The sequence below is a fragment of the Kitasatospora sp. NPDC048545 genome (assembly GCF_040651155.1).
In the GTDB taxonomy this organism is placed as follows: domain Bacteria; phylum Actinomycetota; class Actinomycetes; order Streptomycetales; family Streptomycetaceae; genus Kitasatospora.
In genome coordinates this window covers 57,672-114,521 of record NZ_JBEZIQ010000003.1, presented here as the reverse complement: position 1 = coordinate 114,521, position 56,850 = coordinate 57,672, and the positions used below count along the sequence as shown (strand labels likewise).

The 56,850-nt window shown below is 74.1% G+C and carries 48 protein-coding genes and 1 pseudogene (1 of these 49 cut by a window edge); 19 read left to right on the top strand and 30 right to left on the bottom strand.

Annotated features, from left to right (window positions below; genetic code table 11):
* Positions 1-11: 11 nt before the first annotated feature.
* Positions 12-1,022 (top strand): hypothetical protein, encoded by a 1,011-nt coding sequence (locus AB0D10_RS04215; protein WP_360251723.1) that lies wholly within the window; start codon positions 12-14, stop codon positions 1,020-1,022.
* A gap of 304 nt (positions 1,023-1,326) precedes the next feature.
* On the opposite strand, the gene AB0D10_RS04210 is transcribed toward AB0D10_RS04215, so the two are convergent.
* From AB0D10_RS04210 to AB0D10_RS04185, 6 genes are all read right to left on the bottom strand, one after another.
* Positions 1,327-1,899 carry a hypothetical protein gene (locus AB0D10_RS04210; protein ID WP_360250968.1) on the bottom strand — a complete coding sequence of 191 codons (573 nt, stop codon included), beginning with the start codon at positions 1,897-1,899 and terminating at the stop codon, positions 1,327-1,329.
* Between the two features lie 80 nt (positions 1,900-1,979).
* A complete protein-coding gene (locus AB0D10_RS04205) occupies positions 1,980-2,363 on the bottom strand; it encodes a hypothetical protein (protein ID WP_360250965.1) in 384 nt (127 codons plus the stop codon).
* A gap of 369 nt (positions 2,364-2,732) precedes the next feature.
* On the bottom strand, positions 2,733-4,127 hold the full coding sequence (locus AB0D10_RS04200; RefSeq protein ID WP_360250963.1) for a hypothetical protein: 1,395 nt from the start codon (positions 4,125-4,127) through the stop codon (positions 2,733-2,735).
* A 170-nt stretch (positions 4,128-4,297) separates the two neighbouring features.
* On the bottom strand, positions 4,298-5,890 hold the full coding sequence (locus AB0D10_RS04195) for a hypothetical protein (RefSeq protein ID WP_360250960.1): 1,593 nt from the start codon (positions 5,888-5,890) through the stop codon (positions 4,298-4,300).
* A gap of 78 nt (positions 5,891-5,968) precedes the next feature.
* Entirely contained in the window at positions 5,969-6,736 is a 768-nt protein-coding gene (locus AB0D10_RS04190; RefSeq protein ID WP_360250957.1) for a leucyl/phenylalanyl-tRNA--protein transferase, read from the bottom strand.
* A 5-nt stretch (positions 6,737-6,741) separates the two neighbouring features.
* A complete protein-coding gene (locus AB0D10_RS04185; RefSeq protein ID WP_360250954.1) occupies positions 6,742-10,200 on the bottom strand; it encodes an amino acid adenylation domain-containing protein in 3,459 nt (1,152 codons plus the stop codon).
* Between the two features lie 281 nt (positions 10,201-10,481).
* Here AB0D10_RS04185 and AB0D10_RS04180 point away from each other — a divergent pair, with 281 nt between their 5' ends.
* Positions 10,482-13,820, top strand: coding sequence for an EAL domain-containing protein (locus tag AB0D10_RS04180; protein ID WP_360250951.1), 3,339 nt, complete (start codon positions 10,482-10,484; stop codon positions 13,818-13,820).
* Between the two features lie 107 nt (positions 13,821-13,927).
* Here the strand turns inward: AB0D10_RS04180 and AB0D10_RS04175 are convergent, their stop codons facing one another.
* Positions 13,928-14,164 (bottom strand): helix-turn-helix transcriptional regulator, encoded by a 237-nt coding sequence (locus tag AB0D10_RS04175; protein WP_360250948.1) that lies wholly within the window; start codon positions 14,162-14,164, stop codon positions 13,928-13,930.
* 192 nt (positions 14,165-14,356) lie between these two features.
* The gene (locus AB0D10_RS04170) at positions 14,357-14,668 is read right to left on the bottom strand and encodes a helix-turn-helix domain-containing protein (protein WP_360250945.1); all 312 of its coding nucleotides are present in this window, start codon (positions 14,666-14,668) and stop codon (positions 14,357-14,359) included.
* A 165-nt stretch (positions 14,669-14,833) separates the two neighbouring features.
* Here AB0D10_RS04170 and AB0D10_RS04165 point away from each other — a divergent pair, with 165 nt between their 5' ends.
* A complete protein-coding gene (locus AB0D10_RS04165; RefSeq protein WP_360250942.1) occupies positions 14,834-15,031 on the top strand; it encodes a hypothetical protein in 198 nt (65 codons plus the stop codon).
* Between the two features lie 901 nt (positions 15,032-15,932).
* Positions 15,933-16,091, top strand: coding sequence for a hypothetical protein (locus AB0D10_RS04160; protein ID WP_360250939.1), 159 nt, complete (start codon positions 15,933-15,935; stop codon positions 16,089-16,091).
* Between the two features lie 367 nt (positions 16,092-16,458).
* On the opposite strand, the gene AB0D10_RS04155 is transcribed toward AB0D10_RS04160, so the two are convergent.
* Positions 16,459-17,475 carry a ScbA/BarX family gamma-butyrolactone biosynthesis protein gene (locus AB0D10_RS04155; RefSeq protein WP_360250936.1) on the bottom strand — a complete coding sequence of 339 codons (1,017 nt, stop codon included), beginning with the start codon at positions 17,473-17,475 and terminating at the stop codon, positions 16,459-16,461.
* Between the two features lie 679 nt (positions 17,476-18,154).
* Between AB0D10_RS04155 and AB0D10_RS04150 the strand changes: the two genes are divergently transcribed.
* Together AB0D10_RS04150 and AB0D10_RS04145 are read left to right on the top strand one after the other, a co-directional pair.
* The gene (locus AB0D10_RS04150; RefSeq protein WP_360250933.1) at positions 18,155-18,376 is read left to right on the top strand and encodes a hypothetical protein; all 222 of its coding nucleotides are present in this window, start codon (positions 18,155-18,157) and stop codon (positions 18,374-18,376) included.
* Positions 18,377-18,570: 194 nt separating this feature from the next.
* A complete protein-coding gene (locus AB0D10_RS04145; RefSeq protein ID WP_360250930.1) occupies positions 18,571-19,095 on the top strand; it encodes a peptidylprolyl isomerase in 525 nt (174 codons plus the stop codon).
* A gap of 78 nt (positions 19,096-19,173) precedes the next feature.
* On the opposite strand, the gene AB0D10_RS04140 is transcribed toward AB0D10_RS04145, so the two are convergent.
* Positions 19,174-19,926: a hypothetical protein gene (locus tag AB0D10_RS04140; RefSeq protein WP_360250927.1), complete on the bottom strand. Its 753-nt coding sequence runs from the start codon at positions 19,924-19,926 to the stop codon at positions 19,174-19,176.
* A 462-nt stretch (positions 19,927-20,388) separates the two neighbouring features.
* Positions 20,389-20,988 (bottom strand): hypothetical protein, encoded by a 600-nt coding sequence (locus tag AB0D10_RS04135; RefSeq protein WP_360250924.1) that lies wholly within the window; start codon positions 20,986-20,988, stop codon positions 20,389-20,391.
* 429 nt (positions 20,989-21,417) lie between these two features.
* Here AB0D10_RS04135 and AB0D10_RS04130 point away from each other — a divergent pair, with 429 nt between their 5' ends.
* On the top strand, positions 21,418-22,413 hold the full coding sequence (locus AB0D10_RS04130) for a phosphatidylinositol-specific phospholipase C (protein ID WP_360250921.1): 996 nt from the start codon (positions 21,418-21,420) through the stop codon (positions 22,411-22,413).
* 199 nt (positions 22,414-22,612) lie between these two features.
* Here the strand turns inward: AB0D10_RS04130 and AB0D10_RS04125 are convergent, their stop codons facing one another.
* The 3 genes from AB0D10_RS04125 to AB0D10_RS04115 all read right to left on the bottom strand — a co-directional run bounded on the left by AB0D10_RS04125 (position 22,613) and on the right by AB0D10_RS04115 (position 26,376).
* Positions 22,613-23,347 carry a hypothetical protein gene (locus AB0D10_RS04125; RefSeq protein ID WP_360250918.1) on the bottom strand — a complete coding sequence of 245 codons (735 nt, stop codon included), beginning with the start codon at positions 23,345-23,347 and terminating at the stop codon, positions 22,613-22,615.
* A 159-nt stretch (positions 23,348-23,506) separates the two neighbouring features.
* Positions 23,507-24,046: a PadR family transcriptional regulator gene (locus AB0D10_RS04120; protein ID WP_360250915.1), complete on the bottom strand. Its 540-nt coding sequence runs from the start codon at positions 24,044-24,046 to the stop codon at positions 23,507-23,509.
* 287 nt (positions 24,047-24,333) lie between these two features.
* Positions 24,334-26,376: an NADPH-dependent 2,4-dienoyl-CoA reductase gene (locus tag AB0D10_RS04115; RefSeq protein ID WP_360250912.1), complete on the bottom strand. Its 2,043-nt coding sequence runs from the start codon at positions 26,374-26,376 to the stop codon at positions 24,334-24,336.
* 262 nt (positions 26,377-26,638) lie between these two features.
* Between AB0D10_RS04115 and AB0D10_RS04110 the strand changes: the two genes are divergently transcribed.
* Positions 26,639-27,874: a monooxygenase gene (locus AB0D10_RS04110; protein ID WP_360250909.1), complete on the top strand. Its 1,236-nt coding sequence runs from the start codon at positions 26,639-26,641 to the stop codon at positions 27,872-27,874.
* Between the two features lie 46 nt (positions 27,875-27,920).
* On the opposite strand, the gene AB0D10_RS04105 is transcribed toward AB0D10_RS04110, so the two are convergent.
* The gene (locus tag AB0D10_RS04105) at positions 27,921-28,496 is read right to left on the bottom strand and encodes a TerD family protein (protein WP_360250906.1); all 576 of its coding nucleotides are present in this window, start codon (positions 28,494-28,496) and stop codon (positions 27,921-27,923) included.
* Positions 28,497-28,804: 308 nt separating this feature from the next.
* On the opposite strand from AB0D10_RS04105, the gene AB0D10_RS04100 reads away from it, so the two are divergent.
* Together AB0D10_RS04100 and AB0D10_RS04095 are read left to right on the top strand one after the other, a co-directional pair.
* Positions 28,805-29,098 (top strand): hypothetical protein, encoded by a 294-nt coding sequence (locus AB0D10_RS04100; protein WP_360250903.1) that lies wholly within the window; start codon positions 28,805-28,807, stop codon positions 29,096-29,098.
* Positions 29,099-29,265: 167 nt separating this feature from the next.
* On the top strand, positions 29,266-29,805 hold the full coding sequence (locus AB0D10_RS04095; RefSeq protein ID WP_360250900.1) for a hypothetical protein: 540 nt from the start codon (positions 29,266-29,268) through the stop codon (positions 29,803-29,805).
* Here AB0D10_RS04095 and AB0D10_RS04090 read toward each other — a convergent pair.
* Both AB0D10_RS04090 and AB0D10_RS04085 read right to left on the bottom strand, forming a co-directional pair.
* On the bottom strand, positions 29,793-31,352 hold the full coding sequence (locus AB0D10_RS04090; protein ID WP_360250897.1) for a glycerol-3-phosphate dehydrogenase/oxidase: 1,560 nt from the start codon (positions 31,350-31,352) through the stop codon (positions 29,793-29,795). The genes AB0D10_RS04095 and AB0D10_RS04090 overlap by 13 nt on opposite strands.
* On the bottom strand, positions 31,349-31,966 hold the full coding sequence (locus AB0D10_RS04085; protein WP_360250894.1) for a TetR/AcrR family transcriptional regulator: 618 nt from the start codon (positions 31,964-31,966) through the stop codon (positions 31,349-31,351). The genes AB0D10_RS04090 and AB0D10_RS04085 overlap by 4 nt, the downstream gene beginning before the upstream one ends.
* Positions 31,967-32,040: 74 nt before the next feature.
* On the opposite strand from AB0D10_RS04085, the gene AB0D10_RS04080 reads away from it, so the two are divergent.
* Together AB0D10_RS04080 and AB0D10_RS04075 are read left to right on the top strand one after the other, a co-directional pair.
* Complete coding sequence (locus AB0D10_RS04080) at positions 32,041-33,609, top strand: FAD-binding oxidoreductase (RefSeq protein ID WP_360250891.1); 1,569 nt, start codon at positions 32,041-32,043, stop codon at positions 33,607-33,609.
* Complete coding sequence (locus AB0D10_RS04075; RefSeq protein ID WP_360250888.1) at positions 33,606-34,532, top strand: diacylglycerol kinase; 927 nt, start codon at positions 33,606-33,608, stop codon at positions 34,530-34,532. Before AB0D10_RS04080 ends, AB0D10_RS04075 begins: the two co-directional genes overlap by 4 nt.
* 174 nt (positions 34,533-34,706) lie before the next feature.
* Here AB0D10_RS04075 and AB0D10_RS04070 read toward each other — a convergent pair whose 3' ends face one another.
* The 3 genes from AB0D10_RS04070 to AB0D10_RS04060 all read right to left on the bottom strand — a co-directional run bounded on the left by AB0D10_RS04070 (position 34,707) and on the right by AB0D10_RS04060 (position 36,906).
* Entirely contained in the window at positions 34,707-35,165 is a 459-nt protein-coding gene (locus AB0D10_RS04070; protein ID WP_360250885.1) for a hypothetical protein, read from the bottom strand.
* A gap of 79 nt (positions 35,166-35,244) precedes the next feature.
* On the bottom strand, positions 35,245-36,165 hold the full coding sequence (locus tag AB0D10_RS04065) for a hypothetical protein (protein ID WP_360250882.1): 921 nt from the start codon (positions 36,163-36,165) through the stop codon (positions 35,245-35,247).
* Between the two features lie 189 nt (positions 36,166-36,354).
* Positions 36,355-36,906, bottom strand: a complete 552-nt coding sequence (locus AB0D10_RS04060; RefSeq protein ID WP_360251720.1) for a GNAT family N-acetyltransferase — start codon at positions 36,904-36,906, stop codon at positions 36,355-36,357.
* A gap of 273 nt (positions 36,907-37,179) precedes the next feature.
* Here AB0D10_RS04060 and AB0D10_RS04055 point away from each other — a divergent pair, with 273 nt between their 5' ends.
* Positions 37,180-37,617, top strand: coding sequence for a hypothetical protein (locus AB0D10_RS04055; RefSeq protein WP_360250879.1), 438 nt, complete (start codon positions 37,180-37,182; stop codon positions 37,615-37,617).
* Here the strand turns inward: AB0D10_RS04055 and AB0D10_RS04050 are convergent.
* On the bottom strand, positions 37,596-38,351 hold the full coding sequence (locus tag AB0D10_RS04050) for a helix-turn-helix domain-containing protein (protein ID WP_360250876.1): 756 nt from the start codon (positions 38,349-38,351) through the stop codon (positions 37,596-37,598). The genes AB0D10_RS04055 and AB0D10_RS04050 overlap by 22 nt on opposite strands.
* A gap of 67 nt (positions 38,352-38,418) precedes the next feature.
* On the opposite strand from AB0D10_RS04050, the gene AB0D10_RS04045 reads away from it, so the two are divergent.
* Positions 38,419-39,375 carry an LLM class flavin-dependent oxidoreductase gene (locus AB0D10_RS04045; RefSeq protein WP_360250873.1) on the top strand — a complete coding sequence of 319 codons (957 nt, stop codon included), beginning with the start codon at positions 38,419-38,421 and terminating at the stop codon, positions 39,373-39,375.
* Positions 39,376-39,502: 127 nt separating this feature from the next.
* On the opposite strand, the gene AB0D10_RS04040 is transcribed toward AB0D10_RS04045, so the two are convergent.
* From AB0D10_RS04040 to AB0D10_RS04005, 8 genes are all read right to left on the bottom strand, one after another.
* Positions 39,503-40,861 (bottom strand): DUF2252 domain-containing protein, encoded by a 1,359-nt coding sequence (locus tag AB0D10_RS04040; RefSeq protein ID WP_360250870.1) that lies wholly within the window; start codon positions 40,859-40,861, stop codon positions 39,503-39,505.
* Positions 40,862-41,017: 156 nt separating this feature from the next.
* Positions 41,018-42,604, bottom strand: coding sequence for a multicopper oxidase domain-containing protein (locus AB0D10_RS04035; RefSeq protein WP_360250867.1), 1,587 nt, complete (start codon positions 42,602-42,604; stop codon positions 41,018-41,020).
* Positions 42,601-43,074: a hypothetical protein gene (locus tag AB0D10_RS04030; RefSeq protein ID WP_360250864.1), complete on the bottom strand. Its 474-nt coding sequence runs from the start codon at positions 43,072-43,074 to the stop codon at positions 42,601-42,603. Before AB0D10_RS04030 ends, AB0D10_RS04035 begins: the two co-directional genes overlap by 4 nt.
* A 468-nt stretch (positions 43,075-43,542) precedes the next feature.
* On the bottom strand, positions 43,543-46,068 hold the full coding sequence (locus AB0D10_RS04025; protein WP_360250861.1) for an FtsX-like permease family protein: 2,526 nt from the start codon (positions 46,066-46,068) through the stop codon (positions 43,543-43,545).
* Positions 46,065-46,922 carry an ABC transporter ATP-binding protein gene (locus AB0D10_RS04020; protein ID WP_360250858.1) on the bottom strand — a complete coding sequence of 286 codons (858 nt, stop codon included), beginning with the start codon at positions 46,920-46,922 and terminating at the stop codon, positions 46,065-46,067. Before AB0D10_RS04020 ends, AB0D10_RS04025 begins: the two co-directional genes overlap by 4 nt.
* Positions 46,923-47,032: 110 nt before the next feature.
* Positions 47,033-47,821 carry an aminotransferase class IV family protein gene (locus tag AB0D10_RS04015; protein ID WP_360250855.1) on the bottom strand — a complete coding sequence of 263 codons (789 nt, stop codon included), beginning with the start codon at positions 47,819-47,821 and terminating at the stop codon, positions 47,033-47,035.
* Positions 47,814-48,836 (bottom strand): GNAT family N-acetyltransferase, encoded by a 1,023-nt coding sequence (locus AB0D10_RS04010; RefSeq protein ID WP_360250852.1) that lies wholly within the window; start codon positions 48,834-48,836, stop codon positions 47,814-47,816. The genes AB0D10_RS04015 and AB0D10_RS04010 overlap by 8 nt, the downstream gene beginning before the upstream one ends.
* Before the next feature lie 54 nt (positions 48,837-48,890).
* A complete protein-coding gene (locus AB0D10_RS04005; RefSeq protein WP_360250849.1) occupies positions 48,891-50,009 on the bottom strand; it encodes a DMT family transporter in 1,119 nt (372 codons plus the stop codon).
* A gap of 138 nt (positions 50,010-50,147) precedes the next feature.
* On the opposite strand from AB0D10_RS04005, the gene AB0D10_RS04000 reads away from it, so the two are divergent.
* From AB0D10_RS04000 to AB0D10_RS03985, 4 genes and pseudogenes are all read left to right on the top strand, one after another.
* On the top strand, positions 50,148-51,050 hold the full coding sequence (locus AB0D10_RS04000) for a LysR substrate-binding domain-containing protein (RefSeq protein WP_360250846.1): 903 nt from the start codon (positions 50,148-50,150) through the stop codon (positions 51,048-51,050).
* Between the two features lie 129 nt (positions 51,051-51,179).
* Positions 51,180-52,757: an MFS transporter gene (locus AB0D10_RS03995; protein WP_360250843.1), complete on the top strand. Its 1,578-nt coding sequence runs from the start codon at positions 51,180-51,182 to the stop codon at positions 52,755-52,757.
* The gene (locus AB0D10_RS03990; protein WP_360250840.1) at positions 52,747-53,721 is read left to right on the top strand and encodes an AsnC family transcriptional regulator; all 975 of its coding nucleotides are present in this window, start codon (positions 52,747-52,749) and stop codon (positions 53,719-53,721) included. The genes AB0D10_RS03995 and AB0D10_RS03990 overlap by 11 nt, the downstream gene beginning before the upstream one ends.
* A gap of 243 nt (positions 53,722-53,964) precedes the next feature.
* A pseudogene (locus AB0D10_RS03985) lies at positions 53,965-54,378 on the top strand (transposase); the annotation flags it as partial.
* A gap of 175 nt (positions 54,379-54,553) precedes the next feature.
* Here AB0D10_RS03985 and AB0D10_RS03980 read toward each other — a convergent pair.
* Positions 54,554-54,859: a hypothetical protein gene (locus AB0D10_RS03980; RefSeq protein WP_360251767.1), complete on the bottom strand. Its 306-nt coding sequence runs from the start codon at positions 54,857-54,859 to the stop codon at positions 54,554-54,556.
* An 802-nt stretch (positions 54,860-55,661) separates the two neighbouring features.
* Between AB0D10_RS03980 and AB0D10_RS03975 the strand changes: the two genes are divergently transcribed.
* On the top strand, positions 55,662-56,850 hold the 5' portion of the coding sequence (locus tag AB0D10_RS03975; protein WP_360250838.1) for a chitinase. Its footprint extends 239 nt past the window's final position; 1,189 of the gene's 1,428 nt are visible here — the first part of the coding sequence; its start codon is at positions 55,662-55,664; the stop codon falls past the right edge of the window.

Here is a 56,850-nt window from a genome sequence, read left to right as displayed (position 1 = left end):
GAGCACGAGGAATGACCTACGACACCGGATTCGTCCTGCACGGCCGGACGTCCCGCGAACACTTCGACCCCGCGGTGGTCCGGCGCGAACTCGCCGTCATCCGCGACGACCTGCACTGCAACGCGGTCCAGATCATCGGCGGCGACCCGGACCGGCTGGAGCTGGCCGCCGGCGCCGCCGCCGAGCTCGGTCTGGAGGTCTGGTTCTCGCCCTATCCGCTGGAGCTGGACCCGGAGCAGATCCTCACGCTCTTCCGCGACTGTGCCGAGCGAGCCGAACGGCTCCGGCAGCGCGGGGCCGCCGTCGTGTTCGTCGCGGGGGTCGAGCTGAGCGTGATGAACCGCGGATTCCTGCCCGGAGGGAGCCCCGAGGAGCGCGTCGAGCAGCTGATGGGCCGACCCGAGCGGCGGGTCGACGCGATGCGCGAACTCGGCGTGCGCATCAACGTGTTCCTCTGCGAGGCCGCGGCCGCGATCCGCGAACGCTTCCAGGGCCGCCTCACCTACGCGTCCATCCAGTTCGAGCAGGTCGACTGGACCCCCTTCGACATCATGGCGTTCGAGCTGATCCGCTCCGCCGAGGTCGCCGACCGGTTCCGGGACGCGGTGCGCACCCTCGCCCGGGGCCCGAAGCCGCTCGCCGTCACCGGCTTCGGCACCGCCGCCTACCGCGGCGCGGGAGACCGCGGCGGCCGAGTGCTGGAGGTGGTCGAGTACGACCCGGAGACCGGGGCCCCGGTACGGCTGAACGGCGTGTACGAGCGCGACGAGGCCGGTCAGGCCGCATACCTCGACGAACTGCTGGAGATCTTCGAGACCGAGGGCGTGGACAGCGCGTTCGTGTTCCTGTTCGCCCTGCCCGGCTACCCGCACCGCCCCGACGGCGACCCCCGGGACGACCTCGACCGGGCCGGCCTGGGCATCGTCAGACTCCTCGAAGGACGCCGGGGACACACCTACCCCGACATGGAGTGGGAACCCAAGGCCGCCTTCGCGGCGGTGGCGCAGCGGTACCGGAGGTGATCGCCGTCACACAGGTGTGGGCCGGGCGCAGGACCCCATGACCTTCTCTCATGAGGAACCCGGTGGTCGGCCGGGACCGCACCGTCCGGGCTTCCGCCGGGATCCCGGACGGCAGAAGTACCGGTACCGCGGAGCGGTACACCGGGGCACCTCCCGCGCCCGGCATGAGCCGAACTCATCGGTGCCCGGCGCCGACCGGCCCGCCATGAGCAGGTCTCAGCCGGGACGGCTCCACCGCTGTCCTGCTGCGGCCGGTGGAACGCGACCCGGCGGCCCCGCCCACCAGGGGCCGCCGACCGGCGGGTCAGCGGCCCGGGTCCTCGAACTGCCAGATCTTGTCCCCTGCCGAGAACACCTCCCGGCCGTCGGAGTCGAGGGCCGTGAGGTCGGTGGCGGTCCCCGGCTTCACCGCGTAGGCGAAGAACCCACGCCCGCCGGACGTGGCCGTGACCGCGACCCGCCGGGGTGCTCCCGTGCGGCTGTGGGCGAGCAGGCCCGCCACGCTCGGGTCAGCCGCGCCGTAGACGAGCAGGACGCGGTCGTCCAGGCCGTCGACGGCGACGTTGACCGGCACGGCCTTCGAGACCGGCGGGTCGCAGCCGTGCCCGGTGGCCCGGCGGTCGACCGAGGCCTGGGTGCAGAGCAGGCCGTTCTCGTCCAGCAGGTCCACCTGCCAGGGGACGCCGTCCACCTCCCCCCGGGCGATCACCGCGACCTTCGCCGCCTCCGGGCCGGGCACAGCGGTGGCGGCCTCGGGAGCAGCCTCGGGAGCGGCAGCCGCGGGGGCGGGACGCGTGCCGGCGCCCGGGCCCGCGGGGCCGCAGGCGGCGAGCGTCGCGATCAGGGCGGGCAGGAGGACGGGGCGGATCCGGCGCATGACGCTTCCTTCCGGTGCCGGAGCGGAGGGAGGGCCCGCGCGCGACGGCTCGGGCCCCTGGTGCCGACGACGATCCTTCGTCAGTTCGTCGCGAACGCCTTCGAGCAGGGCGCCGATCCGTTCCCATACCAGCGCAGGTAGTACGCCGTGCTGGTGTTGACCCCGATGCCGCGCGGGTCGACGTGGTCCCGGCCGTCCACGTCCCAGCTGTAGCTGGAGAACACCTTCTGGGAGCCGCTGGTCTTGACGAGCGAGACGTAGAAGCTGTGGGCGGACCCGCCCTCGCAGGCCCAGCCGCCGATGTGCACCAGGCCGCCGGTGGGGACGAAGTCCGCACTCGCGTGGTACGACCCCGAGCCCCAGGCCTGCCAGAAGTCGGTGGCCTGCGCGGAGCCGGTGGAGAGGCCCGCCACCAGCACGGTGGTGGCGGCGATCGTGATCGTGCTCAGGACCTTTCGGAACATGTGCGTTCTCCTGTCATCGGACTGGTTCACACGCCGGATCGGCTGTGCCGAATGAGCATCGGGCGCGGTGGCCGCGACACGGCCCGGTCCCGCCCCCGGGGGAAAGCCTGCGTGAGCGGACGCCACGCCGGATTGTAGAAATGCGCATGACAGAAACCGCACCGCCCGGGACCGCCTGGCCCGAGGTCCCCGGCACCGGCCTCGGCCTCGGCCTCGGCGCCACCGAACGCGAACTGCTGCGCCTGCTCGGCTCCGGACGGCGTGGAACGCCTGGGTGCGAGCAGCCGCTTCGAGGCCGGGATCAAGGCCGGGATCAAGGGCGTCCACCGCGGCCGGCTCTGCCCGCCCGACCCGACAGTCCCGGACCCGTCAGGGGCGGAAGCCGTCGACCAGGTAGGTCCCGTCGGGTTGGCGCCGCAGGGTGACGATCCCGCCGAACTGGCCCCTGACCGTCGCGGACCAGCCGTCGTCGGTGTGGTAGGTGACGTTCGAGTCCACCCGGAGCTGCACGGTGCCCTCGGTCCGCTCGCCCGCCGGGACCCGCCCGCCCGGCACCGGGCCCGCCGTGGCGGAGGTGACCACCGACCAGCCCTTCCGCTCGGTCACCTCCGGCGGCCAGACCGGGTTGTCGACCGGGTCCGCACCGGCCTCGGACTCGCCCTTCGCCGCCATCTCCGCGGTCATGTACGGCTTCATCCGGGGGACGACCGAGGCGAGTCCGGTGTCGCCGCGCCGCACGTCGATGCTGTTCCCCGCGATCACCCAGGCGAGGGCGACGGACTCCGGGTCCTTCGGGACGACCGTGAGCGGGGGCGTCGGCGTGCTCGGCCGGACGACGGGCTCGGACGGCGGCGGGTCCGCCGCCTTCGGCGCGCCCGGCACCGCGGTGCCGGGGACCTGCCCGCGCTCGTCGGAGCACGGGTTGCAGCGGACCGGCGCGCCGACCTGCCCGCCGTACACCGTGGTCCAGCCCGAGGCCTCGGCCCGCAGGCCGGTGGTCAGACCGGGCCGGACCCCGGTGACCCGGAACGGCCGGTCCCCGTCCTTGAGCGTCCAGGTCCGGTGCTCGCCGTCCACCGAGCCATCCACGGTGAGGATGAACTCGTAGCTCTTCCGGGCGGCTATAGCGGACAGGTTGACCACCTCGGGCTTGCGGTCCTCCAGGTACAGGTACTTGTCGGTGAAGAAGGGGGCGTACGAGATCTCGCCCATCGGGCTGCCGATCAGGGCAACCCGGTCGGCGGAGTCCAGGTCGATGCCCATGTCCACCGTGGTCCCCACCCCCTGCGGCGGGCAGTACGCGGCCGTACCGGGCAACGGCTCCTGCGGGGTGCCGACAACGGTGGCCCGCAGCCCCTGGATCGCTACGGTGTGGCCGCTGCCGCCGGTCGCCTCCACGACCAGGTGGGAGGTGCCGACGTCCACGCCGCCCTGTCCGTGCATCCACGACCAGGTCGCCTCGCAGCCGGTCACCGAGGCGGGGATCCCGGTCGGCCCGAGCGGCCGCTCCACCACCGCGTTCCCCTCGATGGCGCCATCCCCCAGCACGTAGCGGGCGGTGAGGGTCGGCCCGGGGGCGCCGTCGTGGTCCAGCACCAGGTAGGTGGTCGCGGCGGTGAGGACCGCCATCACGGCGCCGACAGCGACCACCATCCGGACCGGGTGCTTGGGCGGGAGGTTCACCGAAACCTCGCCGCCCTGGATCACGGTGCCGTAGTTCGCCGCACTGCGGAACGAATTGTGCGTCTCGCCCTGCTCGCTCATCCCCCACCCCGTCAGGCCGCTGCGAGGATCAAGGATGCGGGTGGGAGGCGACGAAGGGAAGGGCCACGCACCGCTACACCCCCGGTCGGCGGGGCGGGTCGAAGGGCCGGGGAACGACGCGGCCCCCCGACCGGGGGTTCCGGTCGAGGGGCCGTGGGGGTGCCGGTCCGTCAGCTCTTGGTCGGCTTCGGCGACGGCAGCGCCGCCGAGCCGCCGATCAGCGGCCACTCCTTGTGGAACGGCGGCAGCGGCAGCTTGCCCTCGATGATCGGGGTGCCGAAGATCTTCAGGTGCGCGGTCAGCGAACCGTTCAGGTCGACGCCGCCGAGCAGTGCCCAACTGCCCTGGACCTGCGGCGGGTTGCCGGAGGAGTCGGCGATCAGCGAGCCTTCGGCCTGGGCCTTCAGGTAAGGGGCCACGGTGGTCTCCACGCCGACGGTGTCGTACAGGCCGACACTGATCTCGGCGCCGAGGGCGGCCCGCACGCCGGCCTTGCCGTTGAGCCGCACGTGGATCGGGCTGACCTTGGTGTCGGCGCTGGTGACCGGGGTCCAGCCCTTGCCGCCGGTGTAGTCGGCGCGGACGGCCCAGGTGCCGGTGGCGTCCTGTTCCGCCTCCAGGTGGACCTGGCCGTCGGCGCTGACCTCCAGGTAGCAGGTCAGGCCGAGGTTGACGACCACCGGCAGGCCGGCGACGGTCAGCACCGGGCTGGCCTGCAGCTTGGCGAAGGGCACCCGGATCGGCGCCGCGCCGGTGTTGCGGGCGACGTCCCCGGTGACCTTCCACTGGGCGTGGGCGTCCAGGTCGAAGCCGATCGACGCCGTGCGCGGGCTGCCCGCGGCGGCGCCGTGGTAGGCGAAGTGGACGGCCGGGTGGAGCTGGAGCGAGCCGGAGGCGTCCAGGCTGGCGCCCTCGGGCAGCGGCACGGGGGCCTTGACGTTCACCTCCAGGGTGCCGGAGGCGTCGGCCTTCACGCCGTTGAGGTCGGCGCCGACGGTGGCCTTGAGGTCCTTGACCAGCGGGGTCACCGTGATGCCGTGCGGGTCGACGGGCACGCTGCCGTCGGCCTCGGTGCCGCCGAGGAGTTCGGCGAGGGTGGCGGGGCGGGTGGCCAGGTTGAGGGTGTTGCCCGCGCCGGGATGGACGGCGGTGACGGCGACCAGTGCACCCTGCGGCGCGGCGGCGGTCGGCGGGCTGGCGATCAGCTGGCCGGGCTGGACGGCGGCGACCGCGGCACCGGCCGAAGGACCGCCGGTGGACGGGCCGCCGGCCGAAGGACCGCCGGTGGACGGTGCGGCATTGGACGGTGCGGCGGTGGACGGGCCGGCGCCGGCGCTCGGGGAGGCCGTGGCCGTCGGGGCCGGGCCGCCGGCCGCGGTGAGGACGGCGGTGCCGCCCGCCGGGTCGTACGCGGTCAGCTGCAGGGCCTTGGTCGCCGCCGTGACGGCGGCGCCGTCCTTGCCGGGGCTGCCGATCGCGGCCTGCTTGTCCCCGGCGGGCGCGGCGGTGACGGGCGCCGCGCCCGGGGTCGGACGGCCCGCGGCGGCCGTGGCGGCCTTGGCACGCGGGGTCCCGCCGGCGGGCGCGGCGGCGGCCGGGCTGCTCCCGGCGGCGGTCGGGCTCGGGTCGGCGACGGTGGCGGCCGCCGGGGCGGCGCCGGTCTGGGTGGTGCCGGGGCTGGTCGGCCCGCACGCGGCGGCCCCGGCAAGGATGAGGGTGAGGACGGCGGGGCCCGTGGCCCTGCCTATCGAACTCTTGAACACGCGGCGTCATGTTACTGACGAGGAATAAGTTTGTCGAAGACAGACCAAACACTCACCCAACGCGGGTTTAACGCCAGGTCACCCGAGACGGCCCGCCGGCAGGGCCGCACCGTCCAGCGGAACGCCCCCGCCGTCCCCGGACAGCTCCGCGAGGTACCGCGAACGCGCCATCGGTTTCGCGCCCAGGCTGCGCACGTGCGGCCCGTCCCACTGCGCGTCGAGCAGCCGCCCGCCCGCCGCGCCGAACCGGGCGCCGAGGTCGGCGACGGCCACCCGGGCGGCGTCCGGGCGGCGCCGGAACATCGAGTCCAGGCTCAGCACCGGCCCGACGGCGACCCCGAACACCCCGCCGATCAGCTCCTCCCCGTCCCACACCTCCCCGCTGTGCGCCGCCCCCAGCGCGTGCAGCCGATCCAGCGCCGACGCCAGCTCCTCGGTGATCCAGGCCGGTTCGCGCCCCTCGCCGCACGCCTCCAGCACCCGCCCGAAGGCCCGGTCCGCGCTCGTCCACCACCCCGACCGGTTCCGCAGCCGCCTCGCCAGCCGGGTGCCGAGCCGCACCCCGTCGGCCGCGATCACCGGCCGGGGGTCGGGCGACCACCAGGCCACCTCGTACGGGTCCTCCCGGCCTGGCAGCAGCACCGCCCCGCCCGCCCCGACGGCGTCCCCGTACACCGCCTCGTTGTACGCGCTCGCGTACACGTCCGCCGCCGGCAGCGGGAACAGTCCGCGCCGGTACGCCGCCAGCAGCTCCTGCGGCCCGAGCGTGCCGCCGAACGCCACCGGGCCGTCGCCGGGGCCGAGCCGGACGTCGAGCGCGTCGAAGACGGCGGCGTCGTGGCGCACGCCGCTCACCGCGCCGCCCCCAGGAACCCGTCCCGCTCCAGCTCCGCCAGGTAGTGGTCGATCAACCCCGCGTCCACCGCGGGCAGTTCGATCCCGCTCCCGGTGAGGGCCGCGTCCGTGTTCGCCCGGTCGAACAGCGGGAAGGTCGGCCGGAAGTACATCTCGCTGATCGACAGCTCCGACCCCGGAGCGCGGTCGACGAACAGCGGGACGAACGGCGCGATCGGGTGCGTCGGCCGCCCGGCCGCGAACCGGACCAGGCCCTGCACCCACTCCCCGTACGACAGCCGGTCGATCCGGTGGCCGCGCGCCCGCAACCGGTCCGCCAGGTCGGCGAGGACGCCCGGCTGCGGCGAGGTCAGGTGGTAGACCTCGCCGTCGGCGGGCGCGTGGGCGGCGATGTGGGCGATGGCGTGGGTGAAGCGGTCGGCCGGGACGAAGTCGAGGAGCAGCCGCACGTCCGGGCAGGTGCCGCTGTCCGCCAGGTACTTGATCAGCGCGCACAGCTCGGTGCCGGTGTTCATCACGCCGCTCGCCAGGTCCCCGGTGACGTCGTTGGTGCGCAGCACCGTGACCGGCAGCCCCGCCTCGGCGGCGTTGTGCAGCAGCTGCTCGGCGACCCACTTGCTCTCGACGTAGCCGACGCCGATCCGCTCCGGGTACGCGAGCGGGGTCCGTTCGGTGACCTTGTCGACGCCTGCCGCCCCGAAGCCGGCCAGCACGGCGAGGGTGGAGAGGTAGTGCACGGGCACGCCCCGGCTGTGCCCGGCGAGCCGGACGATCTCCCGGGTGCCGCCGACGTTGGCCTCGCGCAGCTGGTGGTACGGGTAGAGGAAGTTGACCTGACCGCCGAGGTGGTGGATGGCGTCCAGGTTGCCCGCCATCCAGTCGAACTGACGGCCAGTCAGGCCGACCCTGGGCTGGGTGAGGTCGCCGACCAGCGGCACCACCCGGGGGTCGGCGAGGTCGTGGCGGAGGAAGCGCTGCTGCGTGGCCCGTAGCCGCTCCATCGCGTGCTCCTGGTCGGGCGCCCGGACCAGGCAGTGGATCCGGGCCCGGGTGGTGGCGAGCAGGGCGTGCAGCAGGTGCGCGCCGCAGAAGCCGGTGGCTCCCGTGAGCAGGATCTCGGTGGGTTCGGCCCGGGAGGGCGCGGGGCTCCAGGACTGGCCGACGGGACCGGTCAGCCGGGCCTCCGCGAACCAGTCGACCGGCGTCTCCCCGGCGGCCGGGCCGGTGACCGACCCGAACTCCCGGTCGAGGTCCGGATCGAGGTCCCGGTCGAGGCCCGCGCCGGCGGCCTCCGCGCCGACCGGGACACCCGCCCCGGCGCCGGGGCCGCCGCCCGCCCTGGCCTCCTGCAGCGCCCGCGCGAAGTCCCGCAGCAGGGGTTCGCGCAGCAGCGCACGGGTGAGCGCCCGCACCCGGCCGACGTCGATGCCGAACATGATCCGGGCGCGCGCCAGCATCTCCATGGCCAGCAGCGAGGTGCCGCCGAGCGCGAAGAAGTCGTCCTCCGGGCCCACGGTCTCCACGCCGAGCAGCTCCGCCCACAGCTGCCCGACCGCCTCCTCGACCGGGCTCGCCGCCGCGGCCGCCCCCCGGGGCCCCTCCCCGGCCCCGGCTGCGGCCCCACCCCCGGCCGCGGCACCGGTCCCGGCCCCGGTCCCGGAGCGCGCCCTGGACCCCGCCCGCACCGGGGCCTGCGGCAGCCGGCGCCGGTCGATCTTGCCGGCCGCCGTCAGCGGCATCGCCTCCAGCGGCACGAACTCGGCCGGGAGCAGGTACTCCGGCAGCCGGTCGGCCAGGAACGCCCGGATCCCGTCGGCGCCGTCGGCCGCCCCGGCCGCGAGCGTGTAGTACGCGGTCAGCGCCCGGCTGCCGTCCGCCGCCGTCGCGTCCGCCGCGACCCGCGCCTGCCGGACGTCCGGGTGCGCGGCCAGCACCGCCTCGATCTCCGCCGGGTCCACCCGGTGGCCGCGCACCTTCACCTGGTCGTCGAAGCGGCCGAGGATCTCCAGCTGCCCGTCGGCCCGCCAGCGGCCGGCGTCGCCGGTGCGGTACATCCGCTCGCCCGGCAGCGGCGCGTACGGGTCGGGCAGGAAGGCCTCGGCGGTGAGCCCGGCCTGTCGCCAGTAGCCCCGGGCCAGGCCGGGCCCGCCGAGGTGGATCTGACCCTTCTCGCCGGGCCGGACCGGCCGCAGCCGCGCGTCCAGCACGTGCACCCGCACGCCCGGCAGCGGCCTCCCGATCGGCACCGGGGCGGCCGGGCCCCACACCCCGTCCCCGCCGTTCAGCAGCTCCGCCGTGACCTCGCACAGCGTGGAGGTGACGGCCGCCTCGGTGACCCCGTACGCGTTGAGCAGCCGCGCCCCGGGCAGCCGGTCCAGGCAGCTGCGGCAGTCGTCGGCGTGCACGACGTCCCCGCCGACCACCACCAGGCGCAGCCCGTCCGGGCCGGGCCCGTCGGGCGGGAGCAGGTCCAGCACGTGATGCCAGTAGGCGGGCGTGAAGTCGGCCGCGGCCAAGCCGAGCCCGGGCAGCCGTCCGACCAGCTCGGTGGGCGCCCAGGTGCCGCCGGCGCCCGCCTTCCCGCCGCCCATGACGACCGTCGCGCCGGCGAGCAGCGCGCCGAGCACCTGCTCCAGCGCGGTGTCGGAGCCCAGGGCGGCCAGTTGCAGGACGCGCTCACCCGGTGCCAGCCGGTAGGCGTGGACGATCCGGTCGAGCGTGAACACCAGCGCACGGTGGGTGACCGGGACGCCCTTGGCGCGGCCGGTCGTGCCCGAGGTGTAGATCAGGTAGGCGAGGTCGTCCGGGACGGCACCGTCGTCCGGCGGGGGCTCCCCCGCGTCGCCGTCCTCCGCCCGCACCGCCACCACGCCCGGGAACCCGTGACCGTCGGTGACCACCGTTCGGGCCCCGCAGTCCTCCACCAGCCGCGCCAGCCGCCGCTCCGGGTGCGCCGGATCCAGCGGCAGGAACGCGCCACCCGCCTTGAGCACGCCCAGCCAGGCCGCCACCAGGTCGGTCCCGCGCTCCAGGCAGACCGGCACCACCTGCTCCGGCCCGGTCCCGTGCGCCCGCAGCGCGGCGGCCAAGCGGTCGCTGCGCAGGTCGAGTTCGCGGTAACTCAGGGTCGCGTCCTCGGCGACCACGGCGAGCGCCTCCGGGTCGTGCGCCGCCCGGGTGCAGAACAGCCCGTGCACCGTGTCGGCGAACCCGGCCGCCACCCGTCGCGGGCCGTCGGCACCGGCGAGGCCCAACCCCGCCGGCTGCCACTCCCGCTCCACCCAGGCCCGGCACTCGGACCGTTCGGCCGGCCCGTACACCCGGTGCCAGCCACCGGGAACGGTCAAGTCCCCCGGCCAGAGCGCGTACTGACCGTCGTCGTTGCGGACCACGGCGTGACGCCCGGAACTCGCATCCGTACGTACGCCCCGTGCGCTGTCTGCTGCGTCGTCCACCGGCTTGACCTCGCGCTGTCACGGCAGAATGCTTGGGAGTGCGACATTTCCGACTATACGCACTCATGACACATTGAGAACGTCCGGTCGCCCACCGGCCGGACGCCTCGCACGTGCGCGAAGAAGGCACCCGTCCCGAGCGCGAACACACGCCTCACCGCAGGCGCGAGGAAGCGCCCGACCCCACCACCCGGGGCCGCGACACGGCACCCGGACCCCTCGTCCTCGCCCGAACTCCCCCGTCCGACCGGCGGGGTGATGTCGCGGAGGAGGTAGCCTCGTTGACACGCCGGCGACAACGCCTGATGGCCTGTTACCTGCTCTGGATGATGCTGTTCATCAGCATCTACTACGCCAACCCGAGCCAGCGGATCATCTGGTGGACGGGCATCGGCCTCGGCGGCGTCGCCGCCATCGTGCTCGGCGTCCACCTCAACCGCCCCGCACACGCACGCTTCTGGTACCTGCTGGCACTCGCCAACCTCAGCTTCACCGCCGGCGAGGTGGTCCAGGCCGTCCAGCTGGACATCCTGCACCTGCCCAACCCGTTCCCCTCCGTCGCCGACGGCTTCTACCTCGCCGAGTACGTGCTGTACGCGGCGGGCGTGCTCGGCTTCATCCGCTGGCGCACGGCCCGTCAGGACCGCGCCGTACTGCTCGACGCGCTGATCCCGACCATCGGCCTGGCCCTGCTCGCCTGGATCTACCTGATCCTCCCGTACACCCGCAGCCCCGACCTCACCTGGTTCCAGAAGGTCGTCTCGATCGGCTACCCGCTCGGCGACCTGGTCGTCCTCGCCCTGCTGCTGCGCCTGCTGAGCCCACGCGGCGGCAACTCCCGCTCGCTGCAACTGCTCGCCGTCGGCACCGTCGGCCTGCTCATCTCCGACGTGCTCTACGCCCTGATCCAGCTGCACGGCACCTGGCGCATCGGCACGCCCGTCGAACTCGGCTGGGCCGCCTTCTACACCGCCTGGGGCGCGGCCGCGCTGCACCCGTCGATGGTCGAGCTGACCAAACCCGTCCCCACCCAGGAACCGGACCTCAGCACCGCCCGGCTCGTCCTGCTCACCCTCGCCTCACTGATCGCCCCGGCGATCCTGATCATCGAGTCGGTGGCCGGGAACACCCACAACGCGGGCGTGATCGGCGCCTTCTCCGCGCTCCTCTACCTGCTCGTACTCGCCCGCCTGGCCGTCGTCGTCTCCGCCCGCAGACAGGCCGTCGCCCGCGAACGGGCACTGCGCGAAGCCGGTGCCCGGTTGACCGCGGCCGTCACCGTGGAGGAGGTCTCGGACGCCGTCCAGTCCACCGCCTCCACCCTGATGCCCGCCGAGCCCGGACACGTCGCCCTGCTCGCCGTCACCGAGGGCGGCGTGCTGCACGTCCGGCACGCCGAGCACGGCGCGGCCCAGCACCGACTGGGCAACGCCTCCGACTCCGACCAGGTCCTCGCCCTCGCCTCCTACCGCGAGAGCCGACTGCTGCCCGTCTCATCCGTCGACCTGCCGTCCCGCGAACTGACCGGACACCTCGACGGCATGCCGTACGCCCTGATCTGCCCGCTCACCCTCGCCGAGCGGCCATCCGGCGACCCGCTGATCGGCGCCCTGATCGTCACCGGCACCGAACAGGAACTGGCCAGCCTCTGGAGCTCCCTGGAGATCCTCGCCGGGCAGGCCGCCCTCGCCGTCGAACGGCTCGTGCTGAGCCGGGAGGTCACCCGCCGCAACAGCGAGCTGTACTTCCGCACGCTCGTCCAGAACACCAGCGACGTCATCCTCATCCTCGACACCGACGACCGCGTGCGCTACGCCTCCCCCTCCGCGGAGTCCGTGCTCAGCCACCCCGCGCTGGAAGGCACCCTGCTCACCGACCTCGTCCCGCCCGAGGACATCCGGGAGGTCGGCAAGGCGCTGGCCCGGATGCGCGGCGCGGCGGCCGCCACCCGCGGCGACCGGTCCCGAGACCGGTCCGGGGACGGGTTCGGGGACACGGCCGGCGACGGAGCCGGGGCCGGGCCCCGGGACAGGTCCCCGGACCGGTCCGGGGACAGGCTCGGCAAGAGGTCCGGGGACCGGGCCGGCGAACGATCCGGGGACGAGGCCCGGGCGCAGCCCCGGGAGCAGCTGCGCGATCAACTCCGCGAACACTGGCGGCTGCTGCGCCAGGACCGCACGCCGATCGAGGCCGAGGTCCGCTTCAACGACCTGCGCGCGGACCCGACCGTCGGCGCCCTGGTGCTCACCCTGCGCGACGTCACCGAGCAGCGGCAGATGGAGCGCGAGCTGACCCACCGGGCCTTCCACGACTCCCTCACCGGCCTCGCCAACCGAGTGCTGTTCCAGGACCGGGTCGGGCACGCACTGTCGCGCGGCGAGCGCAGCGGGTCCGTCACCGGGGTGCTCTTCATCGACCTGGACGACTTCAAGGTGGTCAACGACACCCAGGGTCACGCGGTCGGCGACGAACTGCTGGTCGCGGTCTCGCTGCGGATCTCCACCGCGCTGCGCTCCTCCGACACCGCCGCCCGACTCGGCGGCGACGAGTTCGCGGTGCTCGTCGAGGACGCGCTGCACCCGTCCGACGTGGACACCATCGCGGCGAGCGTGCTGGAGGTCTTCACCGAACCCTTCAAGCTCAAGGCGGGCGCGGTCCGGGTCAGCGCCAGCATCGGCGTGGCGACCACCGAGGACAGCGTGGACGCCGCCGAACTGCTCACCCACGCCGACCTCGCGCTCTACTCCGCCAAGGCGGCCGGCCGCCGCCAGTGGTGCCACTACCGGTCGGCCCTGCAGGCCGGGCTGGTGGAACGGCACGAGCTGAACGAGCACCTGGACTCGGCGATCGCGGAATCGGCGTTCCAGCTGTACTACCAGCCGATCGTCGACCTGCGCACCGGCGACCTGGTCGCCTTCGAGGCCCTGGTCCGCTGGCCGCACGACCGACGCGGCATGGTCCTGCCCGACGAGTTCATCGCCCTCGCCGAGGAGAGCGGCCAGATCGTCCCGCTCGGCGCCTGGGTCCTGGAACGCGCCACCCAGGAGGTCGCCGCCTGGCACGCGGCCAGCTCCGCCGCCCGCACCGCCGCCGGCCGCCCCCCGCTACGGGTCAACGTCAACGTCTCCGCCCGCCAGTTCCGCGACGCCGGCTTCGTCGACGTCGTCCGCCAGGCCATCGCCACCTCCGGCATCGACCCCCGCACCCTCGTCCTGGAACTCACCGAGTCCGTCCTGATGCGCCGCGACGACCGCATCCACGACGACATGGCCACCCTGGCCGGCCTCGGCGTCGGCATCGCCATCGACGACTTCGGCACCGGCTACTCCTCCCTCTCCTACCTCCGCGAGTTCCCGATCTCCCTCCTCAAGATCGACAAGTCCTTCATCGACGGCCTCGGCCACTCCACCCAGCAGTACGCCCTGGTCGAGGGCATCACCCGGATCGCCGACACCCTCGGCGTCCAGGTCATCGCCGAGGGCATCGAACACCCCGAACAGCGCGACCTCCTCGCCGCCATGGGCTGCCCCCTCGGCCAGGGGTACCTCTTCGCCCACCCCATGGACTCCCCGCACGCCCGCACCCTCGTCCGCGGCACCACCACGTACGAACCGGCGTGAGGTCGGGGGCGGGGCGCGAGAGTCGGGGGACGGGGACGGGGACGGGGCGACGGGGCGACGGGGCGACGGGGCGACGGGGTCCGGACGTGCCGGCGTGCGGGGTCCGGCTAGCGGTCCGTGCTCAGTGCGCGCGACAGCACCGTCAGCAGCGCGAGCGTCGGCATCGCGTGGCCGGCCTCGATGGTGCGGAGGTGGGTCTCCGGGAGACCTGATCGGGTGGAGAGGTCGGCGAGCGTGAGGCCGAGCGCGGTGCGACGGTCGCGGACAGCACGGGCCAGGGAGTCGGCGGGGTCGCCGTCGGGATGGGCGGGGAAGTCCTCGATCAGGGGGCGCGCGTGGTCCACCGGAGTCTCCTCATCGTCCTGTGAGGGCGCACAGTTTGACACACAGTCACCACGGCGGAGGGCCAAGAGGCGGTCAAGATTCCTTGACCGCCCCTTGGTGTCGGCGGGCGCCCTCGGAAGCCCCTCCGAACGCCCCGGCCGGGCGCCGGGCGGCACACCCGGCGGGTCGCCCGACCCGGGGGTTCACGCGGGTCAGGGGTTCGACCGGATCAGGTCGAGCAGCCCCGGGAAGCGCTCGTCGAGTTCCTCCCGACGGAGGGTGGCCGCACGGCTGTTGCCCCGGTCGACCTGACGCACCAGTCCGGCCTCGCGCAGCACGCGGAAGTGGTGGGTGATCGTGGACTTGGAGACCGGGAGCTCGAAGGAGGCGCAGGTGCGCGCCACCCCCTCGGCTTCCCGCAGCAGGGCGGAGATCACGCCGTAACGCAGTGGATCGGCTAGCGCGTTCAGGACCGTCCGCAGGTCCATCTCCTCGGCCGAGGGGTGGCCTTCCGGGTCGGGCATCGGTTCCTCCATCCTCCGACGTCCTCAGGTATGGGTTGCATCGTACCTTGCCGCGCGGCACCGTAAGGTTCGGAAAATTCCTTACCTGACCGGTCCGCGGTCGACCCGAGCCCGGAGCTGCGACCCACGAGTACCCGGGCCACGACTCCCACCCCGCCACCGGTCATGACGGACCGACAGCAACCCATCCACACAACGACCCTGGCCGCCACCCTCCCCGCCGCGTTCGTCGTCCTGATGTCCAGCTCCGGGACGGCCGTCGCCCTCCCCGACACCGGTACCGGCACCCACGCCGGCCTGGTCCCGCTCCAGTGGGTCGTGAACGCCCTCAACGTCGCGTTCGCCTGCTGCGCCCTCGTCTGAGACTCGACCGCCGACGTCACCGGCCGGACCAAGGCCTTCGCCACCGGCGTCGCCGTGCACGCCGACGTGGCCGTGCACACCGTCGGCTCGCTCACCGGCTCCGTCACCAGTTCCGTCGCCACCGACGTCATCGCACCGGACGCCGCCCGCGCCCTCACCGGCATCGCGCAGGGCTCCCAGTGGGGTTGGGGCAGCCTCGGCGCGATCGGCCCGTTCGTCGGCGCGCGGTCGTCGTGCCGACCGCCTTCGCCGCCGTCGAGAACCGCACCGCGCACCCCGTGCTCGACCCGAGCGTGCTGCACAACCGCCGCTTCGTCGGCCTGCGCCCGGCGCCGGTCGCCGCCTCCCTTCGGCTTCGTCACCATGCCTACCCGCCTGCCGAGTCACCCGACCGCCGGCCGCGGCCGCGGCACCGGCGCGCCGGCGGCCTGCTGATACTGCTGCCCACCGCCCCGGTGCCGGTCCTGCCGATGCTCGCCGCCAAGCTCGTCACCCGGGGCGTGCCCGCGCTCACCCCGATCCGCGCCGGCCTGGCCTGCCTGGCCTGCCTGCCTGGCCTGCCTGGTCGCCGGCCGCCCTCGTCCTGCTCTCACCCTCCGCCACCGTCCTCGCGCTCGCCGCCCCGATGCCGATCACCGGCTCCGGCATGGGCCCGTCGGCCGGCCTCGTCGACGGCCCGGGCCCTGGAACTGGTCGACCCGGCCAAGGCGGGCACGGCAGCCGGCTTCCTCAACGCCCTGCGGCTGGGCAGCGCGGCCGTCGCCGTCGCGGTGCACGGCCCCGCGCTCGCCACCGTGCCCGGCACCCGGATCACCGACGGCATCGGCGCCCACGAGGGCGCCTCGCGGGCCGGCGAGGTGACCGACCAGGCCGCCGGCGGCGACCAGGGTGTACGGCCGGAATGCCGTCACCCTCCGGCGCGACCGACCACCAAGGCTTCGTGGACTTCCTCACCAACGCCTACGACTCCGCCTGCCACTCCGTCCTGCGGGGCCTCTCGGCCGTCGGCGTGGTGCTGTCCGTCGTGATCACGGCCCTGCTGTGTGACCGCCGACAGTAGGCCCGAGCCTGAGCGACCACCCCGAGACCGGGGCCGGCGCCGACACCCGAACCGCTCCGGTCCCACGCTCATGACCCCAACGACCGCCATGCGCGCCACCCACGGACGGCGGCTCATGAGCGCGACTCATGGGTGCGTGGCCATGAGGTCCGCGCATGAGCGCGGCCATGAGGTTCGCGCATGAGATGGGCCATGAGGTTCGCGCATGTGACCTGACATGAGACCAACTCATGGGCCTCGCTCATGAGCTTCGCTCACGGGATCGACCCATGAGCGAAGCTCACGGTATGCCCCGTCCGTGAGCGCGGCTCATGCCCCGCCGACACCCGCCGTGTCGCGGCGGCGCCACTCGGGCCGCCCAGGCACCTCAGGCACCGACCCCGGCATAGGAAAGCGGGTGCTCCAGGGCTCCTGCCATCCGCCCGGTGCGGGTCAGGTGCACCCGGGCACGGGCGATCAGCTCGTCCTCCTGCACCATGGAGATCTCGAACGCGACGGTGCCCGCCGCCGGCGCCTCCACGATGTGCACAACGCAGTCGGTCGGTAGCTCGAACTCGCCGAAGCGGGTGAAGTCGGTCTCGACCCGGGAGAGGAGCAGGCTGCGCGGCGAGAGCCCGAACAGTTCCTGCGCCGCGCACATCGCGGACTGCCGGAAGCCCTCGAAGATCAGCACACCGGGGATGTGGTCCAGCGGGTGGTCGAACAGCGCCGGGTTGCCCTGGTCGACGACGACCTGGGCACGGAGCTCGCGGTCCCCCGTCTGCACCCCGGCCAGCACCACGTTCTGGCCCGAGGCCCGGCCGACGGAGATCGACGGCACCCGGCGGCCGGTGTGGTGCGGCCGGGCCGGGGCCAGGCTGAGCGCGGCGCGGCCCTTGTCGCGCATCCGGTCCCAGGCGGCGCCCGGCATCCACTGGCAGACGGTGCGCATGGTGGCGGCCTCCCGGCCGTCCACCGAGAGGACCAGGTCCAGGGCGCTGCCCGTGACGACGCCGTCCCGGTGCTTGAGGCCGGCCTGGTGGGCCCGGATCTCGGCCTGGCCGGGGCGGGCCCCGATCCGCAGCGCCTCGGGGTCGGTGACGGCCAGCTCCCCGCTGACGAAGATGAACTTGTCGTCCAGCGGTGCGTCCAGAAAGGTGTGCGCGGCGTAGATGGAGGACTGGCGGAAGACCTCGACCAGCAGCAGCGGGTCGTACACGGCGGGCGCGGTGACGTGGTCGCTGTAGTAGCTGTGCACCCGCGGCAGCTGCGCGGCGATGAGGTACTCGTCCTCGGCGACCCGGGCGGCGTCGGTGAGGAAGACCTCGCAGACGGCGGCCCGGTGGACGGTGGCGCGCGGGACGGTGTTCGAATACGTGAGAGTACCGTCGAGGATTGCGGACATTGCTGGGCTGGCCCCTCTGTGCCCCTGCATGCAGGTACCCCTCCGGCCGGAGGTGCGGGCGCGATCGTACCTCCGATCGGAGCGGGGCCACTGTGGCGCAGACCACCCGGAAGCGGACCCGCACGCTGCGGGCCCACGCAGCCCGCAGCGTGGGAACCACCCAGGTCAGCAGCCGGACCGCGCCCTCGCCGCCCGGCACGCGAATGGCCCGTCGCAGCAACGCGACGGGCCATTCGTGTACGGCTGCGGGTCCGGAACAGGGGCCCCGAAGCCGGGAAACCGCGCGCCGGGCACCGGGACCCGTATATCGGGCACCGAGAACCGGGACCCGTACATCGGGAATCGAATCCCCTGGCCCCCAGGCCGGCCGCACCCCGGACCGGCCGAGCTCCGAGATGCTCCCATGGACGTCAAGCCGTGGCTCGGGTGCGCCCGTCGTAGCGCACACGGACCAGCACGATGGTGTGCAGGGCGTTGTTCGCGGCCCGGTCGCCTCCCCGGCGCGGTCGACACCGAACAGTGCGAGCAGTTGCGGTGCGGCCTGTCGCACCAGTGGGCCCATCCCGGTATCAAGCTCGGTGATCTCCTCGTCGAGTGCTTGGTGGCAGCGGCCCAGGCGTCGATCGGGTCGGACTTGAGTGACGGCGGAACGACCTCGTCCACCAGTCACCGGTCCGTGGTGAGTACCGCCCGGGATTCACACAACGGCAACGGCACCTACGACACGGCCACCGTCCACGCCACGTCCTACGGCGGGGGCAAGGAACTGTCGGCGGCCAAGGACAAGACCGATGCCGCCAAGTACGGCAACGTCAACAGCTTCCACGTGTGCGGCACCAAGTACATCGGATGGTTCCCCCCGATCCCGCGGACCGAGTGCGGCGTGGAGATCTACGTGTGACGACCACGGCCTGATCGCGCGGGCGGTCCCTGACCGCACACGGGCGGTCCGCCGAGGGCGTCGGCGGACCGTCCCCTGCGCGCCGGTCGTCTCTCGTCACACGTACGGGTGAGATGCCGTGCTGTCGCCCCGGGTTGGTCCGGCCCGGTCGGAAGACTGACCGCGCCAGTAGGACCGACCGAAGGATGTGTGCCATGGCGGAAGAGCTGTACGCGACGCTGAAGACCAACCAGGGCGACATCGTGATCCGGCTGCTGCCGAATCACGCCCCCAAGACCGTCAGCAACTTCGTGGAACTCGCCACGGGCGAACGGCAGTGGGTCGACCCGAACACCGGCCGGCCGAGCACGGCCAAGTTGTACGACGGCACCGTCTTCCACCGGATCATCCAGGGCTTCATGATCCAGGGCGGTGACCCGCTGGGCAACGGCACCGGCGGCCCCGGGTACGAGTTCGCCGACGAGTTCCACCCGGACCTGGCGTTCACCAAGCCGTACCTGCTGGCCATGGCCAACTCCGGGCCGGGCACCAACGGGTCCCAGTTCTTCATCACCGTCTCCCCGACCACCTGGCTCACCGGCAAGCACACCATCTTCGGCGAGGTCGCCGACGACGCCGGCAAGAAGGTCGTCGACGCCATCGCCGACGCCGAGACCACCCACGACGACCGTCCGGTGAAGGACGTGGTCATCGAGTCGGTCGCCATCGAGACCCGCTGACGGAGAAGGCCCGGGTGGGAAGCCGGCCCTGCGGCTTCCCACCCCCGCCCACGCCCCCAACGCCGTGCCCCGCCCCGCCTACCGGCTGTCGGAAGCCGGCCGCGCGAGGGCCTGCCCGGCCCACCGCTCCCGCTCCTGCTCGTGACTGCCGACCGCCGTCGCCCGGGCCACCGCCACGGCCCCCTCCGACAGCCCTTCCGACAGCGCCTCCGACAGTCCTGCCGACGTCCCCGCCGGTGCACCACCGCGGGCCAGCAGCGTCAGCGGCCACACCGGAGCACCCGACTGCCCGCCGTCGAAGGCGTGCCACTCCCAGGCCGCGTCGAACCGCCAGGCCCGCCCGTCCCGGTCCGCGAGTTCATCGCCCGGTTCGAGGAACGCGTACGGGCGGAACAGCAGGTCGATCCTGACCGGCTCACCACCCGCGGGGTCCAGCGCGTAGCACTGGTCCTCCAGTTCGGGGTCGTACTCCTCCCCCTGCGGCAGGACGTCGAGGTAGCACGCGGGCCGCGGCAGCAGACCGGTGACCAGGGGAGGATCGAAGTGCGCGACCGACCCGACGTGCACCACGGTCGCGGGGATCCCCACCAGGCAGGCATCGCCCACCGCCAACCCGGACTCCGGCGGCTCCGTCCGGAAGACCTCCCACTCGTGGGCCTCCGGCAGCGGCAGCGCCCGCTCACCGTTCCACCGGTACCCCTCCGCCTGCGGATCCACCGCCAACCACGGGCACCGCACGACGACGTGGCAGCGGGAGACTCCGGTGACCGTGGTCTCGGTGAACGGGCACTCCAGCCGCAGGACGTCGCCGGGGCGGTAGTCGTGACTCATGGCCCCGCATTCTGCCCGCCTCCACCGACACGTCACGGGTCGGGGCACCCAGGCCGGACCGCGCCTGGCGTTCGGTGCCCTGGTGGATCCGCTCGATGACGGAGGCGAGGAGCTTCGGGTCCTTGCCGACCGCCCTGACGGTGATCACGTACGGCTCGTCGAACCAGACGCACGCCGTGTCGCTGTCGCCACTCACGTAGGCGGGGTCGGAGCAGTACATCGTTCCCGGCAGCGAGGTCGGGACCTGCTTGCCCGGGTGCTGCGTGTCCGACTTCGCCGCCTTGGCCTGCGACTCGGCGAACGTCCGCTGGAACGTCATCGTCGAATCGGCGAGGACGACGGTCCACCGCGCCGTGTGGTCGTCGCCCGCCGGCACCAGGTCCGTGAAGTCATCGGGGATGCTGCCGTACGCCGCCACCAACGGGTTCTCCATCCCGTCCCGGGTGAGCGAGGCCCGGTACTTCACCCAGTCGCTCTCGTTGCTCGCCCTGCGCTGCTCGCCCTCCACGGAAGCCGGCAGGACGGGGCCGAACCGATCGACGGGGACCCGCCGAAGAAGTGGATGCCGAGGGCGACCAGGACCGCGACGAGGAAGCCGGCGCCACCGCCCTTGTGCACGTTGTTCACTCGGTTGTCGTGGTGCACGTCCCCGCCGGCGACGATGTTCCCCACCCCCACCGCGGCCTGCCCGGGACCGCCGACGGAAAACCCGTCCCCGACGGTGACCGTCGTCGGTGCGGGCGGCACCGGAGGTACCGGCGGCGCCGGTGGAGCCTCGACCGGTCCCAGGGCCTGCGCCCAGCGCTCCGCCAGCGACTCGGCCAGCCCGGGGTGCAGGCTGAGCAACTCGCCCACCGCCTCCGCCAGGTCCTGCCTCGCCGCGTCGTCCCGCGGCACCGCCTCGGCCCGCTCGGCCGCCCGCGACCAACGCGGCAGCTGCCCGAGCCCCTCCCGCACCCAGCCGACGGCCTCGGCCCCCAACGCCGTCCCCGCCGCCCCCGCCGCGCTGCCGGCCGCCTGCACCAGTGCCGCCACCAGGTCGGTACCGTCCCCCGTGCTCATCCTCAACCCCGGTCACGACAAGCGATTCGCCGTCCAATGTGACAGCGGCCCGTCAGGACCGGACCGGCCGGTGCGAAAGGAGACTGAACCGCAACCGGACCGGTCGCACCCACCCCGACCGCGGCCCACGGTCGCACGCTCGGTCGGAACCGACCGTCGAAGCGCTCCCGTCCTGCCTCCGGTCGTGCCCCCCGACTCCTTCGCCCGCCCCGCACTCGTTCCCGTTCCCGTGCCCGTGCCCGACCCACCGCGACGGCATCCGATGTGCCGTCCGGCGTGACAGCTGTTCATCAAACGCGGGGCCGGGTAGGACCGGAGGGGAACCGGTCCACAGCCCGCCCCGCACGGTGAACCCGCCGATGCCGAGGACACGTTGAGGCCCGGGCAAGGCACGACCCAGCCGACCGGGACAACCGAAGGAGCCACACCATGGGCATCGCACGTCGTGATCTTCTCAAGTGGGGTGCGGGGTTCGGCGGCGCCGTCGCCCTGGGAGGCGGACTCGTCCTGCCGACCGCCGCCCAGGCCGCCGCGCGCACCACCCCGCGCGGACTGCCGACCGACGGCTGGATGAGCCGCCTCGACGGGAACCTCTCCCTGCTCGACCTCACCATCCCCGGCACCCACGACTCGTGCTGCGAGAACCCCGCCTACGGCACCGAGTGGTCACACACCCAGAACTGGGGCATCCCACAGCAGTTGGAGGAGGGCGTCCGCTTCCTCGACATCCGCTGCAACGGCCTGCAGGGTGCCCCCGACGAACTCGGGATCTACCACTCCGACAACTACCAGCACCTCCGCCTGCAGGACGTGCTCGACCGGTGCCGGAGCTTCCTGCAGGCACGCCCCGGCGAGACCGTCGTGATGCGCCTCAGGAACGAACGGTCGGGCGGACAGGCGCTCGGCGACGACGAGTTCATGCGCCGGATCGGCCACTACTTCGACGGGCTCGGCTACCGGGACCTGTTCCACCTCTACGGCTGGCCGACGCTCGGCGCCGCCCGCGGCAAGGTCGTCCTGGTCGCCGACTTCGCCAACCCGTGGGGTCTGATCGGCTGGTCCAGCGGCCAGAACGCGTACTTCGACACCCAGGACGCCTGGCAGATCGGCGGCATCGACCCGCTGGGCAAGAAGGGGCAGTACATCGTCGCCCAGTTCGACAAGGCCCGCCTCAACCCGGGCCGTTCGACGATGTTCGTCAACTTCCTCAGCTACGCCGGTGGTTACTGGCCCAAGGACAGCTCGCAGCGGCTCATGGACCGCAGCATCTACCCGTACCTGAACGCCCGCACCCAGCAGAGCGGACGGTTCGGCATCGTGCCGATGGACTTCCCGGACTTCCACGTCAACGTGCTGCAGATGCTGATCGACCAGAACGTCGTCCGGCCGGGTGTCCACCGCGTGCCCGCGGCGGGGCCACGGTGATCCCGTCCGGCGCAGGCCCGGTGGGGCGGGCCCACTGATCCGGCCCGCGCCCGACAGGCCGGTGCCGAACCAACGGGCCGAGACGGCCCGGGCGTTCCCGGAGGTCTCCCGGACGCGCCGGACGGCTCCCACGCGCCGGACACCTCGGACGCACCGGACCGTCGACGGCGGCCCTCCCCGGGCCCGCACCGCCCGCCGCTCAGACCTTCATGTCCTGGGCGGCGGCGACGGTGGGCGGGGTGGTGCTGCCGGCGGTGGTGCCGAGGGTGTGCTCGACCTTGGCCACCGCGGTGCGGTACTGCATCGAGGCGGTCTGCGCGGAGACGCCCTCGCGCTGGAAGTAGCCGAAGGCCATGGCGACCGTGCCGAAACGCTCGATGCCGATGAAGGCGTTGAGCGGGACACCGTCCAGGGTGCCGTCGAGGCGGACAGCGGGGGCGTCCTGGCGGTCGCCGAGCGTGACCGGCGTGACGGAGAAGGTCACCGTGTCCCCCATGCCGGCATTGAACGTGATGGTGTGACAGCTCCGCAGGGCGTCGGCCACGGAGTTGAAGTCGGCGGCGAGCTGGTCGGGAGCCTCCGCGGCAAGGGCCTCGGTGACCATCGGATTGCCGTCCGGGCCGTCGAGCTCGGTCTCGGCACGCGGGTTCGCGAGGCCGGGATGGGTCGCGTGCATGTTGACCAGGGCGCTGAGCGCGTCGCAACCGCTGACCGGGCTCGGGGTGTCGTCCGGGCCGGGGCTCTGGGTCGGGGTCTGGGCCGCCTCGGTGAAGTCGGGGCCGAGGTCGGCCGCGGTGAGCAGGGCCGATCTCAGCTGGTCGGCGGACGGGAGGTCCTGGGCGGGCGCGGCCGACGCCAGGTGAGCCGGGCCCAGGGCAACCGCCGCGACGACGGCCGCGGCGACGACGGCGTGGAGAGGCCTCGGAAGGGACATGCGGGCCCCCTGTCGAGAGTTCGGGCAGGGACAAGACAACCAGTGTCCCACCGGGGGCTGGACGCGGCGCGCGGGACGCCCGTCCTTGCAGGTCAGAGCGCTGGTCCCGGCGGAGTCCGGGCCGGGTGGGCCCGGGCTGCGGCCGGTGCCGGGCGAGGGTCAGGTGCGGTCCGGGGAGAGGGTCCCGAGGGTTTCGGCGAGCCACTCCACCCAGAAGGTCTCCAGTCCGATCCCGGCCCGCAGCACCGCGTGCTGGAGCCGGTTCTCGGCGTCCGCCCTCTCGGCCGGGAAGTCGCGCCGCTCGATCTCCAGGTAGTCGGCCAACTGTGCGCGGTGCAGTGTCAGATGGCGTTCCAGTTCGGCCGCCAGACCGTCCGTGCCGACCACCGCCGCCGCCCGCAGCCGCAGCAGCAGCGGCTCCCGCACCGCGCGCGGCGCCGCGCCCTCGGCCGTCCAGCGGACCAGTTCCGCGCGGCCCTCCGGCAGGACCTCGTACTCCTTCTTCTGTCCGCGCACCGGTCCGTCCGGCTGGAGGGCCCGGATGTGTCCGGAGGTCTCCAGCCGGCCCAGCTCGCGGTAGATCTGCTGGTGGGTGGCGGGCCAGAAGAAGCCGATCGACTTGTCGAACCGCCTGGTCAGCTCCAGCCCCGACGACGGCTTCTCCAGCAGGGCGGTGAGGATGGCGTGCGGCAGCGACATGCCGACGATCCTAGAGGCGCAGCAGCCGACCTGACCGTCGCGGCCACATCCGCCCGGGACGGCAGTGCGCGGGCCCGGCTGCAGCAGCGGCGCCGGCCGGGCCATGAGCGGAGCTCACGGGATGGACACATGAGCAGATCGCATGGCCGCGCACATGAGCACCCCTCATGGCCCCACCCCATGAGCAACTCTCATCGCGCGCCCATGAGCAACCCTCATCGCGCCCGCCCATGAGCAGGCCTCATGGGCGCGCATGAGCAGCTCTCATGCGCGCCTCCCTGATCCACTCAGAGCGCGGCGGCCAGCTCGGTGCCCTGCTTGATGGCCCGCTTGGCGTCGAGTTCGGCGGCCACGTCGGCACCGCCGATCACGTGCACCGACAGGCCGCGCTCGTGCAGCGCCTCGTACAGGTCGCGGCGCGGCTCCTGGCCGGTGCAGAGCACCACGGTGTCGACGGGCAGCAGCCGGCTCTCGCCGTCCACGGTGATGTGCAGGCCGGCATCGTCGATCAGGTCGTAGGTGACGCCAGGGACCATCACCACGCCGCGGTGCTTGAGTTCGGTGCGGTGGATCCAGCCGGTGGTCTTGCCCAGCCCGGCGCCGACCTTGCCGGCCTTGCGCTGCAGCAGGTGGACGCTGCGCGGGGGCTCGGGGCGCTCGGGGGCACGCAGGCCGCCGCGCTCGCGGTACTCCGGGTCGATGCCCCACTTCGCCTGGAACACCGGCGGGTTGAGGCTCGCCTCGTCGCCCTGGTCGGTGAGGAACTCGGCCACGTCGAAGCCGATGCCGCCCGCGCCGAGGATGGCGACCCGCTCGCCGACGGGCGCACCGTCGCGCAGCACGTCGAGGTAGCCGACCACGCTGGGGTGGTCGATCCCCGGGATGTCGGCGGGGGTCCGCGGGGTGACGCCGGTGGCGAGGACGACGTCGTCGTAGCCCTCCGCGGCCAGTTGCCCGGCGATGGCGGTGGCGCCCAGGCGCAGCGTGACGCCCAGCTCGGCGAGCCGGGTGCGGTAGTAGCGCAGCGTCTCGTCGAACTCCTCCTTGCCGGGGATGCGCCGGGCCACGTCGAGCTGTCCGCCGATCACGTCGGCGGCGTCGTACAGGGTGACGTCGTGGCCGCGCTCGGCGGCGGAGACGGCGAAGGCGAGTCCGGCCGGTCCGGCGCCGACGACGCCGACCCGCTTGCGCACCTTGGTGGGGGCGAGGACGAGTTCGGTCTCGTGGCAGGCGCGCGGGTTGACCAGGCAGGAGGTGATCTTGAGGCTGAAGGTGTGGTCCAGGCAGGCCTGGTTGCAGCCGATGCAGGTGTTGATGGCGTCGGCGCGGTCGTCGCGGGCCTTGGCGACGAAGTCGGGGTCGGCGAGCAGCGGGCGGGCCATCGAGACCAGGTCGGCGCTGCCCGCGGCGAGCAGGCCCTCGGCGATCTCGGGGGTGTTGATCCGGTTGGTGGCGACCAGCGGGATGCCGACCTTGCCCATGACCTTCTCGGTCACCCAGGCGAAGGCGCCGCGCGGCACCGAGGTGGCGATGGTCGGGATGCGGGCCTCGTGCCAGCCGATGCCGGTGTTGATGATGGTGGCGCCGGCGGCCTCGACGGCCTGGGCGAGCCGGACGACCTCGTCCAGGGTGGAGCCACCCGGCACCAGGTCGAGCATGGAGAGACGGTAGACGATGATGAAGTCCTCGCCGACCCGCTCGCGGACCCGGCGGACGATCTCCACCGGGAAGCGCATCCGCCGCTCGTAGGGGCCGCCCCACTCGTCGTCGCGGTGGTTGGTCGCGGCGACGATGAACTCGTTGACGAGGTAGCCCTCGGAACCCATGATCTCGACGCCGTCGTATCCGGCGCGGCGGGCGAGTTCGGCGCAGCGGGCGAAGTCCTCGATGGTCTGCTCGACCTGTTCGGCGGTGAGCTCGTTGGGCACGAACGGGCTGATCGGGGCCTGGAGGGCGCTGGGGGCGACCAGGTCGGGGTGGTAGGCGTAGCGGCCGAAGTGCAGGATCTGCAGGGCGATCTTCCCGCCGGCCTCGTGCACCGCGTCGGTGACCGCGCGGTGCTCGTCGGCCTCCTCCTCGGTGGTCAGCATCGCGCCGCCTTCCCAGGGGCGCCCGGCCTCGTTGGGGGCGATGCCGCCGGTGACGATCAGGCCGACGCCGCCGCGGGCGCGCTCGGCGTAGAACGCGGCCATCCGCTCGTAGCCCCCGGGGGCCTCCTCCAGGCCGACGTGCATGGAGCCCATGATCACGCGGTTGGGCAGGGTGGTGAAGCCGAGGTCGAGCGGGCTGAGCAGGTGCGGGTAGCGGCTGCTGCCGGGGGTGGCGCTCATCGACGTCTCCTGGGGCGCGGGCGGGGTGTCGTGGTTACCGCAGGGTAGGGGACGGGTCTCGCGATATGCAACTAGTTGCATAAACGCCCGAGGAGCATCAAGACCACCGAGGGCCCACCGGAACCAAGCAGCCCCGCCGCTCCGGAGGGACACCCACGGGCCCGAAGCGGCCGAACGCCGGGCGGACCGCGGGGCGCCCGCGTATCGTCGTGTTCCGGACATCGCGGGCTCGGGAGAGGGGGCGGCCGTGCGAGGTGGCTCGGTGGCCGTGGTCGGGGGCAGCATCGCCGGGAGCGCGTTCGCCGGGGCCGCCGCCCGGCTGGGCGCAGAGCGGGTCGTGGTGCTGGAGCGCAGCCCCGGCCGGCTGGAGGACCGCGGCGTGGGCATCTGCACCCACAACGACCGCTTCGACGAACTGGTCCGCGCCGGGCACCTGGCGGCGGACACCCGGCGCCACCGCCTCACCGTCCGCCGCTGGGTCACCCGGGGGCCGGCCGGCGGGGGCGACGGCCCCGACGGGCGCGGGCGGGTGCTCTGGGACCAGCCGTTCCCGTTCCACTCCCACCACTGGGCCGGGCTCTGGCAGGCCCTGCGCGAGCGGACGCCCGCGCGGGTCGAGTACCGCCTGGGCACCACCGTCACCGCGGTCGGCGGCGACGACGACGGCGCCTGGACCGAGGACGCCGACGGCGGCCGCCACCCGTACGACCTGGTGATCGGCGCGGACGGCTACCGCTCAGTGGTCCGCGCCGCCGTATGCCCGCAGGCCGCGCCCGAGTACGCCGGGTACGTGTGCTGGCGCGGCAGCTACGACGACGCACTGCTCGCCGGACTGCCCGGCGGGGCCGCGGTCTGGCCGGAGGAGGAGTGCATCACCGTCTGCTACCGCGGCGGGCAGGTCGTGATCTACCGCATCCCCGGTCTCGACCCCGGCCGCACCCAGGTGAACTGGGTCTTCTACGCGCCGACCCCGGCCTGGCTGCGCCTGGACGGCCCGACCAGCATCCCGGCGGGCACCCTCACCGACGGCCGGCTGGACGACCTGCGGCAGCTCGCGGAGCGACACCTGCCGCCGTACTGGGCCGGGCTGGTCACCCTCACCCCGCGTGAACGGACCTTCCTGCAACCCGTCTACGACCTGGCGGCCCCGCACCGCACCGCCGGGCGGCTGCTGATCGGCGGGGACGCGGCCACCGTCGTGCGCCCGCACAACACCAGCGGAGCGGTGAAGGCGCTGCAGGACGCGCACGCCTTCGAGCAGGCCGGTCGCACGGCCGGCTCCTGGCCGGCCCTGCTCGCCACGTACGACCGCGAACGCAGCGCGGCCGGGCGGGAGTTGGTGGAGCTGGGCCGGACCCTCGGCCGGGCGCAGGTCACCGGGGCACCGGACTGGTCGACCATGGACGAGCCGGCGATGACCGCCTGGTGGCAGCACCAGCTCACCGGCGGCGGGGGTTTCGGCGGCCATGCGCTCGGACGGACCGAGCCCTCCTCGTGACCACCGAAACCCGGCCGGACCGCGTGCCGCGGCCGGGCGCCGTGGATCAGACGTTGACGCCGTAGTCGGTCGCGATGCCGCGCAGGCCGGAGGCGTAACCCTGGCCGATGGCACGGAACTTCCACTCGGCACCATTGCGGTACAGCTCGCCGAAGACCATCGCGGTCTCGGTCGAGGCGTCCTCGCTCAGGTCGTAGCGCGCGATCTCCTGGCCGTTGGCCTGGTTGACGATCCGGATGAACGCGTTGCGGACCTGGCCGAAGTTCTGCAGCCGGGCGTCGGCGTCGTAGATCGACACCGGGAAGACCACCTTGGCCACATCGGCCGGCACCCGGTCCAGGTCGACCTTGATCTGCTCGTCGTCGCCGTCGCCGCCACCGGTAAGGTTGTCGCCACTGTGCTCGACCGAACCCTCGGGGCTGCGAAGGTTGTTGAAGAACACGAAGTGCTGGTCCGAGATCACCTTGCCGAGCGCGTTGCACAGCAGCGCGCTGGCGTCCAGGTCGTAGTCGGCCCCGGTGGTGGTGCGCACGTCCCAGCCGAGACCCACGATCACGGCGCTCAGACCGGGCGCCTCCTTGCTCAGCGAGACGTTGCCGCCCTTGGCCAGCGAAACTCCCACAATGCCCTCCTCGATCTCTCCCTGCGGACGAATCTACAACACTGTAGAGATCACAAGGATCCGTCTACAGGTCGGCTCCGCCCCGGGAATTTGTCCGGGGCCCTTTCAGGGGCCCCGCCGGGAACCGATCGCGGCGGCCCCGGTACCGGGCGGGCCGCGCGGCCTTCCGGGCGCCGGGGCGGTGCCACCGACCTAGACTGTCGGTGGGTCCCCCCGGTTCCCCCGGTTCCCCTGCATCACCGGTTCCCCCGATTTCCCGGTTCCGAATCCCGGTTCCCCGGTTGCGGCGCCCCCGAGGGAGGTTCGCCATGCGCCATCGGTACAGCTTCCACGTCGACCAGGGCGGACACTCCGTGACCGTCAACGTCCGCTCCGGCTGGATCACCGAGACCGAACTGCTGGTGGACGGCAAGGAGCGCGCCTTCCACCGCGTCCGGGGGCACGGCAGCTACCCGCTGACCCTCGCCTCCCGGCTCGCCGAGGAACCGCCCCGGCCGCTCGCGGTCACCCTGGACCGCACCGGCACGGCCGAGCACCCGCTCTCCTGCGTCCTGGACCTCGCCGGCGCCGCCCACCCCATGCCGGAGAAGACCGCCCGCTGACGCCGCCCGCCAGGCCACCCGGACGGGCGGTTTGCCCTGAAATGCAGGGAAAACCTACGATTTCCCGTCCGCGTTCCACCGTCCCGCCGCCCCGGGCCGCCCGACCCCCGCGCCCGCGCTTGCACCCACACCCGGCACCCGACCCTCCTCGCGATGAGAGCCTCCGCATGACCTCCCCCAGCTCCCCCGCCTCCCCCGCCTCCCCCGCCTCCCCCACGGCCCCTACCACCCCGGCCGCCCCCGGCGTCTTCGACGACCTGCTGCGGGAGGCGATGACCGGTGCCGAGCGCTTCGGCCACCGCGAGCACGTCCGCCTCACCTGGCTCGCCGTGCGCCGGAACGGGGCCGCCGCCGCCCTCGACCTGATCGGTGACGGCATCCGGCGCACCGCCACCAGGGCGGGCGCGCCGCAGAAGTTCCACGTCACCATGACCAGGGCCTGGGTCGAGCTGGTGGCCCACCACGTCCACGCCGCACCGGACTCCGCGCAGGCCGGGGGCTCCACGGAGCGCGAGCACGCCGAGGGGACCCACGACCCCGAGGGAACCGACGGCTTCGAAGAGTTCGCCGCCCGCCACCCCGAGCTGCTCGACAAGGAGCTGCTCACCCGGCACTACCGGCCCGGAACGCTCGCGGACGAGCGGGCCCGGACCCGCTGGGTCGAACCGGACCTGGCCCCCTTCCCCCGGGCCGATCAGTCGTCCTGAGCCTCCGCCAGGATCGCCCCGACCGCCTTCCGCGCACGGTCCGCGTCCCGCGCGACCAGCCCGATCCGGGTACGGCGGTCGAGCACGTCGGCGACGTCCAGCGCGCCCTCGTGGGACACGGCGTACGCGATCTCGGCGCGCGTCACGTCCAGGCCCTCGGCGACCGGCGCCAACTCCCCGGCTGCCAGCACCTCGTGGGCCGTTCCGCCGTGCCGGGCGAGCAGTGAGGCGGGCACCCCGCGCGGGGGCAGCGGACGGCTGTCCCGGTGGCCGGGGGCGCCGACCAGCGGAAGCCGGGCCGTCCAGCAGGCCCGGGCGGGCAGGCCGCGCAGCCGGACGGCGGCGTCCACCGCGTCCTCGGCCATCCGGCGGTAGGTGGTGAGCTTGCCGCCGACCACGGTGACCACCCCGGACGGGGACTCCAGCACCGCGTGCTCGCGCGAGATGTCCGCGGTGCTGCCGCCGCCGGTGTCGATCAGCGGGCGCAGCCCGGCGTAGGCGCCGAGCACGTCGGCCCTGGTCAGTGCGGTGGCGAGAGCGGCGTTGACGGTGTCGAGAAGGAAGGCCAGCTCGGCCTCGGTGGGCTGCGGCTCGTCCGGGATCGGGCCTGGGGCGTCCTCGTCGGTCAGGCCGATCGCGATCCGGCCGAGCTGCTGCGGCAGGGCGAACACGAAGCGGCTGGTCGAGCCGGGCACCGGCACGGTGAGGGCGGCGGTCGGGTTCCCCAGCATCCCCGCGTCCACCAGGACGTGGGTGCCGCGGCTCGGGCGCAGCGTGATCGAGGTGTCCACCTCGCCCGCCCAGACGCCGGTGGCGTTGATCACCGCGCCCGCCCGGACGACCATGGCCTGCCCGGTGAGCACGTCGACCAGCCGGGCGGAGGTGCCGGTCACCTCCTCGGCCCGCACCCTGGTCAGCACACTCGCGCCGTACTGCGCGGCGGTCCGGGCCAGGGCGACGACCAGCCGCGCGTCGTCGACGAGTTGGCCGTCGTGCGCGACCAGCGCGCCGCGCAGGCCCGCGGTGCGTACCCCGGGCACCAGCCGGCGGGTGCGGGCGGCGTCGATCCGACGCACCCGGGGCAGGACCGCCGCCGGCGTGCCGGCGCTGATCCGCAACGCGTCCCCGGCGTGGAAGCCCGCGCGGATCAGCGCGCCCTGCCCGGGGCGCAGCAGGTCCGGGAGCAGCGGCACCAGTTGGGGTAGTGCGCGGATCAGGTGCGGGGCGGTGCGGGTCATCAGCACGCCGCGCTCGACCGCGCTCTCCCGGGCCACCTTGATCCGGCCGGAGGCGAGGTAGCGCAGCCCGCCGTGCACCAGCTTGGAGCTCCAGCGGCTGGTGCCGAAGGCCAGGTCGCGGGACTCCACCAGCACCGTGCGCAGGCCGCGCGAGGCGGCGTCCAGGGCGGCGCCGGCGCCGGTCACGCCGCCGCCGATCACCAGCAGGTCGATGTGCGGGTCGTCGCCGAGCGCCTCCAGCTCCAGGGTGCGGCGTGCGGCGTTGAGTCGGCTCGTCCCCGCGAAGGGGCCGACGGCGGGCGTCGTCATGGGGCGAGGTATCCGTTCAGCGCTCTGGCCAGTTCGCGTCGCCAGGCCGGCTCGGGCAGCAGGGAGGCGACCATGCGGTGCGACTGGACGGTGGACTGGGCGATCAGCAGGACCATGGCGGCCAGTTCGAGCGGCTCCCCGGCACGGATCGAGCCGTGCGCCTGGCCCTGCTCGATGCCGCTGCGCAGTGCCTCCAGCAGGCCGCGCTGGCTGGCACCGAGCCGCTCGACCACGTACTCGAGCAGCAGGTCGGAGTCGTCGGAACGCAGCAGCGCGCCGAGCACCGGGTGGTCGCGCAGCCGGACGGAGACCTCGACGACCCGCTCCACGAAGGTCTCCCGGTCCTGGACGTCCAGTGCGGCGCCCTCCATGGTGGCCAGGATCTCCCGGGTGAGCAGCGCGCCGATCACCGCCCGGACGTCCGGCCAGCGCCGGTAGACGGTCGGCCGGCTGACCCCGGCGCGGCGCGCGATCTCGGCCAGCTGCGTGCGGCGCACGCCGAGGTGGACGAGCAGGTCGGCGGCGGCGTCCAGGATCGCGTCGTCGGTGCTGCGGGGCCCGGGCGTCGCGGGCGGCTCGGCTGCGGTCGCCGGCTCGGCGTTACTACTTGACATGATGTGTGAAACTGTAACGCATGGCACCTGAGACGCAAGCGGGACCGGCCGGCGCCGCACTTCCGCTCCCCCCGATGAAGTGGGACGCCTGGGGCGACCCGGCCCTGGCCAAGGAGCTGTCCGCCGACATCAAGGGACTGCTCGCCGCCGCCCTCGGCGTCACCGGCGACGCCACCCCCGGCCCGAAGGCCGACGAGGTCGTGCTCAGCCCCTCCCGGATGACCGACGAGGACCTCCGGGCGCTCGCCGCCGCCGTCGGCGGGGCCCACGTCAGCGCCGCCGACGCCGACCGGCTGCCGCGCTCCGGCGGCAAGTCCACCCCCGACCTGCTGCGCCGCCGCAGCCGCGAGCCGCAGGACGCGCCCGACGCCGTCGTGCTGCCCGGCACCGAGCAGGAGGTCGCCGCCGTCCTCGCGGTCTGCGCCGAACGCCGCATCGCCGTCGTCCCGTTCGGCGGCGGCACCAGCGTCGTCGGCGGCCTCGACCCCGAGCGCGGCGCCCTGCGGGCCGTCGTCTCGCTCGACCTGCGCCGCCTGGACGGGCTGCTCGACCTCGACGAGACCTCCGGCGAGGCCGTCCTCGGCGCCGGCCTCACCGGCCCGGACGCCGAGGCACTGCTCGCCGAACGCGGCTGGGAACTCGGCCACTACCCGCAGAGCTTCCGCTACGCCACCATCGGCGGCTTCGCGGCCACCCGCTCCTCCGGGCAGGACTCCGCCGGGTACGGGCGCTTCGACGAGATGGTGCGCGGCCTGCGGGTGGTCACCCCCGTCGGCGTGCTCGACCTCGGCCGCGCCCCCGCCTCCGCCGCCGGGCCCGACCTGCGCCAGCTCTTCCTCGGCTCCGAGGGCACCCTCGGGGTGATCACCGCCGTCCGGCTCCGCGTCCACCGGGTGCCCGCCGTCAAGGCCTACGAGGCCTGGGGCTTCCCCGACTTCGCCACCGGGACGGCGGCACTGCGCGCCGTCGAGCAGCAGGGCACCGGCCCGACCGTCATCCGGCTCTCCGACGAGGCCGAGACCATGGTCAACCTCGCCATGACCGAGCAGATCGGCGGCGCCCCCGCGGTCACCGGCTGCCTGGCCGTCACCGTCTTCGAGGGCAGCGCCGACCAGGTCGCCGCCCGCCACCGCGCCACCCGCGAGGTGCTGCTCGCCGCCGGCGCCACCTCGCTCGGCGAGGCCCCCGCCCGGGCCTGGGAACACGGCCGTTTCAACGCTCCCTACCTGCGCGACTCGCTGCTGGGCGCCGGCGCGCTGTGCGAGACCCTGGAGACCGCGGCCGAATGGAGCCGGCTCCCGGCCCTGCGGACCGCCGTCACCGAGGCGCTGACCGCCGCCCTGCCCGGCGCGCTCGTGCTCTGCCACATCTCGCACGTCTACCCGACCGGTGCCTCGCTCTACTTCACCGTCGTCGCCGCCCTCGGCGAGGACCCCCTCACCCGCTGGGGCGCCGCCAAGCACGCCGCCGGGGACGCCATCGTCGGCGCGGGCGGCACCATCACCCACCACCACGCCGTCGGCGCCGACCACCGGCCCTGGATGACCGACGAGATCGGCGACCTGGGCGTGCGCATCCTGCGCGCCGTCAAGGCCGAACTGGACCCGACGGGCATCCTCAACCCCGGCAAGCTGATCCCATGAGCCGCGCTCATGGGGCGCCCGGCCCGAGAACCGTCCGCAGGGTCGCCGTTCTCACCAACCCGGCGGCGGGCGCCGGTCACTCCGGCCCCGCCGCCGAGCGGGCCGTCGCCCGCCTGCGCTCCCTCGGCGTCGACGCCGAACCGCACGCCGGGCGCTCCGCCGAGGACGCCCTCCGCCTCGCCCGCGAGGCGGCCGCGGACGGCGTCGACGCGGTGGCCGTCGTCGGCGGCGACGGCATGATCAACCTCGCCCTGCAGGCCCTCGCCGGCACCACCGTCCCGCTCGGCGTGGTGCCGGCCGGCACCGGCAACGACCACGCCCGCGCCTACGGCCTCCCGCTCGGATCCCCCGAGGCCGCCGCCGACGTCATCGCCGCCGGCCGGACCCGCGCGGTCGACCTCGGCCGGATCACCGGCCCGGACGGATCGGTCCGCTGGTACGGCTCCATCCTCGCCACCGGCTTCGATTCCCTGGTCAGCGACCGCACCAACCGCCTGCGCTGGCCGCGCGGCCGGATGCGCTACAACCTCGCCATCCTCATCGAGTTCGCCAACCTGCGCCCGCTCCCGTTCCGGATCACCCTCGCCGACGGCACCGTCATCGAACGCGACCTCACCCTCGCCGCCGTCGGCAACACCAGCAGTTACGGCGGCGGCATGCTCATGTGCCCGGACGCCCTCCCGGACGACGGCCTGCTCGACGTCACCCTCGTCGACGCCATGCCCCGGCTTCGGATCGCCCGCTTCTTCCCCACCCTCTTCAAGGGCACCCACACCACCCGCTCCGAGGTCACCACCCTGCGCACGACGTCCCTGCGCATCGACTCCCCCGGCATCACTGCCTACGCCGACGGCGAATTCATCGCGCCGCTGCCGGTCGAGGTCACGGTGCGGCGGAACGCCCTGCACCTGCTGGTGCCGTGAGACGCTGCGGTCCGGCCTGCCGACCGGTCGGACCGCAGCCGGCGGAACCGTTCACCCGCCGCCGGTCGCCGTCACCCCCGACCGTCACTCCCTGACCGTCACCCGTCGACCGTCACCCGCCCCGCTCACTCGCAGCCGTTCGGCCACCGCCGTTCACCCGGCGCCGTTCACCCGTCACAGGCGCGCCCTGACCTGCCGCACCGGGTGGCCCAGCGCGGCGGCGATCGCGGCGAGTTCCGCCTCCGCGAACCAGAGGCGCTCCGGGTTCCACACCTCGATCTCGAACCGGGCGAAACCGCACGGCCGGTCGTAGCCGAGCACGTCCGGCGTGCTGGCGCTGCCGCAGCACGGCACCGTCACCGCGAGCGTCGCGAAGCCGTCCGCCGCGTGCTCCTCCGACAGGTCCGCCCACCACACCGGCGCGATCGAGCCGCCGCAGTGCGGGCACCCGATCCGTTCCAGGTTCTCCCCGCAGTCGACCACCGTCGGACGCTCGTACCAGCCGACCTCCACCTCGGCGTCGTCGTCCGCCTCGACCAGCCCGGCCACCACCGCGACGGCCCGCTCGGCCGCCGCCGGCTCGGGCTGCCAGTACGGGTCCGCCGGGATCACCGACAGGACGTCATCGCTCACTGCCCGGCCCCTCCACGGTCTCCGTCCCGGAATTTCTCCTCGCCCCCCGGCCCGGCAGGACGGGGTGAACCAACCGTCGTCACCCGCCCAGGCGGCGGCGCCAGAGCAGCGGACGCACCTCGATCGCGTCCGACGGGTCCCCGCCCCAGACCGCGGGCAGTCCGGCCGCCGTGAGGGCCGCCACCACCTCGTGCCCGATGGCGGTGGTGGTCGCCGGGGAGCCGTCGAAGCCGCCGTAGAGGAGGGACAGACCGCGGCCGGCGGCGGCGGAGTCGGTGCACTGGGAGTGGAAGTAGACGAAACCGCGGGCAGCCGGGGCACCGGCGGCGCCGATCTCGGCCTCGCCGCAGGAACGGCAGCAGGTGAAGTGCTCCCGGGCCGTGATGCCGTCGGCGTCGAGGGCGGCGAAGGCACGGGCGAGGCGCTCCGGGTGGGTCTCGCCGAGCCAGCCGGTCTGCTCGCCGACGCGCTCCAGCCAGAGCCGGTCGGCGAGTTGCTCGGCCTGGGCGCGCGAGAGCGGACGGTGCCCGCCCGACACCAGGTACTCCTCGGCCTCCTCGGCGAGCCGCGCCCGGTCGGTGTACCCGCAAGCCAGCGTCAGCCGCAGCCGGTCCTCCAGCTCCCGTCGCTCGTCCGCGCCCAGCTCCGGCGGCGGCACGGCCTCCGGCGCGGGGCCCATGTCGAGCGGCTGCCAGTCCAGACCCTCCGCCCAGCCCGCTTCGCCACGCGCCCAGGCCGTCATCGCCGCGGCCACCGGACCGGGCCCGTCCAGCCGCACCTCGAAGTGCCGCTGGGCGGAGCCGTCGCGGTGCTCCAGCGTGTAGTCCTCGCCGTCGGCGTGCCACACCTGGACGAACACGTCCGGCAGGTCCGGCACCCGCTCCACGACGAGGAAGCGGTCGTCCTCCGCGCCGATGCGCAGGACCAGCCCCGCCAGCTCGTCCACGCTCGGCCGGGAGAGCCGCTGCCCGTCGTTCGTCTGCACCGTGATCGCCAACATGGGTCCACCCTTGCACACACCACTGACAACCGCCCCGGCCGAAGCCCCAGTTCAGCCCGGGTGCGAGCGGACCCGGCCGGCCCTCCGACCATCGCCCCCCCGAGGCTTCGCCGGCCCCTGCCGGGACGGCCCCGCCGTCCGCCCGCGCCCCCCGTCAGCCGTCAGCCGTCAGCCGTCAGCAATCAGCCGTCAACCGTCCTGGGACGGCCGGTCCTCCCGGCGGACCCGGAACACGACGTTGCGGCGCAGCGGCCCCTCCGGGGCGGCGGGGTCGTCGAAGTCCTCGGCGGGGTCGTGGGTCATTCCCAGGCGGCGCATGACCGCCTGGGAACGGTGGTTGGCCGCGGTGGTGATGGCCAGGACCTCGGGGAGGCCGAGGGTGTCGAAGCCGTACCCGAGGACGGCGCGGGCGGCCTCGGTGGCGTAGCCGTGGCCCCAGGCGGAGCGGGCCAGACGCCAGCCGATCTCGACGCCGTCGACGGGGTCCGCCTCCTCGATGTCGTCCAGGCCGGCGAAGCCGACGAACTCACCGCTCCCGCGCACCTCGACGGCCAGCCAGCCGTACCCGCGCCGCTCGATCGCCGTCTCGAACCGCGCCACCGAGGCATCGCTGCGCTCGCGGGTCAGCGGGTCGCCCAGGTGCTCGCGGACCTCGGGGTCGGCGTTCATCGCGGCCCACGGGGCAAGGTCGGACTCCCGCCAGCGGCGGATGAGCAGGCGTTCGGTTCGCAGTTCGGTCAGCGGTCGGCTCGGCGGTCGGTCCGACGGCCGGTTCAGCGGTTCGTCCATGGTGCCGACCCAACGGCACCGCGCCCGCCCGGGCAAGCGGATTAGCCACCTCCCGCGGCGGCCGCCCGACGGCCCGGGTGCGCCGCTGCTCGGCCCCGCCGCGCGCGAGCGGGCCATTCCCCGGCGGGAATTGTCCGGCCGCGGGGTCGCTCCGAGGATGGGTCGCACCGAGACCGAGCGATCCCGTCGGTCGATCCACCGAGCGATCCCAGCAAGGAGCCCGCCATGACCACCGACCTTCCCGTCACCACCAGCGCCCAGCAACTCGCCGACCGTTACGCCATGTTGTGGACGGAGTCCGACCCGGGCGCCCGCCGGAAGGCGATCGAGCGGCTGTGGGCCGACGGCGGGACGCACCTCCTGCACCCGCCGGTCGAGGCCCGCACGGCGGCCGCCCGGGTCGGGTTCGCGGAGCCCGTCCTCGAAGCCCGCGGCTACGAGGAGCTGGAATTCCGGGTCACCCGCGCCTACGAGGAGTTCGTGGCGCCCGGCGGGTTCACCTTCCGTGCCCGGCCGGACGCCGTACGACTGCGGGACGTGGTCCGCTTCGGCTGGGAGATGGTGCCCGTCGACGGCGGCGAACCGGTCGGCGGCGGGGAGGAGTTCGTCGTCCTGGACGCCGACGGCCGGATCACCGCCGACTACCAGTTCCCCGGGCTCTGACCGGCGGCTGCCCGCAGCGCCTCGGCGGTCGCCGCGTCGGCCGGCAGGAACGCCTCCAGCTTCAGCTCGGCGAGCGTGACGTCGACGGCGGTGGCGAAGGTGGTGACCGTCGTCATCAGGTGCAGCTCGCCGAGCGGGGTGCGCAGTTCCAGCGGGACGGCGAAGCCCAGGTGTTGCTCCCCCACCTCCGCCTCGGGCACGTAGGAGCTCAACTCCTCGTGGAGGTCGCCGAGGTGCCTGGTGCGCTCGACGATGTGGCGGGCCCAGGCGGCGAAGTTGAGGATGCGCGGGGCGAGGCCGTCCGGGTGCAGGGCCAGCCGGTAGGCGTTGGTGCCGGGGCCGACGAGCCGCGGGTCGGCGCCCTCGGTGATCACGTCCACGGCGGCGTTGGCGGCGACCACGTCGCCGCGGCGGTCCACCACCAGGGCCGGGTACGGGAGGTGGCCGGCCAGGACGTGGCCGATCGCCTCCCGCACCGGTGCCAGCGACGGCCCGTCCAGTGGCGTCTCCGGGTAGACGGGCGCGTAACCGGCCGCCAGCAGCAGCTCGTTGCGGTCCCGCAGGGACAGGTCCAGCGACTCGGCGAGCCGGACCACCATGGCCCGGCCCGGCGCCGACCGGCCGGACTCGATGAAGCTCAGGTGCCGCTGGGTCGTGCCCGCCCGGGTGGCGAGGTCGAGCTGGCTCAGACGGCGGCTGGTTCGGCGCTCACGCAGCGCTCGGGGGAAGTCCACACCACCAGCCAACCCCGGACGGCCGCGGTCCGCCATTCCCCCGGGGGAATTGAGACCGTGCACGGCGGTGAGCAGTATCGACGGCATGGACATCGGCGTTTTCCTCCCCACCGGCCAGGACCAGTGGGCCGCGCACGGCCCCCGCGAGCTGGTCGCGTTCGCCCGCCGCAGCGAGGAGTTGGGCTTCTCCTCACTGTTCGTCAACGATTCCCTGCTCGGCCCGCGGATCGAACCGCTCACCATGCTGGCCGCGGCCGCCCCGGTGACGGAACGGATCCGGCTGGGCACCGGCGCCCTGCTGCCGGTGCTGCGCCGGCCGGTGCAGACCGCGCAGACGCTGGCCTCGGTGGACCAGCTCTCCGGCGGCCGGCTGACGGTCGCGGTCGGCGCCGGCTTCCCGGGGCGCTTCGGCCGCCCGCTGCACGAGCTGTCCCAGGTGCCGTGGGAGCGCCGCTTCACCCGGCTGGACGAGACGGTCGCCCTGTGGCGGGCACTGTGGGCCGGGGCGAAGGAGTTCCACGGCGAGTTCCACTCCTTCGCCGAACTCCCGCCCACCACCGCGCCGTTCCGCGTCGGCGGGCCGCCGGTCTGGCTCGGCGGCGCGACCCCGGCGGCCCTGGACCGCACCGGTCGCCACTACGACGGCTGGCTGCCCTACCCGCCGGACCCGGCGGACTACGCCGCCGGGCTCGCCGTCGTCCGGGCGGCGGCCGAGCGGGCCGGACGCCCGTCGGAGGCCGTCGCCCCCGCCCTCTTCGTCAACGTCCGGATCGACCGCGACGCGGAGGCCGCCCGCCGGACCATGGATGCCTACACCCGGTCCAACTACGGCCTGCCGCTGGCCGAGACGGAGAAGATCCAGGCCTTCGCCCTCGGCGCACCGGACGAGGTCGCCGCCACCCTCGCCCGCTACGCGTCCGCCGGCGCCCGGCACGTCGTGGCCCGCCTCGGGGCACTCGAACTGGACGGTCAGCGCGACCAGTTGGAGAAGCTGGCCGCCCTCGTGGGGCCCGGGTCGCGGTGACCCCGCGGCCCACGGATCCGCCGGACGCTGCCGGCACTCCCGGCGCTGCCAGCACTGCGAGCACTGCCAGCACTGCCAGCACTGCCAGCACTGCCAGCGCTCCGGGTGCTCCCGGAGCGCCCGGCGCTCACACACCGTGGGTCGCCGTGATCCTCCCGTCCTCGATCGCCGCCACCAGCTCCCCGTGGTCCACCAGCGTCCGGTCCGCGTACCGCACCGCGAACTCGGCCACCGCGTCCGCGAAGGTGTCCGCACTGCCGAGGTAGCCGACGATGGCGATGCGGTCACCGGTCCGGGCGTGGGCACGGGCGAGGGTGCGCCCGCAGAGGTCGGCGTAGGCGCGCAGGCCGGACGGCCGCATCTCGCCGATCTCGACCGAACCCTTCATGTCGCGCAGTTGGCGGCCGTAGAAGTGGCGCCCGGCGGGGCCCGTGGTCCAGCCGAGGAAGATGTCGCTGGCGGCCTGCATCAGGTGCTGTCCAGTGACCACCCGGCGGCCGCCGTGGTGGGCGGCGACCTCGGCCTCGACCCGGGTGGGCGGCAGGTGGTCCTCCAGGACCGACCGGCCGGCCTCCTTGATCTGCAGGAACAGCGGGTCACGGCCGTCCCGGCCCTCCAGCAGGACGATGAAGCAGCGGGTGCCGACACTGCCGACGCCGACCACCTTGGTGGCCGCGTCGACGAAGCGGTAGCGGTCCAGCAGCACCCGGCGGTCCTCGGCGAGGGTGGCCCGGTAGTCGCTGAACACCTTGCCGACGCCGCGCAGTTCGGTCTTCTTCAGCGGTTCGATCAGCGGCGGCGCGCTGATGATGCGCCGCCGGCCGTCCCGTTCCTCGGTGAGCTTGCCGAAGGCCTGCAGGCTGGTGCGGCGTCGGGCGTGCGCGAGTCCGGCCTCGAAGCGCTTGCGCTGACCGGACTTGGTCAACAGCGGCAGCAGGTCCGCGGTGTCCACCCGGGCGTACCACGCCTCCAGTTCGCCCACACCCGCCAGGTACCGCATCGCCGTCGCGTAGCCGGTCGCGGAGGCGCGGGCGGCGCGGCGCACGCGCTCCTCGTCCAGGCCGTTGTCGCGGGCGGCGACGGCGACGCTGGCGGCGAGCCGCTTGACGTCCCACTCGAAGGGGCCGGGGTAGGTCTCGTCGAAGTCGTTGACGTCGAAGAGCAGGGCGCGTTCCGGCGAGGCGTACACCCCGAAGTTCACCAGGTGTGCGTCGCCGCAGAGTTGGACGGTGAGGCCGGTGTCGGGGACGGCGCCGAGGTCGGCGGCCATCACGGCGGCGGCCCCGCGCAGGAAGGCGAAGGGACTGGCGGCCATCCGCCCGTAGCGGATCGGCAACAGCTCGGCGACCCGGCCCTCGCCCTGCCGCTCCAGCACGCCGACCGGATCCGGCCGGTCTGCGGCGGGGATCCACCGGCCGTGGTCGGCGCGGGAGACGCGGTCACGGGCTGCCCGGCCGCGGCGGCGGCGATCGGCGGGAGTGGTCATGCGGCGGCTCCGTCCGTCGGCGGGGTCCTCCCCGCAGCGGGGAGGCCGCGGGTGCCCCTCCCCGCGACGCTAGGACACGAGTGCCGGAGCGCGCAGCACACGCCCGCCGGCACTCGCCCGCCCGGGTGAAACCGGGCACGCGAGTGCCGAGCCGGCTCACTGCACCGTGAAGTCCGCCATCATCGCCATGTCCTCGTGCTCCAGGTTGTGGCAGTGCAGCATGTACGCCCCCGCGTAGTCGGTGAAGCGCACCAGCACCTCGACCGCCTCCGCCGGGCGCAGGTCCACGGTGTCCTTCCAGCCGGCGTCGTACGGGCCCGGGTCCGCGCCGTTGCGCCCGATCACCTGGAAATGGTCCAGGTGGACGTGCACGGGGTGGTGCAGGTCCGACGAGAAGCGCCAGCGCTCGACCGTCCCGAGGGCGGGCGTGGCGATGCTGTCGCCGGACCGGTAGGGCGCGCCGTTGATGGTCCAGCCGTCGCCGCGACTGCGGCGGAAGGTGAAGTCGCGGGTGGTGACGGCGGCGGACGCGTCCAGGGCCTCGACGGCGGCCAGCTTGTCCGGCACCGTCGCGTCGTCCGTCACCTGCTTCGAGGAGACGTCGAACCGCATCACCTCGGCCGTCCGGCCGCTGCCGAACCGGTTGACCAGTCGCACCTGGGTACCGGGCTCGTAGCGGGAGAAGTCGACCACGACGTCGAAACGCTCGGCGGGGGCGATCTCGATCCCGTCGTGGGCGACCGGCGCGGCGAGCAGGCCGCCGTCCGAGCCGATCTGGACGAGGGCGCCGCCACCGGCGGGCTGCGGGTCGAGTTCGAGCCGGTACAGGCGGGCGTTCGAGGCGTTGAGCAGGCGCAGCCGGTAGCGGAGGCGGTCGACGTCCAGCCGGGGCCAGGGGGCACCGTTGACGAGGATGACGTCGCCGAGCACCCCGTTGGCGTAGGCGGCGGTGACGCCGGGCTCGCCGAGCTCGGGGTCGGTGACGGGGTACTTGAAGGACCCGTCGGCGGCGAAGGACCGGTCGGCGAGCATCAGCGGCAGGTCGCGCTCGCCGCGCGGCAGCGGCAGGGCGCCGTCCTCGTCGTCCTGGACGAGGTGGAAGCCCGCCAGTCCGCGCCAGACGGCCGGCCCGGTGAAGCCCATCCGGTGGTCGTGGTACCAGAGGGTGGCGGCACGCTGCTTGCCCGGATAGGTGTAACTGCGCTCGCTGACGGCGGTGCGGCCCGCCGCGTGGCGCATGCCCGGCATGCCCGGCATCCCCTGCATGCCGGGCATGGCGTGGGCGGCGTCCGCCGACGACCCGACGGGCATCAGCAGGTCGACCGGGTAGCCGTCGCTGTCCGCCGGGGTGTGCCCGCCGTGCAGGTGGGTGACGGACGGCACCGGCAGCTCGTTGCGGTGCTTGACCACCGCCGCCCGCCCGGAGCGGGTGACCAGCGTCGGCCCCGGGAAGGTGCCGCCGTACGTCCAGGCCTCGGTCCGCACACCGGGAACGATCTCCAGCTTGGCGACCTGCTGGGTGATCTCGAAGTAGTCGGCGGTCCCGTCGGAGCGCACCGGCTGCAGCACGGCCGGCACCGGCAGCGGAGCACGGAAGGCCTCGGGCAGGTCGAGGTCACTGCTCAGCAGCCGCCCCGGGCGGCCCTCGGCGAGCAGCCGGGCGGCCGAGGGGACGGCGACCGCGGCCAGCGCGCCCGCGCCGAGGACGGAGGCGCCGATGCCCAGGAACCGGCGTCGGTTCACTTGGACACCTCCACCGGCTCGGCGGGGCGCGGCAGCCGGCCGCTGCCGTCCGGGCCGGCCCCGGGCAGCCCCGCCCGCACCGGCAGCGGCAGCCGCCAGGCACCGACCAGCGCGAACAGGATGCCGCTGACCAGCAGCACGCCGAGGGTGACGTGCACGCCGAGCGCCCTGGCGTAGCCGGCGCCGATCTGGCCGATGACCGCCACGGTGAGCAGCAGGGTGGTCCACAGCGGCCAGAGTGGACCGCGGCCGGGCCACCGGACCGCGACGGCCACCCCGAGCTGGAGCACCACGACGGTGGCCAGCGTCATCGCGTTGCCCTCGTGGTCCTTGAGGGAGTCGTAGGTGCCGTTGAGGAAGCTGCCGGCCAGCATGACCTGGAGCAGGGCCAGCAGGGCCAGCGTGGTGGCGGTGGTGCGCAGCAGGATCAGCGGCCAGCGGGGCACGGGGGCGTCAGGGGGACTGCTCATGTCGGGCTACTCTCTGCGTCGGCGGTCGGTCGGGGCGGGCGAGAGCGTAGCTGATCCGACATCACGATCAGCTCCAATAAAGGCTTTTGGGCCGTCCCGTTACCCCATTGCGCCTGCTCGTCCCGCCTTTGTCACCCGGACGAGGGACGTGCTTGAGCAGTCCTCAAGGGCACCTGTCATGAGCTTCGCTCCCCCAGGTCTCATGGGTTCCTCGCCGGGGCGCGTCATGAGGCGGGCTCATGGCGAACACCATGAGGCGGGCTCACACCCGGCCCCATGAGGCGGGCTCATGACGCACCCCCGGGAGTTCCATGAGTTCTCCTCATCGGAGGCCACATGAGCGACGTTCATGGGGCCGAGGCATGAGGCCCACTCATGAGCCGAGGCATGAGACGAACTCATGGAGCAGCGGCCCCATGAGTTCCTCTCATGGGGCCGCCTCATGAACTCCGCTCACCGCCAGCCGGTCTACTGCCGCGCCGCCGCCAGCTCCACCGGCCGGGTCCGCAGCAGGGCTCGGACCGGCAGCCCGGTCGCGCCGAGGCAGAGCAGTACGGCGCCGGCGGCCAGCGGCAGGCCGAGCATCGGCGGGACGTACGGGGAGGCGTTGGCGACGCCCCGGGTGACCGGCACCAGCGTGATCCAGGCGATCACCGCGCCGACCGCCAGCCCGGTCGCGGCCACCAGCAGCGCTTCCCAGCGCATCATGCCGCGCACCTGGCGCCGGGTGGTGCCGGCCAGTCGCAGCAGCGCGACCTCGCGGCGGCGGTCGAGCACCGTCATCACCAGGGTGTTGGCGGCGCTGACGGCGGCGAACCCGCCGAGCACGCCGGCCATCACGGTGTTGGCCCAGCCGCTGAGTTCCATGTCCTTGTCGGCCCGGGCGGCGAATCCGGCCCGGTCGGTCACGCTCGTCCCAACCGTCGTGCCCAGCCCGGCGGCCACCGCCGCCCGGTCGGCGCCCGGCGCGTCGGCGACCAGCACCTGGCTGTCCTGGTCGGCGGTGACGTGCGCGGCGACGGCCGCCCGGGGCAGCACCGCCTGGCCGACGCCGAGGCCGCGCTCGTACACGGCGACCACGAGGGGCCGTACGGCGGTGCCGTCGCCGAGCCGCAGCGGGACGCGGTCGCCGACCCCGGCGTCCAGGGCGTCGGCGAGGCCGGTGCTCAGGGCGACGGTGTCGGTGCCGCGGCCGAGGTCGGCGAGCGAGCCGGTGCGCACACCCAGGTCGAGGACCTTCGACAGCCGGGCCGGGTCGCCGTCGACGCCCAGCGCGGGGGCGGAGCTCAGCCCGCCGCCGCTCTCGACGACCAGGCCTGTGCGGAGCACGCCGACGGCGGTGTCCACGCCGGGCACCTCGGCCGCCCGCGCGGCGGTCCCGGCGGGCAGGCCCGGGCCGGTGGCACCGATCACGTGGTCGGCGGTGATGCCGGCCCGGACGTTCTCCCCGGAGGTGTGGCGCAGGGTGCTCTGCAGGACCAGCAGGGTGCCGCAGAAGGCGGTGACGAGGACGATCGGGGTGATCGCGGAGGCGAGTCGGCGGGCGTTGGCGCGGGTGTTGTCGGCGGCGAGCGAGCCGGGTGCGCCGCCGGCCCGCAGCGGGACGCCGAGCACGGTGGCGGCGATCCGGGCCACCCAGGGGCCGAGCAGGGCGACGGCCAGCATGAGGCACATGACCACGCCGAGCGCGGTCTGGGCGGCCTTCTCGCCGTCCAGGGCGGCGGCGACGCCGGCGATCGCGATGCCGCCGGCGGCGAGGAGCAGCCCGAGGACGGCGCGTACCCGGCCCGGGCGGGGCGTCTCGACGGCTGCCTCGCCGAGCGCCTGTGCGGCGCGCAGCTTGGAGGGACGGCGGGCGGCCAGGAAGCCGGCGGTGAGCGCGGCGAGGGTGCAGGTGAGGACGGCGGCGAGCATCGGCAGCGGTCCGATGTCGAGGCGGACGCCCGGGGGGACGGCGCCGCGTTCGGTCAGCTGGCCGAACCACCAGCGGGCGAGGGCGAGTCCGGGCAGTACGCCGAGCGCGGCGGCCGCCGGGGCGACCAGTACCGCCTCGGCGGCGATGGTGCGGCGGATCTGGCGCGGGGTGGCGCCGACGGCGCGCAGCAGGGCGAACTCGCGGGCGCGCTGGCCGGTGGCGAGGGCGACGGTGCTCATGACCACGAAGATCGCGGTCATGGTGGCGTAGCCGCCGAAGGTGCCGCCGATGCCCATCAGCATCGTCCGGGCCTCGCCGAGGGCGGGGTGTTCGACGGCTCCCCGGTCGTCTCCCGAGTGGACCTTCGCCGCGCCGCCGACGGCCTGGCGGACCTGTGCGGCGAGGGCGGCGGCGGTCACGCCCTCGCGGGGCTGGACGGCGATGGCGTCGATCCGCCCGGGGTGGCCGGAGAGGCAGTCGGCGGTGGCGTCGGCGAACCAGGCGGTGGGGCCGGTGGTCTGGGCGGCGGCGAGGCCGGAGACCCGGTAGTCGGCGGTGCCGCCGGGCGCGGTGAGCCTGAGGTTCGCGCCGGGCGCGAGGTGGGCGGCGCGCGCGGTGTCGGCGTCGAGCACCACCTCGTTCGCGCCGGGTGCGCGGCCCTCGACCAGTCGGTCGGCCGGTCCGGCGATGCCGAGGGCGGCGTGTCCCCGGCCGGTCAGGGCCGGGGTGCCGCTCGCGGCGGTGACCGGGAAGGCGGTGTCCGGCCGGGCGGCGGCGACGCCGGGCAGGGCGGTCAGCCGGCCCACCAGCGCGGCGTCCGTGCGGGCCAGCTCCGGCGTGGCCTGCTCCTGGGTCTGGGTGTCCTCGCCGACCTTCTTCCGGATCTCCACCGCCTGTTCGGCCGCGACCACCACGGGCGCGGAGGCGTACCGGACGGGTTCGAGGCGCGCGGTGAGGCCGGTCTGCAGCAGCACTCCGCAGGCCGTCACGACGGCGGCGCCGAGCAGCAGGGCGACCAGGGTGCCGACGAAGGAGGCGGGCCGGAAGCGCACCGAGGCGCGTGCGAGTCCGTTGGTCACGCCGCCGCTCCCACCGGGCGGGCGGTGAGCGCGACCATCCGGTCGGCGACGGCCTGCGGGCCGGGGTGCGGCAGGTCGTCGACGATCGCGCCACCGGCCAGGAACAGCACCCGGTCGGCGAAGGAGGCGGCCACCGGGTCGTGGGTGACCATCACGACGGTCGCGCCGAGGGAGTCCACGGCCTGCCGCAGCAGCTCCAGGACCTCGTGCGCGGTGCGGGTGTCGAGCGCCCCGGTCGGCTCGTCGGCGAACACCACGTCCGGGCGGGTGATCAGCGCGCGGGCGATCGCGACCCGCTGCTGCTGGCCGCCGGAGAGCTGGCCGGGCCGCCGCCCGGCGTGCCCGCCGAGGCCGACCCGTTCCAGCAGTTCCCGGGCCCGGGCGCGGTCCTGGCGCTCCCCGGCGAGCCGCTGCGGGAGCAGCACGTTCTGCTCGACGCTCAGCGAGGGCAGGAGGTTGAAGGACTGGAAGACGAAGCCGATCCGGCTGCGGCGCAGCTCGGTGAGCCGCTTCTCGCCGAGTGCGGTGATCTCCTCACCGCCGAGTCGGATCTCGCCGGCGTCCGGGCGGTCCAGGCCTGCCGCGCACTGCAGGAAGGTGGACTTGCCGGAGCCGGAGGGCCCCATCACGGCGGTGAAGCTGCCCGGGGCGAGCGCCAGGTCGATCCCGCGCAGCGCCTGCACCGTCCCCGCCCCGCGCCCGTAGGTGCGGCGCACGCCGCGCAGCTCGATCGCGGGGCCCGGCTGCGGTCCGGGGTGCCGGTCGGAGCCGTACGGGGCGCCGTCGTGCGCGTCGGCGGCGTACGGGTCGCCCGCGCGCTCGGCGGTCCTGCGGCGGTCGTGGCGGCGTGCCATGGAGGGCCTTCCTTCGGTTCTGCGTCGCTCGTCGTCAACGTGCTCCACGCTAGGAAGACGGCGCCCCGCGGACCATGGAGGCCACCGGCGGACCGGAGGTGGGGTTATCCCTACACCGCTTCGGCGGTGATCCCCAGGTAGGCCGCGCGCAGTTCGGCGAGCACCGGGTGCGCCGGGTCGAGGGCGGTGCCGTCGACGGCGGCCAGCGGCCGGACCCCGACGCCCGCGTTCACCGCGAAGGCGGCGACGAAGCGGCCCAGCCCGGCGGCGGGCAGGGGCGCGCGGGACTGCCGCCCCCGGTACGCGCCGGACAGCAGGGCCTCGGTGACGCCGGGCAGGCTCGGGCCCTCCGGCCAGACCAGTCCGTCCCCGTCCAGGAAGCCGACGTTCCAGGTGGCGCCCTCGGTCACCCGGCCGTCCGGGTCGACGAGCAGCACGTCGTCGTAGCCCGCGAGTTGGGCCCGTCGGCGGTGGTGCACCAGGCCGAACAGGCCGACGTGCTTCACCTCCGGCAGCTCGCGCCGGTACACCGCGGTGCGCACCCGCAGCGGGGCGGGTTCGGCCGTCGCGGCCGGGCGGGTGGTGACGAGCAGGGCGGGCACGGCGGGGGCGGCGGGGCGCTCCAGGCCGAGCGCCGGGTCGTACACGGTGACCCGGACGATCACCGGGGCGCCGTCGGCGGGCAGCACCGAGCGGATCCGCTCCCGCACCGCGGCCCGGTCCAGTTCGGCGGCGAACACCGTGCGGCAGTCCCGGACCAGCCGGTCGAGGTGCAACGTCAGGCCGCGGACCCGGCCCGCCTCGGCGCGCAGGGTGGTGAAGTGCCCGTAGTTGAGCAGCCCCAGCGCGGCCAGCCGCGCCGGGTCGGCGGGGGCGCCGTCGATCTCGATCTCAGCCATCCCCCGAGTCTGCCAGCTGCGGCGCCGGCGCCGCGGTCTGCGCAGCGGGCCTCACAGTGGGCTGCACCCGGTCCTGCGCGGGGGACCGCACCGTGTCCTGCGCGGGCCCCTGCGGCGCGGGGACCGGCGCCCCGCGGTACGGGGAGGGCCCCGGCCGGCAGGCGGTCCGCTCGAAGTCCTCCATCCGGTACGCCAGCCCCTCCGGTTCACCGCCGTCCGACCAGCGCCACGCCTCCGCCCACCACTGCGGGCCGCGCACCAGCGGGAAGCCCGCGAGCGCCAGGTGCAGGGCCAGCGTCGAGCGCGCGTAGTCGTGCACCCAGCCGTCGGCGCCCCGGTAGTCGGCGGTCTCGTCCAGGCGCAGCCAGCGGCCCTCGCGGCCGGCGGTCAGTATCGGCACCCAGCCGTGCAGCCGGTCGGCGACCAGCAGGAGCAGCCGCCCGTCCACCTCGCGCACCCGGTAGGAGGGGAGTTGGGGCATCCGCGCCAGCGCGAGCGAGCGCTTCCAGCCGACCACCCACAGCCCGCGGCGCAGGTAGTAGCGGACCGCCGGCCGCCAGGTCCAGTGCGCCTCCAGGCGGAACCCGGGCAGGCCCTCGGCGGTGGCCGCCGCGTACACCTCGTCCAGTGCGGCGGCGGCCAGTCCGCGTCCGCGCGCGGCCGGGCTCACGTAGAGGGAGGAGACGGCGAGTTGGCCCGGGCCCCTGGTCCAGTTGTCCACCGCGACGGTGCCCGCCACGGCGCCGTCGTCACCGTGGATCCAGTACCGGCGGCGGTACAGCTCCCCGCCGGGCCACTCCCGGCCGCTCTCGCCCAGCCGCTCTCGCCAGCCTCGCTCCGTCGGCGGCGCCAGACCGTCCGGCTCCACCAGCTCGCCCAGCTCGCCCTCGACCAGGGACGCCAAGTCCCAGCGCGCGAACCGCCGTTCTTCCCCTTCGTCGACCGCCCCCAGCCGCGGACCCGCCGCCAGCCGGTCCTGCGCCCGCTCCACCGCCGCATCCCACGACCTCACCACGGCGCCACCCTAACCGGGACCGGAGACATTCCGTAATTCAGTGGACACCGAACGTCAGGTCGGATACGAATACGGCTGTCCGATCAGCCCGGTTCCCACCGGCTTGTCCGGGAGGTTCCGTTCAGGAGGGAGATCCCCATGCGCGGCATCTTCGTACGCGCCGTCGCCGGGGCGGCGCGCGCCCTGACCGACGGCCTGACGCGGCTTCGGCGCCTCGTCCGCCTCGTCGGACACGCGGTGCCCGACGGGTATGCCGGGCGCGGCGGCGTCGGATGCGTCAGGCACGACGGGCACGGTCCGCCGCCGGGAGGGCCGGGTCAACGCCACGGCCGCGACCACCAGGGCGCCGCCGGCCAGGGCATTCCAGCCGACCGGCTCCGCGAGGAACAGCGCGCCGATCGCGGTGGACCACAGCGGCATCACGTAGGTGACGGACGAGGCCGCGGTGGTGCCCGCGGTCCGGACGAGGCCGAGGTTGAGCAGGTACGCGAAGCCGGTGCCGACCATGCCGAACACCAGCAGGGCGGCGGCGGGGCCGGCCCCAGGCCAGTGCGGGGCTCCCGCGGCGAGCGGCGCGATCACGGCCAACTCCGCGGCGGCGCAGCCGATCTGGAGGGCGGAGAGGGTGGTGATGGACTCCGGACGGCCGGACAGGAAGCGCCGCAGGTAGGCGAAGCCCGCCCCGTAGCAGCAGGCGGCGGCCAGGCAGGCGAGCCCGCCGGCGGCCTCGCCGGGGCCGACGCCGTGCCAGACCCCGAGCACGGTGAGCACCCCGACGAACCCCAGCGCGAGGCCGAGCAGCCGGCGGGCGCCCGGGCGGCGTTCCTCGGGGACGGTGAGCACCGCGAACACCAGGGTGAACAGCGGTGTGGTCGCGTTGATCACCCCGGCGAGCACCGAGCTGACCCTGGTCTCGCCGAACGGGAACAGGATGAACGGCACGGTGTTGAGCAACACCGCGACCACCGCCGAGTGCCCCCACAGCGCACGGTCACGCGGGATCCGCTCACCGCGCAGCACCAGGACGACGCCCAGCGTGACCGCGCCCAGCAGGCACCGCCACAGCGCCACCCAGACCGGCGGCACCCCCGCATCGACCGCCACCTTGATCAGGGCGAAGCTCGCACCCCAGATCCCCGACAGTGCCGCAAAGGCCGGCAGCCATCGTCGCACCGCAACCACCCCCGTATTCCTCCGGTGTTCCCTGCTGGACAGAGGGTGGCCCGGCGTCCGAGCATGAGTCCAACAAGTGGCACTCCGACATGGATGAGGAAGTCTCATGCCCCCAGGTCACACGCCCCAGGACGCCCGATGACCACGGAGGTCAACCTGGCCCAGCTCAGGGCACTGGTCGCGGTCGCCGACACCGGCGGCTTCGGCGCGGCCGCCGACGAACTGGGCATCAGCCAGTCCGCCGTCTCGCACGCCGTCGGCGCCCTGGAGCGGGTCCTCGGCGCCCCTGTCCTGATGCGCGGGGTGCCCTGTCGGCCGACCCCGCTGGGCGAACAGGTCCTGCCGCACGCCCGAACCGCCGTCGCCTCCGCCGCCGCCGTGCGCACCGTCGCGACCCGGCACACGGGCGGCCTGACCGGTACCGTCCGGCTGGCCGCGCCGACCACCGTGTGCCAAGCGCTGCTGCCCGGGCTGCTGCGAGACTGGAAGGCCGCATACCCGGAGGTCACCGTCCGGGTCTTCGAGGGCGAGGACGCCGAGCTGCCCGCCTGGCTGGAGGCCGGCACCGTGGACGCCGCCGTCCTGGTGGACGCCGGGCCGCCGCTGCCCGGGGCGGTCGTGCTCGGCGCGGACTCGATGCACGCACTGCTGCGCCGCGACCATCCGCTCGCCGGCCAGGAGAGCATCCACGTCGCCGAGTTGGAGGACGACGACTTCCTGCTTTCCGAGGGCGGCTGCGAGCGCCACATCCGGGAGGCCTACCGGCGGGCCGGCACCCGCTTCGCTCCCCGGCACCGGATCCGCGACCTCAACACCCTGATCGGCATGGTGCACGCCGGGGTCGGTGTCTCGGTGATGCCCGCGCTCGCCCTTCCGATGCTCCCGGCCGACTGCGTGCTGGTCCCGATCCGGCCCGCCGTGCATCGGACCCTCACGCTCACCGGCCCGGCCGGGCGGCCGTGGTCCCCGGTGGTCAGCGGGCTGCTCGTGGGAGTGGGGGCGATGACGAAGGGCAGGGCCCTGGCCGCGGCACCGGCCTGAGTGGAGTTTTTCGGCGCCGGGAGCGGAGTCGGTGGAACTTCCCGTCGGTCCGGCCGGCAGTGACTGGTCGGCGCGCCCGTACGGCCGGAGGGTGACGGCATTCCGGCCGTACACCCGAGGGAGGACCCGTTGTCCGCACACCCGCCGCGCCCGCCGTCCGCACCGTCCACGCAGCCGACGGCCACGCCGGCCACGGCCGTGCGCCCCACTGCCGTACGGGAGAAGGCCGCGCGGGCGAAGGTCGAGCAGTCATCGCCCGCTCCGCCGACCCCCGCGCACCCACGCCGCTGGTGGGCGCTGTGCGCGCTGCTCACCGCCGAGGCGATGAACCTGTTGGACGCGACGATCGTGCAGGTCGCCGCGCCGCGCATGCGCGCCGACCTCGGCGGCCCGACCGCCGCCGTGCCGTGGCTCACCACCGCGTACACCCTGCCGTTCGCCGTCCTCCTGCTCACCGGCGGGCGGCTCGGCGACCGGGTCGGGCGGCGGCGAGTGTTCCGGATCGGGGTCGCAGGCTTCCTGCTCGCCTCACTGGCCTGTGCCTGCGCGCCCACGCTCGGCGCGCTGCTCGCCTTCCGGGCCGTCCAGGGCGCGGCGGCCGCCGTGATCGTGCCGCAGACCGTCGGCCTGATCAAGGCCATGTTCCGGGGCTCGGAGACGGCTCGGGCGCTCGGCGCCATCGGTCCGGTGATGGGGCTGGCGGCGGTCGCCGGCCCGGTACTGGGCGGGATCCTCACCCACGCCGACCTGTTCGGCTCCTCCTGGCGCGCCGTCTTCCTCGTCAACCTCCCGCTCTCACTCGCCGTCCTCGCCCTCGCCCCGCTGCTCACCGAGGACCGCGCCCCTCGCCGCCCCGGCCTCGACCCGGTCGGCAGCGCGCTCGCGGCGCTCGCCACCGGGCTGGTCGTCCTGCCACTGCTCGCCACCGGGAACGCGCCGACGGTGTGGCCGGCCGTCGGAACGGTCGCCGGCGTGGTCGCCGCCGCGGCCTTCGCCGTCCACCAACGGCGCGGGGCCCGGCGCGGCCGCGACACCCTGGTCGAGCCCAGCCTGTTCGCCGCTCCGAGGTTCCCGGCCGCGCTGGTCACCCTCGCGCTCGCCTTCGCGGCCACCACGGGACTCGGCCTGGTCGTCGTCCTGCAGCTCCAAATCGGCAGCGGCGCCGACGCGCTGGCCTCCGGCCTGGCCCTGCTGCCGATGTCCGCCGGACTCGCCGTCGGCTCGCTGTGGGCAGGGTCGTCGCTGGTCCGGCGGTACGGACCGCGGGTGATGCCCGCCGGGGTGGCCGCCATGGCGGTCGGCATGGTGGCCGCCGCCGGCGCCTACCGGACGGGCCAACGACCCGAGGCACTGCCGTACGCGCTCGCCGTGGTCGGGCTCGGCCACGGGCTGTTCACGCCCGCCTTCTTCACCACCGCGCTGAAGCCGCTGCGACCGCAGGAGACCGGTTCGGCGGCGGGCCTGCTCAACGCCGTCCAGCAGCTCGGCTCCACGCTCGGCGTCGCGGTGCTCGGCCGGATCTACCTGGCCGCCCCGGACACCGCCGGGGCGCAGCACGCCTGCTGGGTGGCGGTCGGCGTGCTGGCGGCCGTCGCCGTGGCGGGACACCTGATGAGCGACGCTCACGGCGCCCGCACCGGTCCCCCCGTCCACGCGGCAGAATCGGACGGTGAGTCCGACCACCGGGAACCCTCGCATGCTCGATGACCTCGACCGCGCGCTCGTCCACGCCCTGCGCGTCGACGGGCGCGCCCCGTTCAACCGCATCGCCGCCGTCCTCGACGTCTCCCCGCAGACCGTCGCGCGCCGCTACCGACGGCTGCGGGCCGAGGCCGGCCTGAGAGTGGTCGGCCTCGCCGACCCACACCGGGCCGGGCGGGCCCAGTGGCTGCTCCGTCTCACCGCCGGACCGCACACCGCCCAGAACCTCGCCCAGGCACTGGTCCGGCGGACCGACACCGCCTGGGTGAAGCTCACCTCCGGCGGCACCGAGATCACCGCCATCGTCGACACCGGCCCGGGCCCCGACGGCCACAGCCTGCTGCTGCGCGACATCCCCCGCACCGCCGCCGTCACCGACGTCTCCGCCCACTGCCTGCTGCACACCTACCGGGGCGGCCCGACCGCCTGGCCGGTCAGCACCGAGGCGCTCAGCGAGGAACAGCAGGACAGGCTCCGCCCCACCGCCGCAGGTCCACCGTCCGGCGGCCTCGACCCCGCCGACCTGACCCTGCTCGGCGCACTGCACCGGGACGGCCGCACACCCCTCGGAGACCTCGCCGCCGCCACCGGCCGCACCCCGGCCACCGTCGCCCGCCGGCTCGCCGAACTCCGCTCCGACGGAACCGTGTTCCTCGACGTGGAACTCGACGCCCGGCTCCTCGGCGCGGACATGCAGGCACTGCTCTGGATCGGGGTCGCCCCCGCCCACCTCGACCGCGTCGGCCGTGCCCTCGCCACCCACCGCGAACTCGCCTTCGTCGCCGCCACCACCGGCCCCAGCAACCTCGCCGCCCTCGCCCTGTGTACCGACCCGGCCGACCTCCACCGGTACGTGACCGAGCGGCTGGGCGCCGTCACGGAGATCACCGCCCTGGAGTCCGCCCCCGTCCTCCGCACCCTCAAGTCCGCCGGTCCGGTCCCGGCGCCATCGGGACACGGGCGGCCCTGACCGGGGTCACGGCCCTGACCGGGGTCACGGCCCTGCACGGGGTCACCGCGGGCCCCGGGGCCGCCCCCGGCCCTGCCCCGAACCCACCTCCGCCGCCGTGCGACGCAGCGCCACGACCGCAACGATCGAACAGGGAAAGGCAGCCGACAAGAAGGCCGCCGTTGATCATCGTGAGTTGTGTCAGCAAACGAAGATCAGGCGGTGGCCGCAGGCCACAGCGCAGTACCTGCCCATTGGCGGTCGATGTTCGACCAGGCGCCGAGTCGCATTGCGGGCCGGTTCGCCCGGGTCGAACCCCGCCTTCGGGCACGGGCGCTGGTACTGGGCCTGCTGTCCGACCTACCGAGGAAGAACTGCTGGACCCTGGCCGAGCACCCGGGTGACGCCACCCCGGACGGCATGCAGCACCTGCTGCACCGTGCGCAGTGGGACGCCTACGCGGTCCGCGACGACGTACGCGCCTACGTGGTCGAGCACCTGCACGACCCCGACGCCGTGCTCGTGATCGACGAGACCGGCGACCTGAAGAAGAGCACCGCGACCGTGGGCGTGCAGCGCCAATACACCGGCACTGCGGGCCGGATCGAGCACTCCCAGGTCGCCGTCTACCCGGTCTACTCCGCCGCCTGCGAGCACGCCGCGATCGACCGGCACCTGCAACGAGATCCAGCACCTGTTCACCACATTGATCGCGGGACGAGTCCACGACTTCCGGCATCGGCTCCGCTGGGTCACAGTGGCGGCGCCGACACCAAGCCCGAGCCCGTGACGGCCACCACCGGCGGCAAGCAGCTCTGCAGCCATGACGATCAAGCCCTGCGACCGGAGGTGACTACGCCGGAAAGTCCTGGCCCATCGCCCGCAGGACGTCGGCGAGCCACACCAGGTGGTATCCCAGAGCACGATCCTGGTCGGCAGGCAGATCCCTCAGATGCTGCCAGGACTCCGAGAGCTGCCCGATCGTCAGGGCTCCCGGCTCCATGGCGACGTCGTACAGCTCGTCCGAGGGGATGGACCAGAAGTAGTCCTTGTCCAGGGCGACGGTATCGCCCGCCACGGCAGTTTCCACATGGCTCAGCAGCACGTCGAACGACCTGCGCAGCTCAGCGAGGGACACGTACAGGGGCTCACCAGTCATGAGCACCATCATGAAGGACCGACAAGATCACGATCTACTGTTGGAGTACCAGGCGGCAGGACCGCCATCACGCGCAGCGCGGAGGCGAAGTCGCGGCGCGCGCGGAGCTTGGTGAGGGCGGATCAGGCGAACACCGCCGCGATCACGGCATGGCAGCCGAGCCACAGGTATGCGGTCATGACTCCCCCTCGCGCCGGCGCTCCCACCGACGCAGGGCGGGGGCACCGGCGGCCCCGGGTCGGCCGGCCGGTTCGGTCTGCGGACCGGTACGGGCCAGCCACCGCCGCCGACGTAGGTGACGCAGGACGACTTGACCGCACAGGCCCAGGAGCAGCACTCCGTGACGTACGGGTTTTCGCCGCTGCAGTGCGTGGTGGTGCCGGTCGGGCAGGCGCAGTACGCGTCCGCGACGTTCGTCTTGGGGCCGTCGGAAACCACGCGGTCGACCAGGTCGGGAACCGCCTGAGCCATTTGTTCCTCCGCCCGGGAGGGTGGATCGGAGAGACCGTGCACTTACTCACGAGATCTCGCGGGCCGAAAAGCTGACCGACCGTTCGCGAACATGCCCAGACCAACGTCGAAAGCCGCCAACGGTCTGGAATTCGGAATCAGAGGCTCCCGTTCCCCGGGGTTCACACTTCCCCTCCGCCGGGTCTTGACCCGACCTCCGGAACAGGTCTATACCAGTGGGAGCTCATGGCAACCACCCCACGCCCCTGGGCAGTTCACCCTGCCGACGCGCCACCCCCACCTCCGGCGCGAACAGGCACTTCCCCCACTGCCGTTTCCTGGAAGGCTTCCGATGGAACGCGCCATTCCCCCACACCCCGCCCGCCCGGAACACCCCGCCCGCCCGGAACACCCTGCCCACCCGGAACTCCCCGCCGGCCCGGAGCAGTTCACCGGCTCGGAGCAGCGCGTCGGGCCACCCGTCGGCTCATCCTCCGCGCCCGCCCGGCACCGGCGCAGGCACCGCCCCGGCCGGGCCGCCCTCGCCGCGACCGGCGTGCTCGGTCTGCTGGCCGGAGGCCTCGCCGCACTCGCCGGCTCCGGCTCCGCCGCCGCGGACACCGCCGCCGCCACCGCCGCGGCCGGTCTGGGCAGCAACTGGTACGCCTCGGCCCCGTACCTGATGCCCGAGGACAACAGCCCGCCGGACGCCGCCGCCGTCATGGACGCCACCGGCCAGAAGGCCTTCCAGCTGGCGTTCATCCTGGCCCAGGGCAACAGCTGCTCCCCCGCCTGGGGCGGCACCTCCTCGATCGACAGCGACACCACCATGCCGAACGTGATCCAGACGATCCGCGGCAAGGGCGGGGACGTCTCGGTGTCGGTCGGCGGGTACGGCGGCACCAAGCTGGGCCAGGTCTGCGGCACGCCGGAAGCGACCGCCGCCGGCTACCAGAAGGTGATCACCAAGTACCAGCTGAAGGCGATCGACTTCGACCTGGAGGAGCCGGAGTACGAGAACACCGCGGCCATCCACAACGAGATCGGCGCGGCGCGGATCCTGCAGCAGAACAACCCGGGCCTGTACGTCTCGATCACCACCGCCGGTACCAACGCGGGCACCGGCTGGTTCGGCACCCAGATGCTCAACGAGGCCAAGTCCCAGGGCTTCACGCCGAACAACTACTCGATCATGCCGTTCGACGGCGGCTTCAACGGCGCGGCGGCGCAGACCGACGCGCTGGTGAAGTTCAACCGGATCCTGCAGACGACCTTCGGCTGGAGCGAGGCCACCGCCTACGCCCACGAGGGCGTGTCGATGATGAACGGCCGCACCGACGCCGCCGAGTACTTCCGCCAGGCCGACTTCCAGGCCGTCCTGGACTTCGCCACCGCGCACGGCCTGGCCCGGTACACCTACTGGTCGGTCAACCGCGACCGGCAGTGCCAGGGCCCGGTGGACCCGGGGCTGTCCGGCTCCTGCTCCAGCGTGGCGCAGAACGACTGGGACTTCACCAAGTACACGGTGAAGTTCGCCGGAG

Excerpts from the sequence above, each read along its gene's own strand:
- AB0D10_RS04100 (WP_360250903.1), top strand. The coding sequence starts at position 28,805 with ATGCGCCATCGGTACAGCTTCCACGTCGACCAGGGCGGACACTCCGTG.
- AB0D10_RS03990 (WP_360250840.1), top strand. The coding sequence starts at position 52,747 with ATGCTCGATGACCTCGACCGCGCGCTCGTCCACGCCCTGCGCGTCGAC.
- AB0D10_RS04090 (WP_360250897.1), bottom strand. The coding sequence starts at position 31,352 with ATGACGACGCCCGCCGTCGGCCCCTTCGCGGGGACGAGCCGACTCAAC.
- AB0D10_RS04135 (WP_360250924.1), bottom strand. The coding sequence starts at position 20,988 with ATGAGCACGGGGGACGGTACCGACCTGGTGGCGGCACTGGTGCAGGCG.
- AB0D10_RS04080 (WP_360250891.1), top strand. The coding sequence starts at position 32,041 with ATGAAGTGGGACGCCTGGGGCGACCCGGCCCTGGCCAAGGAGCTGTCC.
- AB0D10_RS04015 (WP_360250855.1), bottom strand. The coding sequence starts at position 47,821 with ATGGCTGAGATCGAGATCGACGGCGCCCCCGCCGACCCGGCGCGGCTG.
- AB0D10_RS04160 (WP_360250939.1), top strand. The coding sequence starts at position 15,933 with ATGCCGTCACCCTCCGGCGCGACCGACCACCAAGGCTTCGTGGACTTC.
- AB0D10_RS04040 (WP_360250870.1), bottom strand. The coding sequence starts at position 40,861 with ATGACCACTCCCGCCGATCGCCGCCGCCGCGGCCGGGCAGCCCGTGAC.
- AB0D10_RS03980 (WP_360251767.1), bottom strand. The coding sequence starts at position 54,859 with ATGACTGGTGAGCCCCTGTACGTGTCCCTCGCTGAGCTGCGCAGGTCG.
- AB0D10_RS04000 (WP_360250846.1), top strand. The coding sequence starts at position 50,148 with ATGACCACGGAGGTCAACCTGGCCCAGCTCAGGGCACTGGTCGCGGTC.
- AB0D10_RS04200 (WP_360250963.1), bottom strand. The coding sequence starts at position 4,127 with ATGAGCGAGCAGGGCGAGACGCACAATTCGTTCCGCAGTGCGGCGAAC.
- AB0D10_RS04020 (WP_360250858.1), bottom strand. The coding sequence starts at position 46,922 with ATGGCACGCCGCCACGACCGCCGCAGGACCGCCGAGCGCGCGGGCGAC.
- AB0D10_RS04165 (WP_360250942.1), top strand. The coding sequence starts at position 14,834 with ATGACGGACCGACAGCAACCCATCCACACAACGACCCTGGCCGCCACC.
- AB0D10_RS04125 (WP_360250918.1), bottom strand. The coding sequence starts at position 23,347 with ATGTCCCTTCCGAGGCCTCTCCACGCCGTCGTCGCCGCGGCCGTCGTC.
- AB0D10_RS04030 (WP_360250864.1), bottom strand. The coding sequence starts at position 43,074 with ATGAGCAGTCCCCCTGACGCCCCCGTGCCCCGCTGGCCGCTGATCCTG.
- AB0D10_RS04170 (WP_360250945.1), bottom strand. The coding sequence starts at position 14,668 with ATGCCCGACCCGGAAGGCCACCCCTCGGCCGAGGAGATGGACCTGCGG.
- AB0D10_RS04115 (WP_360250912.1), bottom strand. The coding sequence starts at position 26,376 with ATGAGCGCCACCCCCGGCAGCAGCCGCTACCCGCACCTGCTCAGCCCG.
- AB0D10_RS04075 (WP_360250888.1), top strand. The coding sequence starts at position 33,606 with ATGAGCCGCGCTCATGGGGCGCCCGGCCCGAGAACCGTCCGCAGGGTC.
- AB0D10_RS04065 (WP_360250882.1), bottom strand. The coding sequence starts at position 36,165 with ATGTTGGCGATCACGGTGCAGACGAACGACGGGCAGCGGCTCTCCCGG.
- AB0D10_RS04140 (WP_360250927.1), bottom strand. The coding sequence starts at position 19,926 with ATGAGTCACGACTACCGCCCCGGCGACGTCCTGCGGCTGGAGTGCCCG.
- AB0D10_RS04155 (WP_360250936.1), bottom strand. The coding sequence starts at position 17,475 with ATGTCCGCAATCCTCGACGGTACTCTCACGTATTCGAACACCGTCCCG.
- AB0D10_RS04145 (WP_360250930.1), top strand. The coding sequence starts at position 18,571 with ATGGCGGAAGAGCTGTACGCGACGCTGAAGACCAACCAGGGCGACATC.
- AB0D10_RS04210 (WP_360250968.1), bottom strand. The coding sequence starts at position 1,899 with ATGCGCCGGATCCGCCCCGTCCTCCTGCCCGCCCTGATCGCGACGCTC.
- AB0D10_RS04215 (WP_360251723.1), top strand. The coding sequence starts at position 12 with ATGACCTACGACACCGGATTCGTCCTGCACGGCCGGACGTCCCGCGAA.
- AB0D10_RS04095 (WP_360250900.1), top strand. The coding sequence starts at position 29,266 with ATGACCTCCCCCAGCTCCCCCGCCTCCCCCGCCTCCCCCGCCTCCCCC.
- AB0D10_RS04055 (WP_360250879.1), top strand. The coding sequence starts at position 37,180 with ATGACCACCGACCTTCCCGTCACCACCAGCGCCCAGCAACTCGCCGAC.
- AB0D10_RS04120 (WP_360250915.1), bottom strand. The coding sequence starts at position 24,046 with ATGTCGCTGCCGCACGCCATCCTCACCGCCCTGCTGGAGAAGCCGTCG.
- AB0D10_RS04130 (WP_360250921.1), top strand. The coding sequence starts at position 21,418 with ATGGGCATCGCACGTCGTGATCTTCTCAAGTGGGGTGCGGGGTTCGGC.
- AB0D10_RS04205 (WP_360250965.1), bottom strand. The coding sequence starts at position 2,363 with ATGTTCCGAAAGGTCCTGAGCACGATCACGATCGCCGCCACCACCGTG.
- AB0D10_RS04085 (WP_360250894.1), bottom strand. The coding sequence starts at position 31,966 with ATGTCAAGTAGTAACGCCGAGCCGGCGACCGCAGCCGAGCCGCCCGCG.